This is a genomic window from Paenibacillus sp. OAE614 (genome assembly GCF_040546645.1).
GTDB lineage: Bacteria > Bacillota > Bacilli > Paenibacillales > Paenibacillaceae > Paenibacillus_AQ > Paenibacillus_AQ favisporus.
This window is the reverse complement of sequence record NZ_JBEPOD010000001.1, coordinates 57672-114843: the sequence shown is the minus strand read 5'-3', so window position 1 is coordinate 114843 and position 57172 is coordinate 57672. Positions and strand designations below refer to the sequence as shown.

Annotated in this window: 58 protein-coding genes and 1 riboswitch (2 of these 59 only partly in view); of the genes, 12 read left to right on the top strand and 46 right to left on the bottom strand. The window is 54.3% G+C overall.

Annotated features, from left to right (window positions below; genetic code table 11):
* The 5 genes from ABIE48_RS00560 to yyaC form a co-directional block, all read right to left on the bottom strand.
* Positions 1–256, bottom strand: the 5' end (the start) of a protein-coding gene (locus ABIE48_RS00560; RefSeq protein WP_354520551.1) for an O-antigen ligase family protein. It extends 1271 nt beyond the left edge of the window; only the first 256 of its 1527 coding nucleotides appear in the window; the start codon lies at positions 254–256; the stop codon falls past the left edge of the window.
* A 730-nt stretch (positions 257–986) separates the two neighbouring features.
* On the bottom strand, positions 987–2195 hold the full coding sequence (locus ABIE48_RS00555) for a class I SAM-dependent methyltransferase (RefSeq protein ID WP_192717519.1): 1209 nt from the start codon (positions 2193–2195) through the stop codon (positions 987–989).
* Between the two features lie 39 nt (positions 2196–2234).
* On the bottom strand, positions 2235–2888 hold the full coding sequence (locus tag ABIE48_RS00550) for a DUF6483 family protein (RefSeq protein ID WP_192717518.1): 654 nt from the start codon (positions 2886–2888) through the stop codon (positions 2235–2237).
* Between the two features lie 193 nt (positions 2889–3081).
* Positions 3082–3876: an alpha/beta fold hydrolase gene (locus ABIE48_RS00545; RefSeq protein WP_145029868.1), complete on the bottom strand. Its 795-nt coding sequence runs from the start codon at positions 3874–3876 to the stop codon at positions 3082–3084.
* 92 nt (positions 3877–3968) lie between these two features.
* Positions 3969–4547, bottom strand: coding sequence for a spore protease YyaC (gene yyaC / locus ABIE48_RS00540; RefSeq protein ID WP_145029866.1), 579 nt, complete (start codon positions 4545–4547; stop codon positions 3969–3971).
* Positions 4548–4720: 173 nt separating this feature from the next.
* Here yyaC and ABIE48_RS00535 point away from each other — a divergent pair, with 173 nt between their 5' ends.
* A complete protein-coding gene (locus ABIE48_RS00535; RefSeq protein ID WP_076176065.1) occupies positions 4721–4945 on the top strand; it encodes a DUF1128 domain-containing protein in 225 nt (74 codons plus the stop codon).
* Between the two features lie 98 nt (positions 4946–5043).
* On the opposite strand, the gene ABIE48_RS00530 is transcribed toward ABIE48_RS00535, so the two are convergent.
* Both ABIE48_RS00530 and ABIE48_RS00525 read right to left on the bottom strand, forming a co-directional pair.
* Positions 5044–5778, bottom strand: a complete 735-nt coding sequence (locus tag ABIE48_RS00530; RefSeq protein ID WP_145029863.1) for a pirin family protein — start codon at positions 5776–5778, stop codon at positions 5044–5046.
* A gap of 208 nt (positions 5779–5986) precedes the next feature.
* A complete protein-coding gene (locus tag ABIE48_RS00525) occupies positions 5987–6994 on the bottom strand; it encodes an asparaginase (protein WP_192717517.1) in 1008 nt (335 codons plus the stop codon).
* A gap of 333 nt (positions 6995–7327) precedes the next feature.
* Here ABIE48_RS00525 and ABIE48_RS00520 point away from each other — a divergent pair, with 333 nt between their 5' ends.
* The 3 genes from ABIE48_RS00520 to ABIE48_RS00510 all read left to right on the top strand — a co-directional run bounded on the left by ABIE48_RS00520 (position 7328) and on the right by ABIE48_RS00510 (position 8492).
* Positions 7328–7585, top strand: coding sequence for a GlsB/YeaQ/YmgE family stress response membrane protein (locus ABIE48_RS00520; protein ID WP_076176073.1), 258 nt, complete (start codon positions 7328–7330; stop codon positions 7583–7585).
* Positions 7586–7622: 37 nt separating this feature from the next.
* Positions 7623–8063: a YtxH domain-containing protein gene (locus ABIE48_RS00515; RefSeq protein WP_192717516.1), complete on the top strand. Its 441-nt coding sequence runs from the start codon at positions 7623–7625 to the stop codon at positions 8061–8063.
* Positions 8064–8165: 102 nt separating this feature from the next.
* Positions 8166–8492 carry a DUF5665 domain-containing protein gene (locus ABIE48_RS00510; RefSeq protein ID WP_105445284.1) on the top strand — a complete coding sequence of 109 codons (327 nt, stop codon included), beginning with the start codon at positions 8166–8168 and terminating at the stop codon, positions 8490–8492.
* A 135-nt stretch (positions 8493–8627) separates the two neighbouring features.
* Here the strand turns inward: ABIE48_RS00510 and ABIE48_RS00505 are convergent, their stop codons facing one another.
* Positions 8628–8969, bottom strand: coding sequence for a winged helix-turn-helix transcriptional regulator (locus tag ABIE48_RS00505; RefSeq protein WP_145029849.1), 342 nt, complete (start codon positions 8967–8969; stop codon positions 8628–8630).
* A gap of 149 nt (positions 8970–9118) precedes the next feature.
* Here ABIE48_RS00505 and ABIE48_RS00500 point away from each other — a divergent pair, with 149 nt between their 5' ends.
* Positions 9119–9472 (top strand): DoxX family protein, encoded by a 354-nt coding sequence (locus ABIE48_RS00500; RefSeq protein WP_116234411.1) that lies wholly within the window; start codon positions 9119–9121, stop codon positions 9470–9472.
* Positions 9473–9606: 134 nt separating this feature from the next.
* Here the strand turns inward: ABIE48_RS00500 and ABIE48_RS00495 are convergent, their stop codons facing one another.
* The 11 genes from ABIE48_RS00495 to ABIE48_RS00445 form a co-directional block, all read right to left on the bottom strand.
* Entirely contained in the window at positions 9607–10575 is a 969-nt protein-coding gene (locus ABIE48_RS00495) for a magnesium transporter CorA family protein (RefSeq protein ID WP_192717515.1), read from the bottom strand.
* 132 nt (positions 10576–10707) lie between these two features.
* Complete coding sequence (locus ABIE48_RS00490; protein ID WP_076176089.1) at positions 10708–11478, bottom strand: sigma-70 family RNA polymerase sigma factor; 771 nt, start codon at positions 11476–11478, stop codon at positions 10708–10710.
* Positions 11475–11927 (bottom strand): anti-sigma B factor RsbW, encoded by a 453-nt coding sequence (gene rsbW / locus ABIE48_RS00485; RefSeq protein ID WP_076176092.1) that lies wholly within the window; start codon positions 11925–11927, stop codon positions 11475–11477. The genes ABIE48_RS00490 and rsbW overlap by 4 nt, the downstream gene beginning before the upstream one ends.
* An 18-nt stretch (positions 11928–11945) precedes the next feature.
* Complete coding sequence (locus tag ABIE48_RS00480; protein WP_076176095.1) at positions 11946–12284, bottom strand: STAS domain-containing protein; 339 nt, start codon at positions 12282–12284, stop codon at positions 11946–11948.
* Positions 12285–12396: 112 nt separating this feature from the next.
* Positions 12397–14073: a response regulator gene (locus ABIE48_RS00475; protein ID WP_192717514.1), complete on the bottom strand. Its 1677-nt coding sequence runs from the start codon at positions 14071–14073 to the stop codon at positions 12397–12399.
* A gap of 17 nt (positions 14074–14090) precedes the next feature.
* The gene (locus ABIE48_RS00470; protein ID WP_076176101.1) at positions 14091–14951 is read right to left on the bottom strand and encodes a CheR family methyltransferase; all 861 of its coding nucleotides are present in this window, start codon (positions 14949–14951) and stop codon (positions 14091–14093) included.
* A 73-nt stretch (positions 14952–15024) separates the two neighbouring features.
* Positions 15025–18684, bottom strand: coding sequence for a response regulator (locus tag ABIE48_RS00465; RefSeq protein WP_192717513.1), 3660 nt, complete (start codon positions 18682–18684; stop codon positions 15025–15027).
* Positions 18681–19850, bottom strand: a complete 1170-nt coding sequence (locus ABIE48_RS00460; RefSeq protein ID WP_145029840.1) for a PP2C family protein-serine/threonine phosphatase — start codon at positions 19848–19850, stop codon at positions 18681–18683. The genes ABIE48_RS00465 and ABIE48_RS00460 overlap by 4 nt, the downstream gene beginning before the upstream one ends.
* Before the next feature lie 214 nt (positions 19851–20064).
* Positions 20065–20409, bottom strand: coding sequence for a YflT domain-containing protein (locus tag ABIE48_RS00455; protein WP_076176109.1), 345 nt, complete (start codon positions 20407–20409; stop codon positions 20065–20067).
* Positions 20410–20501: 92 nt separating this feature from the next.
* Complete coding sequence (locus ABIE48_RS00450; protein ID WP_145029838.1) at positions 20502–21014, bottom strand: hypothetical protein; 513 nt, start codon at positions 21012–21014, stop codon at positions 20502–20504.
* A 48-nt stretch (positions 21015–21062) separates the two neighbouring features.
* Complete coding sequence (locus ABIE48_RS00445) at positions 21063–21566, bottom strand: DUF948 domain-containing protein (protein ID WP_145029836.1); 504 nt, start codon at positions 21564–21566, stop codon at positions 21063–21065.
* A gap of 245 nt (positions 21567–21811) precedes the next feature.
* Between ABIE48_RS00445 and ABIE48_RS00440 the strand changes: the two genes are divergently transcribed.
* Positions 21812–21976, top strand: coding sequence for a DUF1328 domain-containing protein (locus ABIE48_RS00440; RefSeq protein ID WP_076176112.1), 165 nt, complete (start codon positions 21812–21814; stop codon positions 21974–21976).
* Between the two features lie 137 nt (positions 21977–22113).
* On the opposite strand, the gene ABIE48_RS00435 is transcribed toward ABIE48_RS00440, so the two are convergent.
* Entirely contained in the window at positions 22114–22686 is a 573-nt protein-coding gene (locus tag ABIE48_RS00435) for a hypothetical protein (protein WP_354518098.1), read from the bottom strand.
* Positions 22687–22937: 251 nt separating this feature from the next.
* Between ABIE48_RS00435 and ABIE48_RS00430 the strand changes: the two genes are divergently transcribed.
* Positions 22938–23324: a hypothetical protein gene (locus ABIE48_RS00430; RefSeq protein WP_145029832.1), complete on the top strand. Its 387-nt coding sequence runs from the start codon at positions 22938–22940 to the stop codon at positions 23322–23324.
* A 175-nt stretch (positions 23325–23499) separates the two neighbouring features.
* Here the strand turns inward: ABIE48_RS00430 and ABIE48_RS00425 are convergent, their stop codons facing one another.
* From ABIE48_RS00425 to ABIE48_RS00415, 3 genes are all read right to left on the bottom strand, one after another.
* On the bottom strand, positions 23500–24333 hold the full coding sequence (locus ABIE48_RS00425) for a C40 family peptidase (RefSeq protein ID WP_145029830.1): 834 nt from the start codon (positions 24331–24333) through the stop codon (positions 23500–23502).
* Positions 24334–24623: 290 nt separating this feature from the next.
* The gene (locus ABIE48_RS00420) at positions 24624–26471 is read right to left on the bottom strand and encodes an Ig-like domain-containing protein (protein WP_192717512.1); all 1848 of its coding nucleotides are present in this window, start codon (positions 26469–26471) and stop codon (positions 24624–24626) included.
* A gap of 291 nt (positions 26472–26762) precedes the next feature.
* Positions 26763–27641, bottom strand: a complete 879-nt coding sequence (locus ABIE48_RS00415) for a cation diffusion facilitator family transporter (RefSeq protein ID WP_192717511.1) — start codon at positions 27639–27641, stop codon at positions 26763–26765.
* Positions 27642–27825: 184 nt separating this feature from the next.
* On the opposite strand from ABIE48_RS00415, the gene ABIE48_RS00410 reads away from it, so the two are divergent.
* A complete protein-coding gene (locus ABIE48_RS00410; protein ID WP_076176128.1) occupies positions 27826–28011 on the top strand; it encodes a hypothetical protein in 186 nt (61 codons plus the stop codon).
* Positions 28012–28095: 84 nt separating this feature from the next.
* Here ABIE48_RS00410 and ABIE48_RS00405 read toward each other — a convergent pair whose 3' ends face one another.
* Both ABIE48_RS00405 and ABIE48_RS00400 read right to left on the bottom strand, forming a co-directional pair.
* Positions 28096–29721: an ABC-F family ATP-binding cassette domain-containing protein gene (locus ABIE48_RS00405; protein ID WP_145029826.1), complete on the bottom strand. Its 1626-nt coding sequence runs from the start codon at positions 29719–29721 to the stop codon at positions 28096–28098.
* Between the two features lie 390 nt (positions 29722–30111).
* Positions 30112–31095, bottom strand: coding sequence for an MBL fold metallo-hydrolase (locus tag ABIE48_RS00400; RefSeq protein ID WP_076176132.1), 984 nt, complete (start codon positions 31093–31095; stop codon positions 30112–30114).
* Positions 31096–31535: 440 nt separating this feature from the next.
* Between ABIE48_RS00400 and ABIE48_RS00395 the strand changes: the two genes are divergently transcribed.
* Both ABIE48_RS00395 and ABIE48_RS00390 read left to right on the top strand, forming a co-directional pair.
* On the top strand, positions 31536–32672 hold the full coding sequence (locus ABIE48_RS00395; protein ID WP_192717510.1) for a virulence factor: 1137 nt from the start codon (positions 31536–31538) through the stop codon (positions 32670–32672).
* Positions 32673–32802: 130 nt separating this feature from the next.
* A riboswitch (Lysine riboswitch) is annotated at positions 32803–33010 on the top strand.
* A 130-nt stretch (positions 33011–33140) separates the two neighbouring features.
* Positions 33141–34598: an amino acid permease gene (locus ABIE48_RS00390; RefSeq protein WP_145029824.1), complete on the top strand. Its 1458-nt coding sequence runs from the start codon at positions 33141–33143 to the stop codon at positions 34596–34598.
* A 173-nt stretch (positions 34599–34771) separates the two neighbouring features.
* Here ABIE48_RS00390 and ABIE48_RS00385 read toward each other — a convergent pair whose 3' ends face one another.
* The 3 genes from ABIE48_RS00385 to ABIE48_RS00375 form a co-directional block, all read right to left on the bottom strand.
* Complete coding sequence (locus ABIE48_RS00385; protein WP_354518094.1) at positions 34772–35245, bottom strand: hypothetical protein; 474 nt, start codon at positions 35243–35245, stop codon at positions 34772–34774.
* Between the two features lie 169 nt (positions 35246–35414).
* Positions 35415–36557: a transglutaminase domain-containing protein gene (locus tag ABIE48_RS00380; protein WP_192717508.1), complete on the bottom strand. Its 1143-nt coding sequence runs from the start codon at positions 36555–36557 to the stop codon at positions 35415–35417.
* Between the two features lie 262 nt (positions 36558–36819).
* Positions 36820–37470, bottom strand: a complete 651-nt coding sequence (locus ABIE48_RS00375) for a bifunctional 4-hydroxy-2-oxoglutarate aldolase/2-dehydro-3-deoxy-phosphogluconate aldolase (protein WP_397342849.1) — start codon at positions 37468–37470, stop codon at positions 36820–36822.
* A 269-nt stretch (positions 37471–37739) separates the two neighbouring features.
* Here ABIE48_RS00375 and ABIE48_RS00370 point away from each other — a divergent pair, with 269 nt between their 5' ends.
* On the top strand, positions 37740–37937 hold the full coding sequence (locus tag ABIE48_RS00370) for a hypothetical protein (protein WP_076176143.1): 198 nt from the start codon (positions 37740–37742) through the stop codon (positions 37935–37937).
* Positions 37938–38112: 175 nt separating this feature from the next.
* Here ABIE48_RS00370 and ABIE48_RS00365 read toward each other — a convergent pair whose 3' ends face one another.
* The 7 genes from ABIE48_RS00365 to ABIE48_RS00335 form a co-directional block, all read right to left on the bottom strand.
* Complete coding sequence (locus ABIE48_RS00365) at positions 38113–38346, bottom strand: glutaredoxin family protein (protein WP_076176146.1); 234 nt, start codon at positions 38344–38346, stop codon at positions 38113–38115.
* 84 nt (positions 38347–38430) lie between these two features.
* Complete coding sequence (trxB, locus tag ABIE48_RS00360) at positions 38431–39372, bottom strand: thioredoxin-disulfide reductase (RefSeq protein ID WP_076176148.1); 942 nt, start codon at positions 39370–39372, stop codon at positions 38431–38433.
* A gap of 278 nt (positions 39373–39650) precedes the next feature.
* A complete protein-coding gene (locus ABIE48_RS00355; RefSeq protein ID WP_192717507.1) occupies positions 39651–41615 on the bottom strand; it encodes a heavy metal translocating P-type ATPase in 1965 nt (654 codons plus the stop codon).
* A 356-nt stretch (positions 41616–41971) separates the two neighbouring features.
* Positions 41972–43273 carry an aldolase/citrate lyase/malate synthase family protein gene (locus ABIE48_RS00350; RefSeq protein ID WP_145029814.1) on the bottom strand — a complete coding sequence of 434 codons (1302 nt, stop codon included), beginning with the start codon at positions 43271–43273 and terminating at the stop codon, positions 41972–41974.
* Positions 43274–43611: 338 nt separating this feature from the next.
* Positions 43612–44907: a homocysteine synthase gene (locus ABIE48_RS00345; RefSeq protein ID WP_192717506.1), complete on the bottom strand. Its 1296-nt coding sequence runs from the start codon at positions 44905–44907 to the stop codon at positions 43612–43614.
* 209 nt (positions 44908–45116) lie between these two features.
* Positions 45117–45707, bottom strand: coding sequence for a permease (locus ABIE48_RS00340; protein ID WP_145029811.1), 591 nt, complete (start codon positions 45705–45707; stop codon positions 45117–45119).
* Between the two features lie 119 nt (positions 45708–45826).
* Positions 45827–46456 carry a TetR/AcrR family transcriptional regulator gene (locus ABIE48_RS00335; protein WP_145029809.1) on the bottom strand — a complete coding sequence of 210 codons (630 nt, stop codon included), beginning with the start codon at positions 46454–46456 and terminating at the stop codon, positions 45827–45829.
* Between the two features lie 732 nt (positions 46457–47188).
* Between ABIE48_RS00335 and ABIE48_RS00330 the strand changes: the two genes are divergently transcribed.
* Positions 47189–47644, top strand: coding sequence for a MarR family winged helix-turn-helix transcriptional regulator (locus ABIE48_RS00330; RefSeq protein WP_116234387.1), 456 nt, complete (start codon positions 47189–47191; stop codon positions 47642–47644).
* Positions 47645–47820: 176 nt separating this feature from the next.
* On the opposite strand, the gene pruA is transcribed toward ABIE48_RS00330, so the two are convergent.
* The 11 genes from pruA to ABIE48_RS00275 form a co-directional block, all read right to left on the bottom strand.
* The gene (pruA, locus tag ABIE48_RS00325; protein ID WP_145029807.1) at positions 47821–49392 is read right to left on the bottom strand and encodes an L-glutamate gamma-semialdehyde dehydrogenase; all 1572 of its coding nucleotides are present in this window, start codon (positions 49390–49392) and stop codon (positions 47821–47823) included.
* A gap of 18 nt (positions 49393–49410) precedes the next feature.
* A complete protein-coding gene (locus tag ABIE48_RS00320) occupies positions 49411–50325 on the bottom strand; it encodes a proline dehydrogenase family protein (RefSeq protein WP_192717505.1) in 915 nt (304 codons plus the stop codon).
* Positions 50326–50343: 18 nt separating this feature from the next.
* The gene (gene rocF, locus ABIE48_RS00315) at positions 50344–51243 is read right to left on the bottom strand and encodes an arginase (protein ID WP_192717504.1); all 900 of its coding nucleotides are present in this window, start codon (positions 51241–51243) and stop codon (positions 50344–50346) included.
* A 6-nt stretch (positions 51244–51249) separates the two neighbouring features.
* Positions 51250–52455, bottom strand: coding sequence for an ornithine--oxo-acid transaminase (rocD, locus tag ABIE48_RS00310; protein WP_145165042.1), 1206 nt, complete (start codon positions 52453–52455; stop codon positions 51250–51252).
* A gap of 202 nt (positions 52456–52657) precedes the next feature.
* Complete coding sequence (locus tag ABIE48_RS00305; RefSeq protein WP_145029800.1) at positions 52658–52984, bottom strand: thioredoxin family protein; 327 nt, start codon at positions 52982–52984, stop codon at positions 52658–52660.
* Between the two features lie 141 nt (positions 52985–53125).
* Positions 53126–53743 carry a hypothetical protein gene (locus ABIE48_RS00300; protein WP_192717503.1) on the bottom strand — a complete coding sequence of 206 codons (618 nt, stop codon included), beginning with the start codon at positions 53741–53743 and terminating at the stop codon, positions 53126–53128.
* Positions 53744–53954: 211 nt separating this feature from the next.
* Positions 53955–54551: a YdeI/OmpD-associated family protein gene (locus tag ABIE48_RS00295; RefSeq protein WP_192717502.1), complete on the bottom strand. Its 597-nt coding sequence runs from the start codon at positions 54549–54551 to the stop codon at positions 53955–53957.
* A 54-nt stretch (positions 54552–54605) separates the two neighbouring features.
* Positions 54606–55523 carry an aldo/keto reductase gene (locus ABIE48_RS00290; protein ID WP_192717501.1) on the bottom strand — a complete coding sequence of 306 codons (918 nt, stop codon included), beginning with the start codon at positions 55521–55523 and terminating at the stop codon, positions 54606–54608.
* Positions 55524–55595: 72 nt separating this feature from the next.
* Positions 55596–56159: a class I SAM-dependent methyltransferase gene (locus ABIE48_RS00285; protein ID WP_192717500.1), complete on the bottom strand. Its 564-nt coding sequence runs from the start codon at positions 56157–56159 to the stop codon at positions 55596–55598.
* A 375-nt stretch (positions 56160–56534) separates the two neighbouring features.
* Positions 56535–56738 carry a hypothetical protein gene (locus ABIE48_RS00280; RefSeq protein ID WP_192717530.1) on the bottom strand — a complete coding sequence of 68 codons (204 nt, stop codon included), beginning with the start codon at positions 56736–56738 and terminating at the stop codon, positions 56535–56537.
* Between the two features lie 295 nt (positions 56739–57033).
* Positions 57034–57172: the final stretch of an SDR family NAD(P)-dependent oxidoreductase gene (locus ABIE48_RS00275; RefSeq protein ID WP_192717499.1), read on the bottom strand. 602 nt of this gene lie beyond the right edge of the window; the window shows 139 of its 741 coding nt (coding positions 603–741); its start codon lies beyond the right edge, outside the window; its stop codon occupies positions 57034–57036.

Genomic DNA, 57172 nt, shown 5'->3' with positions numbered 1-57172 from the left:
ACAGCAGCGCCGCGCCGGCCAGGGGCGCGGCGGCGAGCACGAGCGGCGCGGCCATGCGCCGCCGCTCCATCAGCAGGCCGGCGGCGCATGCCGCGCCGGCCGCCAGCCAGGCGCCGCGCGACTCGCTAAGGAGGAGCGCGGCGGCGTACGGCAGCAGCGGCAGGCTGCCGAGGAGCACGCGGCCGGGCGGTGCTGCCGGCTGCCGCTGCAGCAGCGGGCCGAGCGCGAACAGCCGCTCGAGCAGAAACAACGCCATCACGGCGCCGAACGTGTTGGGATACTGCAGCATGCCTGCCAGCCGCGCGCCGGTGGCGCTGACCTCGGGATCCGCCGTATAGGCGATCGCATAAGGCAGCGGGAACCACCCGTACACCGACAGCAGCGCCGTCATAGCAAGAAGACCTCCGGTCATGTGCCACACCGCCGTAAGCACAAGCCTTCCCCTTTTGTCCGAACCCTGCACCCAGGCCAACACCATGAACGACCCATACAGCGCCCAGCGCAGCGCCTGATTCCCGTCCCCGAGCACGGATACGGAACCGATCGCCCCGTGAACGGCATAGAGAAGCATCATCAGAAACGGGCTGCACAGCACCCAACCCACAAGCGGCGGCGCTTCGGCCACTCGGTTCAGCAGTTGCCGTTCGGCTGTCTGGCCCCGGCTAAACCGGTACAGCCCCCATCCGCCCGCCCCGGCGCAAAATAGGCCAAAGCCGAGCCAAACCGGGTATAGATCCGCCGAAAAATACAAGCCGGAACGCCAGACCGCAGCCCCCATCACGGCAAACAGCGCAGCCCCCATTATCCACCGTGCACACTCTTTCATGCTCTACTCCTCACGCTCCCGTATCCTGGTTCTGTTAGCCAGTATTTCCCCAAGCTAACTTGCCGAAACGGGGAGCCCAAAAGCCGAGCCTTCGTCCTGTGCACTGCGATCATGGAAGCTGCGCTTCATAATCGTCTGCCTATTTGAACCGCATTTTTGTTTACGATTGGCGGGTGCCATTCTCTTCCTGCTCCTGCCGGAGTGAGCCTTCGGGCAGCAAATCGGCACATGCCTTCTCCAAGTAAGGAGAAGCGCTGAGCAAATCGCGGAAGGCGGTATACTCCTTCCACAATTGATCCCGGCTGCCGCTGCTGCCTTTGACCGCGCGGATCAAAATGTTCTTGGGCGTATGCTCCAGATCGATGAATTCCAGAAGCTGTGTCTTGTATCCCATCAAGTCCAGCAGTTTGGCCCGAATGGCATCGGTCGCGAGCGCCGAGAAGCGTTCTTTCAGGATGCCGTGCGACAGGAGCGGTGACAGGGCGTCGTTCTTCACCTGGGAGAACAACTCATGCTGGCAGCACGGAACCGACAAGATGACCTGGGCGTTCCAGCGGACCGCCTTCTCGAGCGCGGCATCGGTCGCCGTGTCGCAGGCATGCAGCGTGACGACCATATCGACCTGCTCCAATTCGTCATAATCCGCAATGTCACCGACCAGAAACCGCAAATTTTGATATTCGAGCTTTTTCGCCAGCATACTGCAGTGTTCGATGACATCCGCCTTCAGATCCAATCCGACAACATTCAGCACCCTTCGCTCCTGGACCGCCAAATAGTGATAGAGAGCGAAGGTCAGGTACGATTTGCCGCAGCCAAAATCTACGATGGTGATCGGGCGGCTGTCAGGAAGAGAGGGAAGGATGTCCTCGACCATTTCCAGGAAGCGGTTAATCTGTTTGAACTTATCGTATTTGCGGGCAAGCACCTTGCCCTGCTCGTTCATGATGCCGAGCTCGACCAGGAAGGGTACGGGTTCCCCTTCTTCCAGCACGTACTGCTTCTTGCGGTTATGCGCCAGATCCGCCGTCGTTTTGGTCGGGGACTTGGTCAGGATCGATACTTTATATTTTTTGCTGATCAGAATCTGGTAATCCGCCTCGGGCGTGCAGATCAGCGCCTGCCGGAAGGTCTGCTCGAACAGCTCTATGATCGTCTGCTCGGCCTCTGCGGCCGTCAGATTCTGATGCACCACTTTGTTGGGATGAACATAAGCCAGCTGGTAATGCACTTTTTTCTTTAATTCCACGGGTTTGATCTGGACTTTGGTGAAAAAAATTCCCTCACGTTTGCGAAGCTGGCTTAACGTCGCAGTAATCAAAGTCGACTCCCCGATGATGTCGTGAATCAATTTGCGTAATGCTTCCAAGAGAGTACATCTCGCTTTCAACTTAAGATAAGGCTCGCTTCAGGCATTGATCCTGCGCCGCAGCGTCTCCATGCCTTCCAGCACTTCGCTGCGCGGGAGCCCTCCTTGATTCAGGGCTTCGTCTTCCCGTTCAAGCAGCCTTTCATAGAAGGAAACACCTTCTTCTTCCGTGATTTCCCGCTGATCGAGCAGCCGGAAGAGCACGTTCTCGGCTTCGTCGAACCGGCCTTCCTTCTCCTCGTAGGACAGCAGAATCTTCTCGGTCTTGACCGGAAGACGGTATCCCTTCACTTCGTCCTTCAGCTCCGCCACGCGGTCCTGCAGCTGCAGCATGGAGCGCTGGGCCCCGTTCTGGTCGGCGTATATATAGAGGTGGAGCGATTTCATGAAACGTCTGAGCGCCTCATCCGCTTCTCCCATGTCTTTGTACACGCCGCCTTCCTCCTGCAGGAGCCGGGCTACGGTCTGCAGCTTGTCAGCCTCCACGCCGCCGCCCAGGCGAAACATATCAATAATATCTTCTACGGATAAGGAATTTAGCAGACGGGTATTGAGACGGAAGTTCTTGCTGAGCAGATCGTCGATTTCCCATAGGGCTTCGGCATATTTTTTCTGCTGTTTCAATCCGAACACTTTACCAACCATTTCGACCATATCTTCAACAATCTGTACGAGGTAATCTTTGCGGAACATGGATCATCCTCCGTCCTTCCTTCAGATCAGCTTGTCAGCTTCCCTTTGATTGTAAGGCATTCGGGAGGTCAAAGCCAGTTCTTGCAGGACTCATCAGCAAAAGGGAAGGGCCAGACCGGAGCCGGCATAGGATAGACCCGGGGAAAAGAAAAAGCCGGAAGCCTGGGTCCGGCTTCCGGTTGAGTAATACGGATTATGCGTTTTTCGTTTGCTGCATATATTGAAGGATTACCCGCGCCAGTTCCTTCGGGGCTTCCATCATACTCATGTGGCCCGCCCCTTGGATCACGGCTTGGGTCACGTTCGGCTTATCCACCGTGAACACCCTCTCCGGCGGCGCGACGCTGTCATATTCTCCGGCAACCAGAAGCAGCGGCAGCACCGTCGCCGACATGACGTCCCGCCGGTCCGGGCGCTCCCGCATGGCGAGGGCGGCCCCCGCCGCTCCCTGCGGCGGTGTCAAATAACCAATTTCCTTGGCCCGTTGGATCAGCTCGGGATGAGTCTGGTCTGCATCAGGTGCAAACAGCCCGGGGATCAACCCGTCGATAAATGCGGTAACGCCTTCCGTCTGGATCGTGCTGACTGCCTTCAGGCGCTTCTCCTTGCCTTCCTCGGTATCCGGATAGCCCGTAGAATGGATGAGGCCGAATCCGTTCAGCCGCGATGCGTAACGCTGTGCGAAGGATAGCGTCACATACCCGCCCATCGAGTGGCCGAGCAGCGTCACCTTCGGCAGGTCGAGCTCGTCCAGCAGCTTCAGGACGTCATCCGCCATCTGCTCCAGCGAGTAGGCGCCGAGCGGGGCGTCCGAGTGCCCATGGCCGCGCAGATCGACCGCGATGCACCGGTGGCTGCCCGACAGCAGCGGAACCAAAAGATCCCAGTATTCGGAGCTTCCGCAGAAGCCGTGGAGCAGCACAATCGGCTCACCTTGGCCATGATCGGTGTAACAAAGGGTATGACCGTCACAAATCAATTTTTCCATGATGACATCCTTCTTTCTATATCAGCTTGAATTTCGCCGGTATGATCGTAATAGATTTGCAAAAATGAAGCATATATTAATTATGTATATTATTAAGCCAAAGGCCATAACTTGAAACGGGCCTCTGCCTCCGCCCCGCTGAGTCCGAATCCTTCCGCCGCGGCAGACGCGATCTGGCCGGCCATCGACATGACCTGGTACAGCGAGGTCATCTGCAGCGTCGAATACGGCCGCGGCCCGTTGACATTGACGACGGCCGCCACGCTGTAATGCCCGACGGCCGGCAGCATAAGGCCCACCGATCTGGCGGGGAGCAGCGGCTCGTCCGACAGCAAGTAGCTTCCGACCGAACCCGGATGTCCCAGACAGGCGTCCACCGCTACAACGGTATGGTCCGCCGGTATCTCTGCGATGGCCGATTCCAAATTGTGCGCGTCGCAAGGAGAGGACAGCGTGCCGATGACATTCGGGACGCCGTATAGGACCAGTTCGCTTCCCGTCAGCGGGCCGAGGGCATCCCCGGTGGACCGGTCGGTGCCGATACACACAAAAGTGATTTTATCCAGCGGATGGCGTTCATGAATCTGCCTGAAAAACGCGGTCAGCCCCTGCGCGTTCATCTGCTTGCTGCGTTTGGTCCCGCGGATGTGGTGGGGATCTTGAAATGACATGCCTGGCCTCCTCCCTGCTTCGTTCATTCTTCATTCGATAGAATGATTTTACTGCAAAATGATCCGGTTGGAAAACGGGAGCTTCTGGATGGGACAAAAAAACAGAGTAACGGACGTGAAGACATGCTACAATAGAACACAAGCTTAGGCACAGGAAAGGATGGGCGCTTGACATGGATTTATCCCAAAAGACACCTGAAAATATAGAGTATATGATTGAAGGCATTAAAACGAAGCTGAGAATGGCCAGCGGCGCAGCCATGAATGCATCGGCGTTCTCCGTCGACCGGTACGAGGACATTCAGGACGTCTACGACCTGGTGATGTCCAAGGACAATTTGAGTATTTCCGAGGTGGAAGCGCTGGTCTCAGAGCTGGGACGTCTGCGTAAAGCGTAAGGCTCCCCTTTACATTTCGAAAGCCCCCTGATGTCCGGAACCGCTGTAATCAGTCGATTCCCGGAACACCCGGGGGCTTTTCCGTCAAGGGACAGCAATTAAGGTATATCCACCAGTACAAATTCAGACTCTCCTTCGCTGCTTGTTCCTTTAATATGAAGATCGCATGATTTTTTTACCCTGGCCGAGTCTCCGGGCTCCAGATGGAATGTCCCGTCGTCGCAGCCGATTTCCAGGTGACCCGAAATCAGGAACAGAAACGTCCTGCGGTCCTCTTTCTGCGGGAACACCAATTCCTGCCCGGTCTCCAGGATCGGAAAACAGATGGACACGTCGGCATGGATCTGAAGCGCATCCGGGGACTTCGGCAATCCTTCCGCCGATCCGCTGACAAGCGGAACCAGCTTGTTGAGCCTGTCCTCCCTCGGAAAATGGTGAGCTTTCCATCCGGGCCTGTGGCCCGGTGTGGACGGCAGGAACCACATTTGCAGAAAGCGGACCGGTTCCTCTTCCGACGGATTGGTCTCGGAGTGCATAACACCGGACCCTGCGCTCATGGCTTGAACGGTCCCCGCCGGCAGCTGAACCTGATTTCCCATGTCGTCACTATGTTCAAGCGTGCCGGAGATGACGTAGCTGACGATTTCCAAATCATGATGAGGATGTTTCTTAAAGCCTTGTTTCGGACTTAGCTGATTGTCGTTATGGGCCAATAAGCAGCCAAAATGCGCATTGCTCGGATCATCATAATCGGCAAACGAAAAGCTGAATTCGCTGTGGATCCATCCCCGCTCCGACGTATGGCGCTCCGCTGAAGTCACTACTTTAATCATTTCCATCCACCTCCATGAACTGCATATGTTATTGGAATATGTAATTCTTACCCCCAACTTCGAAGGGCTAATCAGCCCACCCTCGTTCTAGCCGCCAAAGACGGCATGGGCATGAAAAAGCCCCTCACTGCACGCAGCGGGGGCCAAGGATTTCCTTCAAGGGCATTCATTTACTTCTATATATCAATCCAGACAGGAACCTCTGCCTCTAGCGGGACCGCTCCAGCGTAAATACGGTTTCGGCGTGACCCACCTTCCGGCCGGCATCATTGTAGATGTCTTTGGTAAATTCGGATCGCAGGCCCTCCAAAAGACGGCGGTTATCATACCCGATCTGCTGGAGAATGGATTCGACCACCCAGCCCCATTCTTCTTCCGATCCGTCCAGTATTTTCAGGGCGATGCCGAGCCGCTCTTTTTTCAGACCGAAACAGTACACACCTTTGAAGCCGCCTTTGGCGACAATGTTCGGGTCCTGCAAAATGAATGTGTCCACCCGGCGGGTTCCGCCGACCATGGCCGGATAATGGTTCATGGCCGCTGTGATCGTTCTCACGGCCGTCCGCGTCGGTTCGTCCGGAATGAGGTCCGGGCAGGCCAGCTTCACATAAGCGTTAGCCATGGCGGACAAAGGCAGCGCAAAAACCGGAAAGCCGCAGCCGTCCGTTCCCAGTCCAATCCGTTCCGCTTCCATGCCGCTCATCATCGCAATCACATCCAGAATTTCCCGCTGCGCAGGATGATCCGGTTCCGCATAGGTTTCCTCCGGGTTATGCCGCATCCGGCTGTAGCCCAGCACCCCCAAATGCTTTCCGGAACAATTGTGGTACAGTCGCCGCTTGCGTCCTTGTTCGCGAATGGTGTGCTCCTTGCTGTCTTCACTTAGAGGATATGTCGGCGCGCACACCATCTGCTCCTCTTCCACCCCGATTTTCCGCTGAATGCTCTCCAGCACTTCGATATGCCGGGGTTCTGCCAAATGGGAAGCGGCCATAATGGCGATTTCCTCTTCAGTCAGCCCGTAATAATCCGCGATCCCCGCCCGGATCCCGGGAATGGCCTGCAGCGGCTTGGCCGCCGAACGCGTAAAGGTGACAAAATGGGGATCGCCCGCCGACGCGTACACCTCGCCTTGATCATTTACAATACATATATGTCCATAATGGGTACTTTCCACGATTCCGGCCCGATACTCTTTCACCAATAAAGCGTCCATACAGCCTCTCTCCTTTTCTTGTTGCCTACCTATGATACAACTTATTCACAGCATAATAAAGTTGATTGTCTGCAGGCTCATATCCGGTTTGAAAAAGATGTGCACTCCACGATATTTGTAAAGCCACTTAAATAGCCAATTCATTAATAATATCCTATGTATTCTAAATCATTCCCCATATTTCGATGATTATCTTCCTTTTTCACATCTGTTGTTTCACACCATTTCTCACCGTTTATATACGAAGTAAGATCGACGCGTTGACACATTGTCACAGCAGGTATGCCGCATTTAGAGAATTTTATCAAACCTTATAAAAAGGAGGCGATCGTCATGTGGGGTATTATCATCAGTATCGTCATGGCCATCATTATCGGGATTATCGGTGATGCCATCGCAGGACACAACATGCCGGGAGGCGTGATCGGCGCCATGATCGCTGGCTTTGTTGGCGCATGGGTTGGAGCTTGGCTGTTCGGCGACTGGGGTCCTGTCATCGGTAACTTCGCCGTAATTCCGGCGATTCTCGGGACGGCGATCTTCGTCTTTATCCTTGGCTTGATCAGCCGCTTGTTCTCGCGTACCACCTAAATTGATATACACCAATAATAAATAAGGAGTGATTGGTATGAATAAAGCAGAGACGGAATATCCGGTTCAAAGCGGAAGCAACTTCTTGAAGGGCGTATTTATCGGAGGTTTGCTGGGGGCGGCAGCGGCGCTGCTGTTTGCGCCCAAGACTGGACGCGAGCTGCGCGGGGATCTCTCCGACAAGCTGAGCGTCGTTACTGACAAGACGAAGGAAGTGGCCTCCGTCGTGACGGAAAAGGCAACGGATCTGGCCAAGACGGTATCGTCCAAGACGACCGATCTCGCCAAATCCGTCAACGAAAGCAAAAATACGATTATGGAAAGCGTCAAGCAGGCTTCGGCCGACGTGGCGGATGACATGAAGAGCACATCCGGCGACGTTGCAGACGATGTCAAAAGCGCTTCGAAGGATGTCATGGACAAATCAGCCGATGCATCCAGCGATATCCGCCGGGAGCTTAATAAGACTTCTTACTAAGCTGCCGATTCACCCGATAGCCAGCTGACCAGCTGGCTATTTTCGTGCACAGGTCTGTGATCATTAAAGCCGGAATACCGGCTGAAGAAGGAAGGGATTCTGATGAGCAAAGCCAATCCTTATGACGTGGATGAACATCCTTTTGAGCTAAGGCACGAAGTGAAGAGGCTGAACAACCGCCTTGACCAGATTGCTGATTCCCTGGAGCGGTCCGAGCTTCAAGATATGATCGAGAACTATACGAACACCAAGAAGCGGCTGATCACCAACTTTACGGCAGGCTTGTCCCGCGGGCTTGGCCTGTCTCTTGGAACCTTTGTGGTGCTTGGCCTGCTCGGATACTTGCTCAGCTTGTTTGTTGATATGCCGGTGATCGGCCAATACATTGCCAACCTACAGGATTACATCAGCCAATACAAATCGCAGTAACGGATCGTTTACGTGCATAAAAAGAAACGGATGGTTCCGGGGTATCCCGGGCCATCCGTTTTGGCGTTATGAAGGTGCCGGCTCACGTTATGTGAAAGGCTCCCTTGAACGATGCCGCATGCAGAAAATGCCCCGTCACTCTGCCCGCTCTTCCCCATAAAGCTCCTGCAGGTGAGCAATGTGATTGACTCCCCAGTCATTCATCGCCTGCAGCAATGGCGTCATGCGTTGACCGTAGTCTGTAATGGAATATTCGACCCTTGGCGGGATCTCCTTATAGACCTCACGATGCACGATATCGTGATACTCCAGTTCCCTTAACTGTTGGGTCAGCATTTTCTTCGTGATGTCCGGGATCGATTTCTGAAGCTCGCTGAACCGCATCGTTCCATGGTTCAACAGACGGAGCAAAATCACGGGCTTCCATTTCCCGATCAGGATATCCAGCGCCGTTTCAAACTTACAATAAGTATTCACGCACATCCTCCTATCCCTTGATTGGCTTAAGGTATATTTTTCGATACTACGTTTATTTAAAGTGCCTACTTCCATCATCCCACCCTTACTCCCTATTATATATCCATGGTTGAAGACGAAACAGAGCCAGGATAAGGAGCAGTGAAGACATGAACGTTGTACTTTGGATTGTGCAAGGAATTTTGGCAGCCGGATTCATCTATTCCGGTTGGATGAAGGCGTTTCGGCATGAACAAGCGCGGACAGCCTGGCCGTGGGTTGGAGACGTACCTAAACCGCTCGTTTGGGGGATCGGATTGATGGAATTGGCCGGGGTTCTCGGGGTGATTTTGCCTTTGGCCACGGGGATCGCACCAATATTAACACCGATCGCCGCACTCGGCCTGGCCGTGACTGTACTGCTCGGCGCCGCTTTTCATGTGAGTCGCAAGGAATATAAAGAGATTGGCATCAATATCGTGTTTCTGGTGCTGGCGATCGTAGTCGTTATCGGCCGCTGGTAGCGTCGTTAAATGAACAATCCCCTCCAAGCATACGGCTATGCGCTAACTCAGCCTTTGTCTGCTTGCAGGGGACCTATCCGTCGTGCGGGATTAACCGATTAACTCGAGTCCTGTTTTTGATATTCGGCAAGATGCTAGATCTTCGATTTTTTGGATTTGACCTTGAGCAAATCGCCGGTCCATCCCTTCCGGTGCATCCAAAGGTACATGATAGTGGTGCTCAGGAACGTAATCAGCATGATCCCGACGAATCCCCACGGCACCTTGATACCTGGCAGGTTCTCGAAGTTCATCCCCCAAATTGCGCCTACTACCGTTGCCGGAGTAAAGATCGCCGTCAGGATCGTCAGCGTCTTCATGATTTCGTTGCCGCGGAACGCCGAAATGGCATCATCGATGGATATCAGTGTATCAATCTCATCTTCGTAATGGCGGAACGCCCGGTCCATCCGCTCGATCCGGTGCAGCAGCTGCATGAACGGCCGGCTGTTCTCCAGCTTGTCCAAATACCCCTCTCTGGCAGCCGCGATCAGCTCCTGAAACGGTGTGAACAGATTGCTCCAATACAGCAAAGCAAACCGCGAGTTCAGAATTTTGTCCATCAAATACCGCTGGTTATCCATCTCCATCGCATGCTCCAGCTTGCGGAGGTTCGCTTCGAAATGATCCAGCCCGAGATGAAAATAGTGCAGAATCGTCCGGGCAAGCACGAACATGCCGTCCACCGCACTGTGGCATTGGTGCAGCATGGCCGTACGTTCTTCGGTAGCCATGATTTCACGGGTATTCTGATCCAGGTTGATCGTAATCAGCTTGTCGCGCTGTACGTAAAAGTGAACCCGGTCCACGTGCGCGCTGTCCTCCACTTCCGCTTTGACCGAGTAGGGCAGCGTGCCGAACATGACGGCATCCACGCCGTTGGGAAACCGGACGGACATATAGTTCTGTTCGATGTTCGGGATGATTTCCAGCCATTCCTCGATCAGGGGGCATGCCTCCTGCAGCTGCCTGAAGTCTTCCGATGACCAGTCCTCCACCACCAGATCATGCCATGTCCAGTGGCCCGCAAAAGATAATATATTGCTTGAAACCTCAGCCGCCATATGACCCCGCCTCCTCTATCTCACCATCCATATCTTTGTTCACCAAAAAGGACACGCCGTATATTCTCAAGGGAGAACTGGCGTGTCCTTACGAACTTCCGGTTGACTCGTTACCTAACATAAGCTTGTCCGTCATTGGTATGAATTAGACATGATTTCTTTCAGCTTTTCCGTTGCGCGCTTCTGAATCCGCGAGACGCTCATCTGGGAAACCCCCAGCTTCTGGGCGATTGAGCGCTGGGATTCACCATCCTGGAAGGCAAGCAGCAGCACTTTCTGCTCCTGTTCCTTCAGCTGGCTCATCGCCTGCTGGAGGTCCATCCGTTTTTCCACCGAATCATAGTCGTTGACGTCCGAACTGATCAGTTCACCGAGCGTTGCACCCGTTTCTTCCTGGGACAGCGGAGAGTCCAGTGAAACATAGTGGTAGCATTCGCGTCCGGCCAGGACCTCTACCGTTTCTTCCACCGACAGATCCAGGAATTCGGCGATTTCGCGGACGTCCGGCGAACGCTCCAGCTTGACGGTTAACTCATCAATAGCCTGCTGGACGAGTGCGCCCTTCTCTTTGATCCTTCTTGGAACCTGGATATACCAGGACTTATCCCGTAAAAAGTTTTTCATATGCCCGATCATGCTCTTCATAGCATACGGTTCAAACGGAATGCCCAAGCTGATGTCATACTGCTGCAGCAGCCGGATCAGAGCCATCTGGCCGACCTGGTACAAGTCCTCGTAGAGGTCCGGGCGGTTACGGGCGATTTTACCCGCGGCCATCTTGACCATCGGTTCATATTTTTGGATAAGCACGGTGGCGATATCGTTGTCTTTCGTCTGCTGGTATTCCCAGATCAGACCGACCGCCTCGCTCATGGACTCGGGGGGAGTCACCTTATCGTTCATACTTTCTCCTCACTTCTCATGAGCCGTTTGGTCATAACCACCTGGGTGCCGCGTCCGGCCTCATTATCTACCATCACATCGTCCATGAGCGCCTCCATCAAGTAGAAGCCGAGTCCCCCGATTTCCACATCATGAAGGTCTTTGTCATGCAATGTCACGGTGTTTTCGGTACGGTTCATCCGGTCAAAGCTCTCCCCGTCGTCCTTGACCTTGATGGACAATTGGTCATTGCCGATTTCGAACGTTACTTCCACCATGCCGCCTTCCTGACCATAAGCATACAAAACGGAGTTGTTACAAGCTTCCGATACGGCTACCTTCATATCTTCAATGTCCTCATAAGAAAAACCCATCTTCGATGCGATTCCATACAAGTTCAATCTTACGATATCTACAAAATCAGCATTGGCCGGTAATGTTATTACGACTTTTTGAACTTCAGCATTCATACTGTCTTCGATCCTTTCCTATTGGGAATTCCTACTCGCGGCAAAAAACTTCGCAATACCCGTCATGTCAAACAGCCTTTGGATTTGGGAAGGAACCTCTTCCACAACAAAACGGGCATCCATCCCATGTCTGGCCTTCAATATGGACAATAGAATGCCGATCCCTGTGCTATCGATATATTTCAGATCCTTCAAGTTAATCACTAGATCGATTTCGGAATCCCCAACAAGCGGTTCCATGACAAGCCTGAAGTCGGGCGCCACCGATAAATCCAGTTCCCCGCTCAGGTAGACCGTGCAGGAACCTTCATGGCGTTCTGTCGTTGCATTGAATTTTTCGTTCTTATTCGTATTCATAGACATTCTCTCCCGAATTTTTTGTTTTTCTTGTATAAGAACAGTTAACCCTAAATTCCCCCGTTTGAATCAGCTTGTACACAAGCTTATGCCTGGCAATATTTGGACCCCGTCACATGGAGTTGGCATCGGAGGTCTGCAAGCCTTTGCTTTGTGCAGGCACCGGATGCTTCATCAGAATCTCCTTCACCGATTTCATATTGACCGGTTTGCTGATATAATCGTCCATTCCGGCTTCCCTGCACCGGCTTCGGATGCCTTCCATCACATTGGCGGTCATGGCGATGATAACCGGCCGGTATCCCTGTGGCTGCATCTCGCGGATAAGGGCCGTGGCCTCCAGACCGTCCATGACCGGCATTTGCAAATCCATGAAGATCAGCCGGTACACCGGATTGGCGCGGATTTTATCCACCGCCTGCCTCCCGTCCTCGGCCACTTCTGCTCTCAATCCCAGCTTGCCCAGCATGCTCACCATCAGCTTCTGGTTGACCGGATGGTCGTCTACCACGAGAATCAGCGGTTCTTCGTCTTTTGCGGACGGCAGGGAAACAGGCAGGTCGTCGCCCATGCCCATCATGCCGTCATCCGATTCAGGCTCGCTCGTCCGGATCGTAAAGATAAACGTGGCACCCTTCTCCTCGGTCGATTCCACGTAAATGCCGCCGCCCATCATTTCAACGAGCGATTTGCAGATGGCCAGTCCCAGCCCCGTGCCCCCGTATTTCCGGGTCATCGAAGAATCCAGCTGGGAGAACGGCTGGAACAAGCGGTTTTGCTTATCCGGCGTAATGCCAATACCGGTATCCTTCACCGCAAATTCGATCATGAGGCTGCCGTCTTCGGCTCTTTCCCGTAGTGACACCATCAGATAGACTCCGCCCTGATGCGTAAACTTCACCGCGTTGGAGATCAGATTGATCAGCACCTGACGCAGGCGGGCCATATCCCCGTAAATGATGGGGGGGATTGCTTCATCGATAAAGTACACCAGCTCCAGGTCCTTTTTCCCTGCTTCCATAGAAAAGAGGCTGAATACTTCCTTGATGCAGTTTTGCAGCTCAAACGGATGCTCCTCCATCTCCATTTTCCCGGATTCCATCTTGGTAAAATCGAGGATGTCGTTGATCACCGTGACCAGAGCGTCGGCGCTTTTGCGGATGATCTCCGTATATTCCAGCTGCTCTTCCTTAAGCTCGGTTTCCATCAGCAGATCCACCATACCGATCACGCCGTTCATCGGCGTGCGGATTTCATGGCTCATCATCGCCAAAAATTCAGTTTTGGCCTTGGCCGCGATTTCAGCCGCCTCTTTGGCTTTAATGAGCTCCTGATTGGCTTTTTCCAGCTCCTGCGTTTTTTGCTGCAGCAGCATGGACTGGGTTTTATGCTTTTTGTTGGTCAAGTACATTTCCACAAAGCCTTCAATTTTGGACTTCAGGATTTGCGGGATAAACGGCTTCACCATATAATCGATCGCACCGGCTGAATAACCTGCGAATAAATGCTCGGCTTCTTTACTGTTCGCTGAAATGAAGATGATCGGAATGTCCTTCGTTTTATCCCTTGCCTTGATCAATTTGGCTGTTTCAATCCCGTCCATACCTGGCATTTGAACATCCAGTATTATCACAGCAAACTCATCCTTCAGCAGGCACCGGAGCGCTTCCTCACCAGAGGTCGCCTTCACAAGATTATATTGCTCACTCTCCAGCACTGCTTCCAGGGCGAGTAAGTTCTCCGGACGGTCATCAACCAGCAGAATATGAATCGGTTCTTGAGACCCCATGGAATCCTCCCACTTCTCTAGTTAATCTTCCTGTAGATTTTCTCCACACGATCCAGCGGTTCGTAAGAATCACTGTATTCCGTAAACTGTATCGACTCTTTTGCTCCAAGAACCAAAATTCCGAAACGGCTTAAGCTTTCATAAAACAGGCCGTGGACATGATCCCTGAGCGTGTCGTTAAAGTAGATCATCACATTACGGCAAAATATAACGTTAAACTCGTTGAAGGAGCGGTCCGTTGCCAGATTATGCTCCGCAAAGATCATATTTTTGCTTAGAAAGGGCTGGAATATCACCGAGTTATACTTGGCGGTATAATACTCGGAAAAGGAACGGGTTCCGCCCGCCTCAATATAATTTTTCGTATACAGCTTCATTTTCTCAATCCCGAAGATCCCCTGCTTCGCCTGCTCCAGGGAACGGTCGTTCATATCCGTGGCGTAAATCCTCGCCTTGTCCAGAAGTCCCTCTTCATGCAGCAGAATCGCCATGGAGTAGACCTCTTCTCCGGTGGAGCAGCCTGCATGCCAGATGCGGATATACGGATAGGTTCTCAGCAGGGGGACGATCTTTTTTCGAAAAGTCAGAAAGAGGTTCGGATCGCGAAACATCTCTGTGACGGGAATCGACAGATTATGAACCAGCCGCTCAAAAACGGGCCGGTGATGAAGCACCTTCTCCTGAAGCTGTGAAATATTGCTTAAACTTTCCGCACGTATAAAATGCCATATCCGGCGCCGGAGCGACGGAATCGCATAATTGCGGAAATCGTAACCATATAAACGGTGAATGCCTTCCAGAAGAAGCTCAAGCTCGATATCTTCCCGTTCCGTCTCATCCTTTACGGGGATGTCCTGATCTGTATGCCCCAAATCCATTCTCTTTCCTCCTGCTTACGTTTGCTTCAAAGATGAAAATGTAATGCTATTACCTATTACCCCGTTATTGCCCTTACGAATACAACCAAACCCTCATCAGGGATAATAACTGTTCCGTTTGGATCGGCTTCTTCACGTAATCGGAAGCACCGGCCTCGATACACTTGGAGCGGTCTTCTTTCATCGCCTTGGCGGTCAAGGCAATAATCGGAAGCTTATGGAACTGAGGTATCTGGCGAATCTGCCGCATCGCCTCATATCCGTCCATCTCCGGCATCATCATATCCATCAGCACCAAATCGAACGGCTGGCCTCCGGTCAGGATATCGATCGCCTCGCGTCCGTTCTCGGCGAAGGTTACCTCCATGCCGTAATTCTCCAGAACGCTCGATAGCGCAAAGACGTTCCGGATATCGTCGTCGACGAGGAGGATTTTCTTCCCTTCAAACAGCGCTTCCCTGTTATGAAGCTTCTGCAAGATTTGACGCTTGTCCTCAGGCAGATTGGCTTCTACCCGGTGCAGGAACAAGGTAGTTTCGTCCAGAAGGCGCTCAGGCGATTTCACGTCCTTGATAATAATGGACTCGGTGTATTGGCGCAGGCGCATTTCTTCCTTGCTGTCGAGATCTTTGCCGGTGTACACAATGATCGGAAGGTAGCCCAGGTTCTCGTCCTGCTGGATCTGATCCAGCAGCTCGAAGCCGGTCATATCGCTCAGCATCAAATCGAGCACCATGCTGTCGTAGCGTTTCTTCCGCAGCTCGCTGAGCGCCTCCTTGCCGGTGGACACGGCGGTGATGGCCACGTCATCGTGATCGATAAGCTCAATAATCGAACGGCGCTGGATGTCATCGTCCTCAACGATGAGGAGATGCTTCAGCGACTGCTCGGTATACGATTCAATATGCGAGAAGGCATGCTCCAGGGACGCTTTGCTGGAAGGCTTCTTCAAATAGGCAATGGCCCCCATTTTCAGGCCCTGCTTCACTTCATCCGATACCGATATGATGTGAACCGGAATATGGCGGGTTGCCGAGTCTCCCTTCAGCTCGCCCAGGATCGCCCAGCCGTCCATGACCGGAAGCTGGATATCCAGGATGACCGCATCCGGCAAGTACGTTTTGGCCATCTGCAGGCCGACATCGCCCTGCATCGCCACGAGGGCCTTAAAGCCTCTCCCCCGCGCCATATCCATCAGAATACGGGCAAATTTGATGTCATCCTCAATGATGAGCAGTACCTTATCTTTATCGGCAATCCGCTCGCGGTCGTCTTCCAGAGGCTCCGCCGCGTTGATGGCGGATTCCTCTTCATCCACCATGTTCTGCGCCGGCTTGGGCAGCATCAGCTCGCTGGAAACGGCAGCCTCGTCCTGAGCGGAAGAAGATGCCTCCGGCTTCTCCTCCGTGACCGGCAGATACAGCGTAAAGCAGCTGCCATGCCCTTCGACCGATTCGACTTCGATCCCTCCGCCAAGCAGGCGGGACAGCTCACGGCTGATGGAAAGGCCAAGTCCGGTACCGCCATACTTGCGGCTGGTCGTGCCGTCCACCTGCTGGAACGCCTCAAAGATCAGGTCGGTCTTATCTTTCGGAATGCCAATGCCCGTATCCTTGACGGCCGCCGCGATATATTCCTTGGTCCGGTCCAGATAAGCCGGCAGGGCTTCCGGATCCGCCCGGCGGACCGTGAACACGACCGAACCCTGGCTGGTGAATTTAAAGGCATTGGACAACAGGTTGCGCAGGATCTGCTTGACCCGGTATCCGTCGGTAACGACGGAATCCGGCACATCGTTGTCCACGTGAACGTGAAGCGCAACCTGCTTCGAATGGGCCAGCGGCTTGAAATTCTGGTTGACGAAGGTCTGCCATTCCTCGATCGGCACCGTTTCGGAGTTGATCTCCATTTTGCCGGCATCGACCTTGGACAAATCCAGAATTTCATCAATCATCTTGAGCAGATCGGCGCCCGACATGTAGATCGTATGAGCGTATTCCTTCTGCTTATCGCTCAGGTTTCCTTCCTTATTCTCGGACAGGAGCTGCGACAGGATCAGCAGACTGTTGAGCGGCGTGCGGAGCTCGTGGGACATATTCGCCAGGAACTCCGACTTGTATTTGCTGGTCACCGCCAGCTGCATCGCCTGCTGCTCCAGTCTGGCCTTCGCCTCTTCAACCTCGATGTTCTTCTCCTCAAGCTGCTGCATCTGCTCTTCCAGCGCGCGCGTCTTGCCGATCAGCTCGGTATTGTAATGCTCGAGCTCCTCCTGCTGGCGCTGCAGCAAATCCTCGGAGCGCTTGAGCGCTTCGGTCTGCTCCTCCAGATTTTCGTTGGAGCGGCGCAGCTCCTCCTGCTGGGTCTGCAGCTCCTCGGATTGGCACTGCAGCTCCTCGGTCAGCGCCTGCGATTCACGCAGAAGCTCCTCGACGCGAACGCGGCGGTTAATGTTATTAATAATGACGCCCAGACTCGCGGTGAGTTGGGACAAGAGCTGTCTGGCCAGCTCGCTGAACGGCTCGAACGACGCCATTTCAATGACGCCAAGCAGCTCGTCTTCAAACACGACCGGATAGATCAGCAGATGAGCCGGCTTCGCCGAACCAAAGGCCGAGTCCACTGACAGGTAGTCTTCCGGCAGCTCGGTGATAATCGGTTTGCGGTCCAAAGCGCTCTGCCCGACCAGCCCTTCTCCGATTTCAACTCTGCCTCTCGGCGAGCGTTCCCCCTGGCCTGCGTATGTTCCGCCAAGAGACAGCATATTCGGATTTTTATCATCGTCCTGAATATATATAGCCCCATAGGCCGCCCCGATGATCGGAGTAAACTCGCTGATGAACATTTGGGACACCTGCTTGCTGGAATTGATGCCACGAAGAAGCTCGGTAACCCGGCTCGCATTGGAATTAAGCCAGTTCTGGTCCTTCTGGGCCTGGAGGTAGTTCTGCTCCAGCTCCTGCTTCTCTTCCAGGTCTTCGGCGATTTCCTTGAACACATGGGCCACCTGGCCGATTTCATCTCTTGAGGTCACCTTAATCCGGCGGATGGCCTGGATCCGGCCTTTGGCAAAGCTGTTGATCATCATGTTCACGACGCCGAGTCCCCTCGTGATGGTGGAGATGACCCACAGAATAACGGCAAGTCCAAGCAGTAGACCGGCAATCATAATGGCGGTCGTGATTTGAACGGACCGGTTGTACGCTGCTTTGGCGTTACTGATCTGCTGATCGACCAGCAGATCCTGATATTCGGAAAGCGCATTGATGCTGTCTATCGCTTCCTGCTGGATCGGGGTTCCACTTGCATTTCGGTAGGTGTTGGCATCGTCCATCATCCCTTTGGATAACAAGGCGGACTGCTTGTTGATATATTCCTTATAATCCGACCACGCCTTCTGAACGCGGTTCAGCATTTGTTTTTCCTCAGGAGAGGTGGTGGTTGCATTCAGCTTCTGCAAACTTTGTTCGCCCTTGGCGATCATATCGTTGATCTCGGAAGTGCTGTTATCTGTCGCCACGTTGTGATTCAGCATCATGCTCATAACGAACCTGGACATATCGTTCACTTCGCTCCGGACCCCGGTGGAATACCGCACTTTCAAATACCGGTCCTCATAGATACGATCCATTTGCTTGTTCATATAATTCATGCGGTCGTAGCCGACCACCGTCAAAGCAATCAAAATGAGCATGAGCGAACCGAAGCCGATCACCAGCTTAGTCTTCAGTTTCATTCTTCATTCGCTCCCTCTTTTAACGAAATCCAGACGAGACATTTATCGTCTTCCCGCTCCTGGGTTCCGTGGTCTTCAAAAAATGCCTGGTACATCTTCTCTTCATTCCATTCATGCGAATGCTTCAGGTGGCTGACCAAAAAGTCGACTTGTTCGTCATGATCGCCCTGGACCAGTTCCAGCAAGCCGTCGGTGTACAGCGCAATATGGCCTTCCCCTTCGTAAGACAAGGTCTGCGGATCGATATCCATCTTGTCGAATAAGCCGACCGGACAGCATGCCCGGTCAAGCAGCAGCATGTCTCCGTTCTGTTGGAAAAATATAGCTGGGGGATGCCCGGCGTTGACGTAGTCAATCCGTTTCATTGAGGTATCCACGACTAAATAAATCGCCGTAAAATAATATTGGACAAGCTCATTTTCGATGTGAAGCTGGTTAAACCGGCGGTTCAGCTCCTGGATCACTTTCTCCGGCTCCACATAGGTCGTTACCGTATCCTTCAGGACCGACGCGATGAACATCGTAAACAGGGACGACGAGATGCCATGGCCCATCATATCCAAAAGAATGACACCGTAACGGCCGTTGCCGAGGGAATACCAGGCATATAGATCACCGGCAAGCTCGGCGGAAGGCTGATAAATGGCGTGGACCTCAAACAGCTCGTCCTCAATAGCGGGACTCAGCACCGCGTTCTGAACCAGCGCAGCCAATCTCAGTTCCTCCTGAATCCGCTGATCGCGCTCCTTATGCCAGTCCTTCTCATGTTTGAGACGGAGTGCCAGGCGGATCCGGGCCATCAGCTCCACTTTGTTGATCGGTTTGGTCACATAGTCGACCGCTCCGGCATCCAGCGCCTCGGCTAACTTTTTGGAATCTCCCACCGCCGTGACCATGATGATCGGTATATCCTTGAGATGCTCGTTTTTCTGGATCACCTGACAGGCTTCGATCCCATCCATTTCAGGCATCATCATATCGAGCAGAATTAAATCAAAATTGGATGCCTTCGGCTGACCTTCTTTGGCATAGCCGTCAGCCCCCAAGATTTCAAACATTTCTCTTGCCGATGCGGCTTTATCGATATCCCGGTAGTTTTCTTTCTTTAAAATCTCCCGGATGATTATGACGTTAGTCGGATTGTCATCAACAATTAATATTCTCATAACCCTCTCCTTACGATCCTATGAAATTGTTGAAATCTCTATTTATATACTATATACCATACCGTGTGAATATTTCAGCATCTAAGGTCTATCAGTCGTTGGAACTCGGGGCATGATATCCCACTTGTTCCAAAAACATAGATAAGGAATGGGAAGCGTTATCCCATTCCTTATCTATGTTTTTGACATGCTCTGTATGCGGGAAATACCGGTCTCATGCCTTTTTGGCAACTACCAGCACCTTGCCCAGATCCAGTTCCTTTTCATAAAATTGAGCCTCAGCCTCCGTGAAGCCCAGCGACGTGATTTTGGCCCGGAGCTCGTCTCCGCGTGAACGGAACAGATTAGCAAGAGCATCAAACATGCCTTCTTCTTTAATGCCAACCTCACTTGCCCCTGCCGTGTCCGCAATCCGGTCGGTCCGGTCGCCGTCATGGGCCAGTACGAAAATATCGTCGTACACATAACCCGCGCTGCGCAGCTGATTGACTTCTTCCACCGCTTGGACGCCGTTTTCCACAACTTTCGCAAATGATTTGGTATTGGTTGATGAATTCATCGTTCTCACTCTCCTATTCTTTGTTGATCCCGTACATGTTCTAATTAACCTCTGCGGGTATAGTTGAAACGCTGTTTCCAAGAAACGGCAGGCTATTCACTCGCTTGGTCAAAAAAGTCAACTCCCGCGAGCCTTCCCGTTTCCGGATCCGTGTAAACCTTGACGGCATGGTGTCCGCGAAGGTAGACGTCACCATCCTCCGCACGGAACTGCGGCTGCCCTAAAGCATCGGCAACCTGGTATTTGCTCAAAGGGATCCAGGAACCGTTGATTTGCATCTTCCCTGCAGCCGCTCCCACATGAACGTAGTCCACGATGCCGTCGCAGAGCACGACCGCCGCGTCCTGGTAGACGTAAGCCGAGCAGCCGGTGAACGGATCGGGCGTCACTTTCAGCGGCTTGCCCTTGTGGGCGAGGACCTCCTGCTTGGTATCGTTCAGGGAAACCCCGTTCATCGTATCAAACGCGGTAAAGCGATCAGGGGTATGCTGGACGGCCTGCCGGACAGTCTGGGCATTCGCCGTATGGCCCGGGTCAGGCTGGGCAGCGGACACGAAGGACAAGGGTGACAGCATTCCAAGCAGCAGCGTAATCATTTTCAACATGATTCTCATCCTTTCTGTTGTCAATGGATCCAGCCTGAGCCATAGGTCCTACCGGCGCAGTCTCTGCCAGACCGTCGCGGCGGTGTCGATCCACTTCACCACGTTAGCCGCAGGCTTGGCCTTTGCTCCCGTTTCATATACAGCCGAATAGGACTCAATCGTGCGCTCTTCCGGCGTCGACGCGGAGGCAAGCATGTGCCGCGGACGGGACTCTACCTGGTGCTTAGGCTGCTTGAACTTGTGAATCAAGGTTGTGGAAGCCTGTTTCGCAGCCAGGGTTAACTCGCTGAGCACTTCACCCAAATTTTTCACCGAATTCATGACCGGATCAATCTGTTTCATCTTATGCTCGACATCCGCCGTAATATCGTTGGCGTGCCGGACGATTTGCTTGATCTCATAGCTGAGTTCGTCGATCGTCTGCTGAACCTCCTGCAGAGTTTGCGTCGTCTTCTCGAGCGAACTTTTCGCGGCCAGCAGCGTTTTAATGAGATAAACGACCAGGACCGCAAAAGCGACCGCGATTAACGCGACACTAAGCGACATAATCATGTGCATAACCTCTCTTTCTTGTCTCTTCAAGATGCCTTCCATGCTTCCTGTAAGGCTCACTTAAGCGTTAGTTACCCTATCGCCCAAATGACGAAACAGCGCCGTTTTTTACCAAAGGCAGGGCTTGTTTCATTCCCCTTGGGCCCGGTTAAGTATGACTACGAGGGTGAACGGGACCCGCTGGTTTATCGGCGTATGTCCGGTCATTTATCGCCCAAACTCTACAGGAAAGAAAGGTGAGCAAGATGTTGAAATGGTCGATTATCTTCTTAATTATTGCGATCGTCGCCGGAATCTTCGGATTCTTCGGAATCGTATCTGCGGCGGCTACGATTGCCAAGGTGCTGTTCTTCATTTTCCTGGTTCTCTTTATCATCTCCCTGTTTACCGGCCGCAGCCGAACGCCTTAACGGTATAAGGGCAGCTGATACGAGAAGATGAACAAGCCCAAAGAGATAAGAAAAAGGTTAGAATGAGCAAAAAAAACCAAGCGGTCCTTCGGATAGAAGGCGCTTGGTTTTTTTAATGCTCACAATCTTTTGTTTCATTAAAAGAGCGACGGCAGATCCAGCCAGTTCAGCTTGAACGTCAGCTTGACGCCGTCATCCAAGAACTGAACATCGTCCACTCTAAGGATGTCCGGCAAGTGCTCCTTGAGCGGCACGGAAAGGGTGCCTAGCCCCCAGGTCTCCGCCGGGACGCGGATCGACTTGATCCTCGTGGATTCATGCTTCAGCACAATGACGCTGCCGTCGGCATCCATCGTGAAGGTCAGCTCGGCACCAAAAGGGATAAACTCCCACTTGCCGTTAATATCCGCAGTAACCTCCTGCCCATGGAACCGGAACTCGGCTCCGGTAACGGTAACCTGCGGGGGCATATCACCCATGTGCTTGATGAGCTCTTTCTTGGCCAGCTCATTCAACTCTCCGCTGTTCAGCGTAATTTCCGGTTTCTTCGTCTTCAGCATCTGCATCGCTTTATCCTGGATATTCAAATCCGTATAGTTCAAATTCAGCTTGCGGTCCGGAGCGATGTACCAGATCAGCACGCCGGCGGCGATAATGACCACGATGATGATCGTTATTATGAACCGAAACAAAAACTTCCCTAGGCGCATGTCCGCCCCCTTTCTGCCGAAAAGCAAGCTCACTCCACCATTCGGCGCATTTCTAAAGTTTTATTTTTGGCCTACTTCAAAAGCAGGCAGCCGGGATTTTTGGTACCATCCTCCCTGACGCTTCTACCATATTTATGGTAAACTAAAACAATCTTTTTTTCTACGATCTACTAGATAACTTGGTTCAATTGTCTGTAAGAGGGTTATTTGGATAGTGTAGAAGCATACTATTCCAAGGAGGAACACAGTCTATGAAAAAAATCATCACTATTGCAGCAGCACTCGGATTAATGGCTTCCATGGGAACCGCAGCGTTCGCGGACAGCGCATCCACAACGTCCACAACGAACAGCACTCCGTCCACCACGACTTCGGTCACAGGCTCGTCGGAGACCGTTGCCGAACCTACCAAGCTGGTACCTGAGCCGATCATCTCGGCAGGAGAAGAAGTAACGCAGCCTACGGTGCCTCTGATCCTGACGGTAAATACACCGTTCTACTTTGAGCCCGGCGGTAAAGTCGCAAGCGTCCTTGCTCCGCAAGTCGTGGACACTACAGGCAACCGCGTTGGATCGCTCCTCGGCGAGTGGGTGGAAGTGTACACATGGCTCGGAACTGCCTGGATTCTCGTAAAATAAGACATCCAAAAAGCAACATGCCAGTAATAGAAAGAACTAAGGAGTTTACTAACGGGTGTCGGCGTCATTTAGTTCCTTCTACATAGAATATCATCAAACCTTCCGTACAGCGAAGCCTTTGCGGGGGACAACAAAGGACCGGAGAATTCTCCGGTCCTTTGCATTTACGCGGCCTTTATTTCAGAACGCTGCCTCCATACAGAAATCTCAGCTTCCAAGAGTTGCTGAAATCCGATACCGTAACGCCGCCGGCCTGGTTGGAGTAGGTATGCAGCAGCTTGCCGTCGCCCAGATACACCGCCACATGGGTAATCCGCTGGCTGGACTTATCAATGCCTTGGTATGCGGAAGCGCTGGATCCGCGGTAACTCATGAAGAACACGAGATCCCCCCGCTTCAGCTGATCCGTGTTGTATACAGCTCCGCTGTTTTCCTTCACCCAGGAGCCCTGCTGTCTGGAATCCGCCGGAAGCACGACGCCTGCAGCTTCTTTGAAGATTTGGCGGGTAAAATCCGAACAGTCGAACGTGGTCGTCGTATTCCGGTTGGAACCAAACTCGTAAGGGGTCCCCAGATATTTCATGCCGGTCTGGATGACCTTTTCGATCATGGCATTTGTATTTTCCGCGGAGACGGGCGGTGCCGCTTCAGAGGATCCCGTACTCGGCTGGGATGCCGAACCGGTGCCCTTAACGGCTATGTATTTTTCGCGAGTGCTGACGTAACCGACCTGGCCCGACGAAGTCTTCACTTTATAATAATAAGCCGTGCTTTTCTCCAATATCTGCACGGTCTCTCCTTTTTTCACATAACCGAGGACGTTACTGGACTGGGAAGGCTTGTCCCGAAGATTCACCGAGGCCTGAATAACGCCGACCTGGCCCTGTGCTTGAACCTGGCTGATTGCCGATGCCGCTTGAGCCTCATGTCCGGTCGGGATGATGACGGCTGCAGAAATGGCAGCGGATAATAGCAGGCATCCGAGTAAGCTTTTCTTGATGTTAATCATTTCATTCCTCCTTGAGATGTCTGAGTCGCTTGTAGAAACCGGGGAACGCCGGCCCGCTTAGCGCTTGCTCTCATTATAGGCAGGAGGATCGAGAAACCGCATGGCCCTTTTTACACAAAAACACACTCCAAATGTTGGTATAAAACAGGTCTATGGTCTTAAATACGCCTGGTCCCTGGAAATCAGGGAACATTAAGGAAATACCTGCACGGAACCAAAAGAACAAGGCCGGCCCTGTGTTGAGCCAGCGTTGTTCATCCCATGTTTTCACCAGACGAAACTTTACACGATTATTCCTCTACTGAATTCTCAAGATCCTCCCCGCTATCCGTCCCGCCTTGATCCGGAAGGTCAGTTCCGATTGGAGCAGCGGCGCGGACGACCTGGACCGAGGCCATCGTCCGGCCTCCCTTATATTGGGCAGAGATCTGGGTCAAGCCCGGCTTATGACCGATCAGATTTCCTTCCCCGTCCACTTCGGCAACGTCCGGATGACTGCTGCTGAATTGAACCTGCTTGGTAATATCCGATCTCGTCTGTGTCGAATAGTCATACAAAAAAACCTTGATATCCAGCGTCGAACCTTCCGAAAGCGAGTATTGGGACGAATCCAGCTCGAGATAGCCGTTCAGGGGATCATACTCGCCCGTATCTTCCGGCAGTACTGTCACGTTCAATCTTGCTGTATAACCCTCGTAAGATGCTTCCACATAGGTGTCTCCCGGCTCCTTTCCCGTGATTCGGCCTAATGCGTCGACTTCGGCAATCGCAGCGTCCCCCGAAACGTAGACTGCGGCGTTGGACAAATCGCTTCGGGTTCCGTCATCATATACCGCTTGCAGCACCGTGGAGACGCTTGAACCTGTTTTCAGTTTCTTTTCCTTTTCCAAAAATGCGATGCCTGTTAGTGTTCGCTCAACAGGCGGCTGGTCCGCCGGCGGCGTGAGCTTCATCAGCTGAAATTTCGCGCTGTCTCCCCGCTGAACGGTTCCAGGGAAAATATAACCTCCATCCGGAGTTCCCGATGCGGTACCGACCCTGTAGATCGGAGGCCCCTTGAACAATTCCCTGCTGATCAGCCCTCCGCTCCGATCGACGCTTAACACGCTGTATTGATGCTTCCACTCTGAGCTCCAGTCCAAGTATGTAACATGTTCACCCAGCAACGCGTAGCCCTCTTCCGTCTGGACCAGACGATTGAAATTCTGCGAATTGGCACCATCCGGGTATGTCTTTTCCCATTGCACCTGTCCGGTCAGATCCGTCTTGGTAAGTACCGGCACGCCATTGCCGTTAACGGATTTACGGCTCAAGATCATATAGCCTCCGTCCTCGGCCGGAATGACCGAGTAGGCTGTCCAGCCGCTGCGCGGCTCGACCGTTTGCTTCGACCACACCTCTTTGCCTTGATCATCGATCTTCATTACCAGCATCGCATCATGTTCTCTCGATTCATATTCCACCATACCTGCGTGGCCGACAGCGATGTAACCCCCGTCGCTCGCGGGAATCAGATCGGTTAAATAGTCGCTCCCCGAAAAACTGTACTGGTTGTACCACAGCGTATTCCCATTTTGATCGATCTTGGCGATATAAGCTCTGTCATAAGCAACCCAGTGGACGATCCCGCTTCCGGCGATCAAAAAGCTGCCGTCCTCCGTCTCGACAATGGCTTTCGGGTTTTGATCATACCCTTGTGCATCCATGACCTTCTGCCACACCACATTCCCCGATGCATCCAGCCTGATCAGGAACAGCTGCCGAATCGGCTCAAACTCTTCACCCGTGTTCCCTGCAATGAGATAACCCCCGTCCTTGGTCTCAATGGCCCGGTATGCCGTACTGGACCCCCAGTCATAATAAGCCAGCTTCTGCTCCCATTCCACCTGCCCTTCTCCATCCAGCTTTACCACATAGGCCTTTTGATACGAGTCATAGATATCGCCCAGGGCTAGATAGCCACCGTCTGATGTAGGGATGACTCCCTCTCCGCTGGACTGCCTTCCGTAATCCTTGGACCATTCAATCGCCGACCGCGTCGGTTCGGCAGCCGCAAGGCTGAATCCGGGCCACATCCCAACCATCACCAGCAATCCGGCAGTGCAAGCAGTCCACAATCGCCACAACGTTCTGTTCACAGCCTTACTCCTTTCCATCGTAAGCATGATTTGACGCAGGAATTTGTAAAATCCCTCCATCTATGTCATTATTCATCGAATTTCTCCAACTGGATATCCCACAAACTTCATAATTACCTGCTACGTTGGAACCGTTTTCCAATTTTAATTTTCACGCTTCGTCAGACCCATTGCTGAGACCATTTCTCCGAAAGGCTACGGGCGAACGCAAAAACAGCCACAATGCTTATGCACTGCGGCTGTTCACTGAAGCTGATCAAGAACACGGGAGCTTTTCAAAGGAACCGGCCTTCACAAGCTTTTCTCCCGAGGCTCCACATGGACGTGGACGTTCATAATATTATGAATTTTCTTCATCCGCTCTTCGATCTTGTCGCTGATGGCATGCCCTTCGATCAGGCTGAGGGTGGGGTCAACCACGATGACGACATCGACCAGGACATGATTGCCGTGAACCCTGGCCTTCACATCGTTGATGCCTTCAACGCCGGGGGTTTTGGCAATGGTGCCCCGCAAATCGCGGAGTTCCTCCTGATCGAACCCGTCAGTCAAGCGGTAGGTGGAATCGCGGAAAATATCCCAGGCCGTCTTGCAGATCAGCAGACCTACGGCAAATGCCGCCACCACATCCAGCCATGGCAGGCCGAACTGTGCCCCGACAATCCCGACCGCCGCCCCGATACTGACCAGCGCGTCGGACAGATTGTCTTTGGCGGCCGCCATCAAGGCCTGGCTCTTAATCTCCTTGGCCAGCTTTCTATTATATAAATAGACGAACAGCATGCATACAGCGCAGACAGCCGCCACGCCGGCTGACCATAAATCCGGCGAGGCTTCTTTGCCCATAAACAGGGATTTGGCCGCCTCCACCAGCACCTGAATACCGACCATGCCCATAATAAACGAAGCGATCAGCGATGCTACCGTCTCTGCACGGAAATGACCGTACGGGTGGTCTGAGTCCGGCGGTTTCTGCGATATCCGCAGGCCGATCAGCACGGCGGCCGACGCCACGATATCGGTCAGATTGTTAAACCCGTCTGCAAGCAGGGCGCTGGACGCAAAGAAGTAGCCGCCGACCAGCTTGCCCGCGGAGAGGATCAAATACGCCGCAATGCTGATCCAGGCGCCGCGTTCCCCTTTTCGGATATCTTCATAGATATGATCCAAGTTCGTTGGCCCCTTTCACCGTTTCATGCCCAAAGGCACTTTTTTATCCTAGCAAACGAAAGTCGTGTGGGTCTAGAGAAACATAGTTGCTTATGTTCAAGAGGTTTTGTCTCTCCCATCTCTTGTGGGGAGCCGCAAAAACAGCTAGAATAAGGACACAACCCCAAAGGGAGGAACCCTACCCATGACGGATAATCAGGACGCCAAAAAGGTCAATTTGGCCGACGCCATCCGCGCGAAGCTGGAGCAGAAGAAGCAGCAGAACAAGGGCGGTAAGCCCGGCGGCTTCCAAAGCAATGCCCCGCACGCGATGAAGAGCCAAAACACGAAAAAGCCCAACAATCAGCGCCGCCGCACCGGCGGGTCCTAAACAAGCCACAGGCTTTACGGACAACACAGAAAAGCTGCCACCCCCGCTTAAGGGAATGGCAGCTTTTTTTCATGGCTTGAAGCGTTAAACTTCCTGCGGATACATCTGCTCGCGCAGGGCCTTGATTTCATCGTTTTCCAGATACTCGTCGTATGTCATGACTTTGTCAATGATGCCGTTCGGCGTAATTTCGATGATCCGGTTGGCGATCGTCTGAATGAACTGATGGTCATGCGACGTGAACAGGATCGTGCCGTCGAAGTCGATCAGCCCGTTGTTCAGCGCGGTGATGGACTCGAGGTCCAAGTGGTTCGTCGGCTCGTCGAGGAGCAGCACGTTCGCGCCGTTCAGCATCATCTTGGCCAGCATACAGCGCACCTTCTCTCCCCCGGAGAGAACGCTCGCCTTCTTCAGCGCTTCTTCCCCGGAGAACAGCATCCGGCCCAGGAAGCCGCGCAGGAACGTCTCGTCCTGATCCTTGGAGAATTGGCGAAGCCATTCCACCAGGTTCAGGTCCACCCCGTCAAAATATTCGGAGTTGTCTTTCGGGAAGTACGCCTGTGTCGTTGTAACGCCCCAGGAGAACTCGCCCGCGTCCGGCTCCGCCTTGCCCATCAGCACCTCGAACAGCATCGACTTCGGCAGTCCATTCGGGCCGACAAAAGCGATCTTATCGCCTTTGTTCACGACGAAGCTCAGCTCATCCAGCACCTTCTCGCCTTCAACGGTCTTCGTGATACGGTCTACCGTCAGCAATTGCTTGCCTGCTTCACGCTCCGGCTTGAAATGGAGGAACGGATATTTCCGGTTGGAAGGGCGGATATCGTCCAGCGTAATTTTATCCAGCTGCTTCTTCCGGGAAGTCGCCTGCTTGGATTTGGAAGCATTCGCGGAGAACCGCTGAATAAATGCCTGCAGCTCCTTGATCTTCTCTTCCTTCTTCTTGTTGGACTCGCGCTGGAGCTCCAGCGCCAATTTACTGGATTCGTACCAGAAGTCATAGTTACCCACGTACAGCTGGATTTTGCCGAAGTCGATATCCGCGATATGCGTACATACCTTGTTCAGGAAGTGACGGTCGTGGGATACGACGATGACAGTGCCTTCGTAGTCCATCAGGAAGTTCTCGAGCCACTGAATCGATTCGAGGTCCAAGTGGTTGGTAGGCTCGTCGAGCAGCAGATTGTTCGGACGGCCGAACAGCGCCTGCGCCAGCAGGACGCGGACCTTCTCATTGCCGGAGAGCTCCACCATCTTCTTGTCGTGCAGCTCGCGCGGAATGCCAAGGCCGATCAGGAGCGCAGCCGCGTCAGGCTCGGCGTCCCATCCGTTCAGTTCGGCGAATTCGCCTTCAAGCTCACCCGCACGAAGTCCGTCTTCCTCGGAAAAGTCCGCTTTCGCATACAGCGCATCCTTTTCCTTCATAATGGTATACAGACGGCTGTGACCCATGATGACGGTTTCCAAAACCGGATACTCGTCGTATTCAAAATGGTTCTGCTTTAGCACCGCAAGGCGTTCGCCCGGTGTCATGTGAACCTCGCCCTGGTTCGGCTCGATTTCGCCGGAGAGGATCTTGAGGAACGTCGACTTGCCGGCTCCGTTGGCGCCGATCAAACCGTAGCAGTTGCCTGGCGTAAATTTTATATTTACATCTTCAAAAAGTGCGCGTTTTCCGTAACGGAGTGTCACGCCGCTTGTACTGATCATGAAGTATTACCATTCCTTTCGCTAGTAGGCTTCAGCACATTATAGCATAAATCAACGTGCGTTCGAAGCCCATTTCATAATAGAAGGAACAAAGTATAGCCCGCGGATTCGGCCGAGCCCGGGTATTCCTTCCCCTACCCGGACGTTTGTCCTATCATTGCCTATCTCTATCAATATAATCGTTTTTATCTATTTCTATTCCCGCTCGCGCTAAGAGATATCAAAAGGACCCCAACATGGAAGGATGGGGGATCATTGTCCAAACCGCTCGAATTCACCATGGTGTAAGGGAAGGGTCCATGCAAAAACACCGGAAAGAAGCCGCCCGGCGGCCTTTCCGGTGTTTCTTATGGATCTATCGACGTATCCGATTCCTGTTCGGTATCCGGACTACCTCCGCTCCGGATGGATCGTCAGCGTCTCCCCGTAATGCATCACTTTAATCCGCTCCTCACTCAGACCGAGTCGGACCCGCTCTGCCTCCATCCGGTCCAGCGCCTCCCGGGCCGTATCGTCGGCCAGGCGGAACGTGCCGTAATGCATCGGGATCATCATATCGGCCCCCACATCCAGAAAAGCCTGCAGCGCCTCTTCGGGATTGACGTGCTGCGACGTCATAAACCACTCGGGCTCATACGCCCCGATCGGCATCAGCGCTACATGCAGGTTGAAGCGCCGGCCAATCTCTTTGAAGCCGGCAAAATACCCGCTGTCCCCCGCAAAATAGACGTTGGGCGGCAGCATCCTGGTGCCGTCTTCCGCTCCGGCGTTACCGGCTTCCCCTGTCTCATGCGGCTCCAGCACAAAGCCGCCCCAGTGCGAGGTGTTGGTGTCAAACGGCGTGCGGCGAGTCCAGTGCTGCGTCGGGACGAAGCTGATCTTCACCTGGCCGATGACTACATGCTCCCACCACTTCAGCTCCCGGCAATTGTGGAACCCTTTGCGGACCATCTTCGCGCGGAGGCCGACCGGAACGATCAGCGTCGTGCCCGCCCGGTACAGCTTCCGGATGGAAGCCATGTGCATATGGTCATAGTGGGAGTGCGATATGAGAATGATGTCCACCGGCGGCACATCATCGATCAGGAGACCGGGCGCGCCAAGGCGCCGCTCAAAGCCCATTCTTTTGGCCCAGACCGGGTCCGTCATAATGTTGAGGCCCTCATACTGGATGAAAAAAGTGGAGTGGCCGATCCAGGTAATCGACGTATCCTGCCGGTTGCCGTGCAGATACTCCAGATCCGGCGGCATATTCGGGATTTGGAAGCTGTAGTCTTTTTTCTTCTGCCGCCGCTCCTGGCGCCACTGTCTGAACTGCTTCAACGTTTTATCCGTACTGACATTATCCATGTTATTGTAACGGATCTTCGGCAAGAGTCCCCCTCCTTCCCGGGTGTAATCGCTGTTTATTCCATTTTACCCGATCCGAAACCCTGTGTACCACTAGCGCTGACGCTCGAATGCATCCCTCTATCCCAAGCTCGCTTGCCGCTAAGTCTATGAATTATTCGTCATGAAGGTCGGAGTAATGAATGACGTACAGCGCCAAAAGCATCATCGTCACGACGACAATCAGCATCGGCGCGAAATAAATGGTGAATATCACGCGGCAGTACAGCTCCTTCTATGCAGCTTGGTAACCTCTTAGTCATTGTCGTCCTTCCATCCGTTTTCTATCCGCGGCAAAAGGTTTATGTTTGGGGGCAAAGTGAGGTAAACTGTAGTTGTAGATAGATGGATTCATCTATATAGGAATGAGTTGTATCATTTTTTTCAATAGTAAAAGGTATTGAAGAAGAAGGAGGTCTTTATCTGTGAAGATCAAATTTATCGAGCCAACGCCGAGCCCGAACTCTATGAAGCTGCACCTGGATGAGAGTCTGGAGCCCGGTATCCGCAAAACATATACGCTTGACAATGAACGCTCCGCCCCGGCTTGGATCCGGGAGATGCTGCATATCCAGGGGGTCAAGAGCGTGTTCCATACCCTTGACTTTGTCGCCTTGGAACGCCAGGGCAGCGCGGACTGGTCCGCCATCCTTGGCGAAGTGCAGGAGCGGTTCGGTCAGGAGGGCCTGACAAGCCAATTCACGGAAGAAGACGCGGAAGCCGGCAGCCACTACGGCGAGGCGGAAGTGTTCGTGCAGTTTTTCCGGGGCATCCCGATGCAGATCCGCGTGAAATCGGGCACTCAAGAGGTTCGCCGGGCGCTGTCCGACCGCTTTACGAAAGCCGTAATGGAAGTCACCGCGGCGACGATGATCAAGGAGCGCAAACTGAAGGATTACGGCGTCCGCTATGGGGAGCTGGAGGATATCGCCGGTGAGGTCGAGCAAGAGCTTGAAGCGGCGTTCCCCGAGGATCGGCTGAAGCAGGTCATCGAGCAGGCGATCGCCCATGGTGCCAGCGAGAGCGAGTTTGAAGAGGAGCGGCGCGAGCTGAGCGACGCCGAGCTCGCCGAGGCGATGCAGAGCGCCGACTGGAAGGTTCGCTATGCCGCCCTGGACGGCATGCAGCCGACCGAGGAGCGGCTGCCGATCATCCGTCAGGCGCTGCATGACGAGAAGATGCAGACCCGCCGCCTGGCGGTCGTCTACCTCGGCGATCTGCGCACGCCGGAAGCGATGGAGCTGTTGTACGAGGCGCTGAAGGACAGCTCGCCGACCGTCCGCCGGACGGCGGGCGACACGCTGTCTGACATCGGCGACCCGGCGGCCACGCCGGCGATGCAGGCGATGCTGAAGGACAGCAGCAAGATCGTCCGCTGGCGCGCCGCCCGCTTCCTGTACGAAGTGGGGACGGAAGAAGCGCGAGATGCCCTAGAGGAAGCGGTGAACGATCCCGAGTTCGAAGTAAGTCTTCAGGCGCGGATGGCCTTGGAACGCATCGAATCCGGCGAGCAGGCCGCAGGCACCGTATGGCAGCAGATGGCCAAGCGGAGCCGCTCCTGAAGGCTGCAGGGAACGGCTCTTCCGGAGTTCCAGCTTTAACCATTGCCTTTTCCCGGCGTAATACGTTACTATGTTACGTGTTCAATACATCAATACAAGGAAATATGTAAAAGATAACCTCATCCGTCCAAGGTGAGGTAGAGGTTGCGGAAGCGATGAGTAGCTGTTCCGAGGCGTAAGAGCCGCCGGTGACGGACAGTGAAGGGCGCCTTCCGCCGAAGTGTGCGAACTCGCTCTACGGTTGGCATGCTGGGTCTGTTCTCCGAAAGGGACAGAACTGTCGCGGTGTTCCTTCCTCCTGCAGGAAGATGAAGACGCCGTGATGAGCTATCTTTCATGGAAGCACGGGTGCGGAAGCCATAGCGTCATTTATCGGGACCGCGGGTACTTCATACCTGGGGTCCCTTTTGGTTGTTCCCCTTCCACTCCATGAAGTCATATTCATATTTGAAGGGATGATTTCTTTTTATGCGTTTAAAAACACCGGCAACGGCACTCAAACAGAGCCTGAAATCCCGGCACATGACGATGATCGCCCTCGGCGGCTCTATCGGCACCGGGCTCTTTCTGGCAAGCGGCAGCGCCATCTCCTCCTCCGGACCGGGCGGAGCGATTCTGGCCTATGCCGCCGTCGGCCTCATGGTTTATTTTCTGATGACAAGCCTGGGGGAAATGGCTACCTACATGCCGGATTCCGGCTCATTCAGCACCTACGGCACCCGCTTCGTCAGCCCGGCCTTCGGATTTGCCGTCGGCTGGAACTTCTGGTACAACTGGGCGATCACGATCGCGGCCGAGCTGTCCGCGGCGACGGTCATTATCAAATATTGGTTTCCGGACTCTCCCTCCTTTTTGTGGAGTCTGCTGTTTCTAGCCATCATGTTTGCCCTGAATATTTTATCGGCCAAGGGCTACGGCGAATCCGAATACTGGTTTGCCATTATTAAAATCGCGGTCGTCATTATTTTCCTGATTGTCGGCATTCTGATGATCTTCGGGATCATGGGGGGCAAGCCAGTCGGCTTCGAGAACTTCAACCTGGGAGGCAGCTCCTTCCATGGCGGATTCTTTGCTTTCGTCGGCGTCTTTATGGCGGCGGGCTTTTCATTCCAAGGGACCGAGCTGATCGGGGTGGCCGCAGGGGAGAGCGAAAATCCTCGCCAAAACGTGCCGCGCGCCATCAAGCAGGTATTTTGGCGGATCCTGATCTTCTACATTTTGGCGATCATCGTCATCGGCTTCCTGATTCCTTATACGAATCCGAACCTGCTGAAAACCGATCTGAACAATATCGGCGTCAGCCCGTTCACGCTAGTATTCCAAAAGGCGGGTCTGGCTTTTGCAGCGTCCGTCATGAACGCGGTCATTCTGAGCTCCGTGCTGTCGGCGGGCAACTCCGGCATGTACGCCTCCACCCGCGTGCTGTATGCCATGGCCAAGGACGGCCTGGCACCCAAATTTTTGAGCCGGCTGAACAGCCGCGGCGTTCCCGTGTACGCGCTCTTGATCACCACGGCGATCGGTATGCTGGCGTTTCTGGCCTCCCTGTTCGGCGACGGGGTCGTGTACAACTGGCTGCTGAACGCCTCCGGCATGTGCGGCTTTATTAACTGGCTCGGCATCGCCGTCTGCCATTACCGTTTCCGGCGGGCTTTCCTCGCCCAGGGACATTCTCTGGACGAGCTGCCCTACCGGGCGCGCTGGTTCCCGTTCGGACCGATCTTTGCCTTTATCCTGTGCATCATCGCGATCCTGGGGCAGAACACCGGAGCGTTTACCGGCAGCAAAATCGACTGGTACGGCATTCTCGTGACGTATGTCAGCATTCCGCTGTTCCTGGCCGTATGGTTCGGCTACAAGTGGAAAAAGAAAACCAAGCTGACCCCGCTGGAGCAGTGCGACCTGACCAGCCACGACCCGCGGTGATATAAAAAGGAGACTCACAGATGAACATGTGAGTCTCCTTTTTTATGTGCTGATGGCTTTCGAGGCAATGACGTTAGTGGAGGTCGGCAGAAGCGCTAAGTAAGAATCAGGCTATTTTGGGGACCATTACTGGGGTAAAACTTCAATACTCTCATCCATCGACAGATCAGGATCTATGTAAAAAAGTAGATCTTGCCGCCCTTCCTAATCGAAGAGGTGGGTTCTTTAATGTTTCCGTCAATACTGATCTTCACAGATTGGTATTCATCTTTGTAATCACTTACGGATCCGCCCCATACGGGTATTACTTTACCGGTGTAATCTTTATATATAGGTTGGAAACTTTTTAATAAAGAAATATTAGGCGAGCTCTTAGAAATCGAAACATCTTTCGAATAATAATACTTCGACCACAGTTTCCCGTTCCTTTGCAAGGTCATTATTCCAGCAGGTTCCCCTTTATCCGTTATAAAATAATGACGAAAACTAAAACTATCCGCAGATATGGCCACATTGTTTTTTGTGATTCCAGCACGCAAAAGAATCCCGGAGGGAATATTTTCCGAGTAAAAGATCCCAAGTAAAAACACGATTCCCATGATAACAATACCTGTTATTATGGTGAATTTTATTCTCTGCCTAGTCATAATTCACCAAATCCTTTAAAAGTCAAAGTGCAAACCATTTTGGATCATTCATGATTGAATTCCAAATACCAGATGGCCAAAAAAACCCCTCATGCCAAGCTCCTGGGCTTAGCAGTGAGGGGGATTTCTGCTGCTCCGACGGCCTTTTGCCCGCCAATACACGCTTTGCCTATTTCCAAGTGACGTAAATTCTCAAATCCTCCGTCTCATCCAGCGGGCTTTGCGTGTATGAGATCGAGCTCACCCCAAGCCGGTACAAATCCTGCAGGGCGCCGAGCAGCTGCTCCTTGTTCCCGTGGAACCGGAAGAGCAGCGAGTTCCCTCCCGCGGCGACTACCGATTTGGCCTTGGCGCTGAGCTGGGCGGATGTCGATACGATCTGCGCCGGATCATACAGCTGGTACTCAAGCTGTTCCTGCAGCTTCTGGTAAAACGCCAGATGGCTTCCCCCCTGCCGGATCAGGCCGGACAGCGTGTCGCGATACAAGGTCATGGCAGCAGGATAGGTTTTGGTCCATGCATGGTCCTTCCTCATCTGCGCGTCCGTGCGCAGGTAATAGCCCGTACCGACCTCGCCGGCCTTGTCCGGAGCGGGATCATCCCAGGTCGTGTCCAAGTGGTACCATTTGCCGTCAAGAAGCACCAGATTCCAGGCATGCAGCTGACTCACGCCCGTATCCCTCGGAGCGGCGGTGCCTTCCACAATTTTATTCGGAATTCCGGCTTCCTTCAGCATCTTGTACGTCAGCAGCGAATACCCCTGGCAGACCGTGCTGCCCGAGCTGAGTCCATCATAAGCGGTGTATTTCTGAAGGGTCATATCGTATTTCAAATGGAGTATCACCCAGTCATGGATCGCCTTGATCTTCTCATGATCGTTCATGCCGGGCCGGATCAGGCTGCCGAGTACAGCCTTCACCCGCTGGTCGACGTAAGCCGTCTGCGCGGCCGTTTCCCGGTAGCGGAGCTGCACGCTCACTGTTGCCGATTTCGAGCTGCCGCTGTAGGAGTAGCCATAGCTTTCGATCGTGTAATTGATGTAGGGATCGCTCTCCAGCGCCTGTTCGAGGGCGCTCTTTAGCTGGCTCTTGAGGGCTGACGTCTTGCCCTGGTACACAAACTGAATCTTCTCCAGGCGCTGATTCATGGCGGCCAGCAGCTTCGCCTGAATCCCGTCCACGGTCGTGACCACATTCGCCGGAGAGGTTGCGGCCGCATATACCCTTTGCCAATCAATGCTCGGGGAAACGGCGGCGGCAACCACCGTTCCAAAGAGCAGCACCGAGACGAGCGAGAAGCGCTTTACAATCATATGGCCCCCTCCCTTCCTGACCATCATGCCGGTCCACACCTTTACCGCTTTGCTTCTGTCATCCCATGGCCGAACGAGCCCACCCGTACATGAAAATGGCCCTTCCAAATGACTCTATTCCAGCTATGGGCAAGTTATGACACAACCTCTTGTATGCTGCTTTGTGAACGGCCATCTGTGGCGGCTTGTGACCGGCTAACGAACGATTCCATGCAGCACACCTGCTGCCTCCTGCTGGCTTAAAGCACCTCTTGCCGCTCCATTACTTGTCCGTTTCTGTTCGGGCAGCCGCCTGCACAAATGCCGCAGCCCGTTCCCGGACGGCCTCGACATTTCCCGACTCCAGCTCCGCCTTCGGCAGCAGCGAGCTGCCGATCCCGACCGCGCACGCCCCTGCTTCGAAATAATCGGCAATATTGCCGATCGTCACCCCGCCTGTAGCCATCAGGGGTATATGATTCAGCGGCGCACGGATCTCTTTCAAATAGCCAATTCCGAGGCTGCCCATCGGGAACAGCTTCACTGCGCTGGCACCGGCCTCGTAAGCGGCCACAATCTCTGTCGGCGTCATGGCGCCAGGCCATACGTCGATGCCCTGCTCCAAAGCAAAGGAGATGACGGCTTGATCGACATTGGGCGAGATCAGAAACTGCGCTCCAGCCTGAACCGCCTCCTTGGCCATGGCCAGGTTCAATACAGTTCCGGCGCCTACATAGGCTCGTCCGTCGTATGCCGAGCGCCAGCCTTCTATCATGTGCAGGGCCCCATCGGTATTCAGCGTAACTTCCATGAGCCGGACGCCTCCGGCAATCAGTCCCTCACCTGCCGTCCTGGCCTGATCCCGGGTGATCCCCCGGACGATCGCAACCATTCTGGCGGACAGCAGTTCTTGCAGTACCTGTGATGTATGCATGCGTTTCATTCCTTCCGAATCTATTTTTCTAAGTATATTCGGACTTTACAGGCGTTTTCCTTCCTGGACATGTCAATTCGGCAGGATCTCTCATGCTTCCGTTTTTTTCGTCCTTGGCACAGGATTTGACGAAAAATCGACGTATTTTTCCACCGAATCTACGGAAATGCAGGGCGGGTTTCGTATATAATAGGAATGTTGTATAGAAATGATTGTTTGTGGACGTTGGTAATCCCGATGATTTTACCTTAGGAATGGAGAGATTGTCCGTGACTTACGTGGATATTTCCAATATATCGGTCGAGGTATTCGTGACCGTGCTGCTGTTTCTGCTGATTATCGCCCCGCTGTTCAGCCTGGCCATTCTGCGTTTTTTTCAGGGCCGTCCCAAGGCCGGATTCACGCTCATCGCTACGGGCATTATCATTTACTTCGTGCTGCAGCTGGTCGGGAAGCTGTTCTTTTGACAGCGTTTTTAAATGTAAACAAGCCTAGGGATACCCCCGAGCGGCCCGGATCGCGGCCCGGTTTTGGCGGTCATCCCTTATTTTGTTGCGCCTACGAAAAAAAAGGCCGTCCCGGCGGAAGCATCTCTGCTACCGGGACGGCCTCTAATTTAGCGGTTATAGAATGAACAGAAAATTATTGTTGATTCAAAAACTTCTCAAACTGGGTTGTGTTCATGCCCAGCACGCGGTTCTCGCCAATGACGGTCAAAGGAACGGCGCGAACGCCCATGTCCCAGACCTGCTGTGCATACTCATCGTTTTGCTCGATGTTGCGTTCTTCGAATTCGACGCCTTTGTCGGCCAGGTATCCTTTCACCTGACGGCAGTGCGGGCAGTTGGTGCTGGTATATACAATCACTTTTTCCATCGCTTAGGTCACCTCATATCGTGAAAATGTCGTGTATGTCAACAGGCTCTTGCGCCGGCCTGGTCGGTCCACTTCATGCATCCATTACAGAGCGACTGCGCTGTGCTCCAGACTTTCAATATACTTCTCGCAATCGATTGCTGCCATACATCCGCTTCCGGCTGCCGTAATGGCCTGTCTGTAGCGGGTGTCCTGAACGTCGCCGCAGGCGAAGACGCCAGGGATGTTCGTTTCCGTCGTTCCCGGCTGCACAACGATGTAGCCGTTCTCGTCGAGCGTAATTTGGCCGCCTAAAAATCCGGTATTCGGGTGATGACCGATGGCAACAAACACGCCGCTTGCTTCGATCAGTTCCTCTTCACCTGTCTCGTTGTTCAGCACTTTGAGGCCTTTCACGCCGCGTTCGTCAGCCACAACTTCGAGCGGAGTACGGTTAAGTGCCCATTCCACCTTCTCGTTGGCACGTACGCGATCCTGCATGATCTTGGAGCCGCGCAGCTCAGTACGGCGGTGTACCAGCGTCACTTTGGACGCAAAGCGTGTCAGGAAGCCGGCTTCTTCGAGCGCGGAGTCGCCGCCGCCGACCACGATAATTTCTTTACCGCGGAAGAAGAATCCATCGCAGGTCGCACAGGTACTTACACCGCGTCCGACATTCTCCTGCTCCCCGGGAATGCCCAGGTATTTGGCGGTTGCGCCAGTGGACAGGATCAGCGTCTCGGTTTCGATATGGCCGATGCCTTCCACGTCAAGCTTGAACGGACGCGCGCCCAGCTCCACGTTGTTCACCCAGCCCGTGCGGAATTCAGCGCCGAAACGCTCCGCCTGCTTACGCATATTATCCATCAGTTCCGGTCCCATCACGCCTTCAGGGAATCCCGGAAAGTTCTCAACTTCCGTCGTCGTCGTAAGCTGGCCCCCAGGCTGCGGCCCTTCAATAATCAGCGGACTCATATTGGCCCGTGCCAAATAAATCGCTGCCGTCAATCCGGCAGGTCCTGTCCCGATAATTACGGATTTATACATAGGATCTCCCTCCAAGCTTCCCGTTCCCGGGCATCGTCCCTTAGCGGGTTCGTCCGGGATCTATTTATCATTTAATTTAAAATAATTATTATCTGATAATCATTATCATACATTTTTCATAAGATGTCAATAGATTAAGTATACATGCCTTTCCCCTGAATTGTGAACAATTTAATTTTTACAAATCGTTTAACAATTTCCTTCCGCGCAAAAAAGGAACCTCCGATTCTCCTTCGGAGGTTCCTTCAAATCTGAGCCGTTCCAGTCTCAATCCGTGCTTACCGCAGCAGACGGAGTCCGTTCAAAATGACAAGAATCGTGCTCCCCTCGTGGCCAACCACCCCGAACGGAAGGGCGATGCCGGCGGCAAAGTTGCTGACCATCAGCAGCAAAATCACCGACACGGCGAACACCATGTTCTGCTTGACGATGCGCCGGGCGCGGCGGGCGAGCGTAATCGTCGAGGCGATTTCCTCAATGTTGTCGTTCATCAGAACGACATCCGCCACCTCGAGTGCGGTGCCGCTGCCGTTCATCCCCATGCCCATGCCTACGGTGGCTGTAGCCAGTGCAGGCGCGTCATTCACGCCGTCGCCGACCATCACCACGTGGCCAAACTGCTCGCGCAGCCGTTTCACATGGTTGACCTTCTCTTCTGGCAGCAAATCGGCAAAGACGTAATCTACCCCGATGCTGCTGCCGATGGCGTTCGCCGTCAGGCTGTGATCCCCCGTCAGCATCGCGACCTTGACACCGATCGACTGCAGCTGCTTCACGGCCGCGGCCGCCTGTGGGCGTATCACATCAGCGAGTGCGACCAGCCCAGCAATCCGCTCTCCGTCCAGGATCACGGACACGGTTTTGCCGGCCGCGTTCAGCTCTTGGCGCTGCCGGAGCCATGCTGCATGTTCGCCGGACGGGTCGGCCTGATCCAGCATATCCGCCTTCCCGATGCGCCAGCGTCTGCCCTGAACCCAGCCTTCCATACCCCAGCCGGTCAACGAGGTCACCGATTCCGCTGAAGGCAGCATCGCTCCCTCTTCCTCGGCTTTCACCACGATGGCTTTAGCCAGCGGATGCTCGGACAGCTGTTCCACGGATGCGCAAATACCCAGAAGCTCCAGGCGGTCGTATCCGTCCGCCGGAATGAAATCCGTTACCTGCGGCGTTCCGAGCGTCAGCGTTCCTGTTTTGTCAAAAGCGACCACAGACGTCAGCGCCATGTTCTCTACATGCGCACCGCCCTTGAACAGAATGCCCCGGCGTGCCCGGTTGGAGATAACGGACAGCATCGCCGGCATAATGGAAGACACCAGTGCGCACGGCGAAGCTACCACCAAAAACACCATCGCTTTATAAAAGGAAGTTCCAAAGCTCCAGCCCAGCACAAACGGAGTCAGGAAAATGAGGACCAGCGTCGCCGCCACCACGATGCGCGCATAAATGGCTTCAAACCGCTTCATGAAACGCTGCGAATCCGGAACCTCGGTCTCGGCTTCCTCCACGAGCTTTACGATTTTGGCGAAGACGGTGGACTCCGCGGAACGCGACACCTCCACGTACAGCACGCCTTCCCCGTTCAGCGTTCCGGCAAACACCTCGTCGCCCGCGGCTTTGTCGGCCGGGACCGATTCGCCGGTGATGGACGATTGGTTCACCGAGGAGCTTCCCTTCTGGATGATTCCATCCGCCGGGATTAATTCTCCCGGTTTGACCAGGACCAGGTCGCCGATGGCCAGCTCCCCGATCGGAACGAGCTTCATCTGCCCGTCCTGAATCCGCAGCGCGGTTTCCGGCTTCAGCGCCATCAGCGATGAAATATCCTTTTTGCTTCGTTCGGTAGTGTAGCTTTCCAAAGCTCCGCTCAAGGCAAAGATAAAGATAAGCATGGCGCCTTCGTTCCAGTAGCCGATACTTGCGGCGCCCAGCGCGGCAGCCACCATCAGCAGGTTGACGTCCAGATCGCGCTCGTGGATCAGCGTTTCGACCCCTTCCTTCGCTTTCAGCCAGCCTCCTGCGGCATAGGACAGAATATACAGCACGATCGATACGACGGCCGGGGCGGACAGCCAGCTGGCTGCCCAGCCGCCCAGCATAAGCAGTCCGCTCGCTAGCGCCGCCTGCATTTCCGAATTGCGGATCAGCGAGCGTAGATCAAAGCGCCCTTTCTTTCCGGGACCGGGGCGGTTCAGATTGGCCTGACGCTGGATCGATTGAGCAGGAGCATTTCGTATGTTTTCCATGAGTGATCACCTTCCTAATGAGAATGAATAGCATTATTAGTCCCCTTAAAATGGCACATGCTGCTCCGGACTAGCCGGAGCAGCATGGTATGCGGATGGAAACGGAACGCCTCTGACGAACCTTTCTTCCTTCGCGATTGTTGTTTTTAAATGAGAATGATAATCATTTTTGCGTCGATACAATAATTTTGTGTTAAGGAAACTTTTTGTTAATTATAGTATACGCGCCCTCCCATAAAAAGTAAACGGGTATGCTATTTTTTACGAAAAAAAATAGGCTTTAATGAATCCGAAGCAGGCCTTCCCGCCCCAGTAATCATTAAGCCTATTGATTATTTATCCTATAAAGCGCGATGCTACGTTCTTCCCTGTGCGGATCTGCGCCTTAGTTCGTGCTGCCTTTCCAGGAGCTCCCACTGCGCTGCGGCGAGCCGCACGCCCGGCAGCTCGGAGGGAACCGTGCTGACCGCGTTCAGCCCCAAACGATAAACATAAGCGAGATCCGACGGTTTTACCGCCCCGGAGAGGCAGATTCGAATGGCCGGCTTCGTCCGGCGGATGCTGTACACCAGCTCCTCCAGCACGCTGTACGGAATGCCCGCACTGAGCACCTTTCCCCTCTCCTCTTCGCTGGCCAGGTATTCCATCAGCCAGGCCCCTTCATGCTTCCCGTTGATCACGATGAAATCTGCGAACCTGGCGATTTCCGCTGCCGCTGTTTCGCGAACGTCCCAATCCAGCATCGCTCCGACCCGGTATCTTAAGGATCTGCGCTGGTGACAAAGGGTTTCCTCGCCGACCCGATCGATAAAATCATGAATCCTATGAAAAGCCTCCCCGTCCTCCGGATAAGGAACCAGCAGTTCCAGACTGCAGTCGATCCTTTGCATTTGGCAGGACTGGGCGGCCCGAAACAGGGCTTCCAGCTGAATATCCCGGAGCATATCAATGTCCAGTGCCGCGTCGCCTTTCAGCTTACGGTAGTCTTTCAGGCGTTCGGACACGAGAGCCACCGTCAGCGGCGCTCCCTGCAGGCTGTGCAGGAGATTCACCAGATGCCCCTTCCACCGGTTCATCAGCCGCTCCTGAATCTCCCGTTCGCGGCCGTCAACTCCCGGATCCCGATTGAGCCACTCCGCATAAATTTCCTTCAGATGGCCGGTTCTCAGCCACTCTTCTTCCCGAAGCAGCACTAGACCGGCCGCTCCGTCCAGGCGTTCGTTTTGCCGGTACAGGTAAGGAGCTTCCTCCGTATATACCCGCAAACTGCGCATGGAATCACTCCAATCCAGCAGCATTTCCGGGGTCGTGCCTTCCTCTGGCTTGGACCGGTATTCCTCCGCTTCCTGAAGAATTTCCCCAATCCGCTCGGAATCCGCGGACAGAAGCGCCTTCTCCCTTGTAATCGAGCCGATGGATGCAAGCTCTACCAGGGATGCGATCTCGGGAAGGGAGCCTGCCCTTGCGTAGTCTCCGGCATCTTCCAAGTGGGGGGCATCCGATTCCTGGCGGCCGTTCTCCTCTTCCCTGCCGGAACGCCGGTCACGAGCGGTCCCGCCCATTTGTCCGCATGCCGGCTGGTGAACCGCTTCCACACCGCAAGGTGCGGGGCAGGAGCCGAATTGGCAGAAGCTGTTCTGACACCGTTCACCCTTCATTTTTGGCTGTCCACCCTCTCTTCAGAGATAAATGAGCTTCCACTTGCGTAAAGTGCTATACAGAATGAACTCAAGAAATGCATGTTGAAAGGCTTGGATAAGCCGTTACAATGAGGGTTTTCATTCGAAACTTGAGTTCAATCTATATACCCTACAGAATATTAGCCGAAAGGGCGAAATATACGGAATTTGCGCGGTTTCCCAAGGAAAGCCTGCGGGCGGAGAGCTCCAATTGGGCAAGCTTACGATTCAGAACACAAAAAGCCGCCTCAAACGAGGCGGCTGATCAGGATAAGGACGGAATTTAACTACTATAGCTTTGTATAGCTTTGGATGGCTTAAGCTTGCTGGCTGGCCTCAATGGCCTGCTCCAGATCGTGCAAAATATCGTCAATCGCTTCCGTACCGATCGACAGCCGCAGCATTTCCGGATTCACCCCGGCGGCCACCTGCTCCTCTTCCGACAGCTGCTGGTGCGTGGTGCTGGCCGGGTGGATGATCAGCGACTTCGAATCGCCGACATTAGCCAAGTGGGAGAACAGCTTCACGTTCTCGATCACCTTGCGGCCTGCTTCCGTGCCGCCCTTGATGCCGAAGGTCAGAATCGCTCCCTGTCCCTTCGGCAGGTACTTCTTCGCCAGCTCATGCGAAGGATGGCTTGCGAGGCCGGGGTAACTGACCCACTCTACCGCATCGTGGCTTTCCAGGAACTGCGCGACTTTCAGCGTATTTTCGCTGTGCCGCTCCATCCGCAGGTGCAGCGTTTCCAGACCTTGAAGCAGCAGCCACGAGTTGAACGGGGAGATCGCCGATCCCATATCCCGGAGCAGCTGTACGCGCGCCTTGATAATGTAGGCAATCGGGCCGACAGCTTCCGTATACACGACGCCGTGGTAGCTTGGATCCGGCTCGGTCAGCCCCGGGAACTTGCCGCTGGCCGCCCAGTCAAACTTGCCGCTGTCGACGATTACGCCTCCGATGGACGTGCCGTGGCCGCCGATGAACTTCGTTGCCGAGTGAACGACAACGTCGGCACCGTGCTCGATCGGACGCAGCAGATAAGGGCTTGGGAAAGTATTGTCCACGATCAGCGGGATGCCGTTCTCATGGGCGATGGCGGCAACGGCCTCCACGTCAAGCACGTCCCCTTTCGGGTTGCCGATCGTTTCGGCGTACAGCGCTTTCGTCTTATCCGTAATGGCCGCGCGGAAATTTTCCGGGTTGCTGGCATCGACAAAGTGCACTTTAATGCCAAGCTTCGCCAGCGTATTGGCAAATAAATTATAGGTTCCGCCGTACAGTGTAGAGGACGAGACGATCTCATCCCCGGCGCCGGCAATATTCAGGATGGAGAAGGTGATCGCCGCCTGTCCGGAGGAAACCGCCAACGCTCCGGCACCGCCTTCCAGAGCTGCAACGCGCTGCTCAAATACGTCGGTGGTCGGGTTCATAATGCGGGTATAAATGTTGCCGAACTCCTTCAGAGCAAACAGGTTGGCGGCATGATCGCTGTCCTTGAATCCGTAAGACGTCGTTTGATAGAGCGGCACGGCACGCGAAAAAGTCGCAGGATCGATTTCCTGGCCTGCATGGACGGCGAGCGTTTCAATGGATAATGGGCGTTTCTCGGACATAGGTGGATCCTCCTTCATGTGACTGTGGAAAATGATTCCACACGCGAATTTTTTCATATTTTCTCATACTTTGTGAGGTTTGAAAAGAAGGAAATTATTATAAATCCGATAAAGTTTATTGGGATTATATGTCCGAGAACGTGAGACCCAAACGCAGCGCATGGACGGGCTGATCAAGAAAATCCAAATCTCAGCAAAAGTCCGGAAGTTCAAATCCCGATCAGATCGGATATAAACGAGCCCATCAGCAGGACGGCCATGACCGCAGCAGCCCATACCGCTTTGGCAGGAAAGGCGCTTCCGGCGATTTCCGGCGCGTTCCGTGCCCTTAACCGCAGTGACCGATAATACATGACTGCACCCACGGCAATAAGAAGAACTTCCAAAGCGCCGCTGATGAAAGGCCATTTCCATAAGCCGAACCCCATTAAAGGCAATGAGCCCAGATTTCCCGGCAGAATCGGCATGTCACTCCGGTGCACCAGCAGATCGAGCAGCCAGTGGCTGAAGACCACACCGCCGATAACCCCTGCGCTTCGCTTTCCCCATAGCCTCCAGGCTCCAAGGCCGGCAAGCAGGGCGATGATCAGCGCACTGACCAGCGAATGCGTATAGTCTGCATGGATAACGGCTCCGCCGTATCCTCCACCATCCGTTTCCACGGTTGTCTCCATTCCCGTAAGCAGCAGCGGCACAAAAATGACGTCGAGCAATTGCGTGCCCAGCATGATCGCCCACAGCGGAGTTTTGGGACTTGCGGCTTTGGCCGCTGCGGCGAGTCCAAAATGGCCTGCGAACATCTTACTCCCCCTCCTTTTTCGTCGTCCGGCCGATTCGGGAATCAAGCCAGCCGCAAACCACCGTAAACAAAAACATCAGAACGATAAAGCTCATCCATCAACCTCTCCCTTGCGGATCGTTATTTATCCTGCGCATGTTGCACGCGGAAGCCCAGCAGCAAAACCTCGATCGCTTCACGAAACGTGGGAAGCAGACGCTCCATCAATTCCTCGGCCGATTCTTCGGACAGCTGATAGGTGCCCACAATGCCATGAAGCAGGTAAAAATAAATCCGGGTGGCCGACAGCAGCCGCTCGCTTCCCTCCGGTAAATCCAGACACTGCCGGACAGCCTGCATCAGCAGACGGAACATCCCGTTACGGACGCGGTTAATCTCAAGTTCGGGCTCCGCTTCATCCACCCTTACGGAGCGTGCCTCAAAAAAGATGCGGTGCATATTGCGGTGAATCAGGCAAAAGCGGATAAAATCCAGGCTGATTTGCCTTAATGCTTCTTCCGGCTCCAGCTTTCCGGACACCTTTTCCTCAATCTGAAGCTGCAATTCCGTTAGCGCCGGGATGGACAGTTCGTGGAGCAGCGCCTCCTTATCTTCAAAATAAATGTAGATCGCTGTATGGGAGCAGCCGGCTTCCTTGGCCACTTCCCTCATGGTGACGGCATCGTACCCTTTGGCCGCAAAAAGCCGCCCGGCCGCATTCAAAATGTCCTGCTTGGTTTGTTCGGATCGAACTTGTTTTTTTCTGGGCATCTGGGTGTTTGTTCCTTTCGGTCTTTTTTTAACTAACCAACGGTTACTTAATCTGTATGTCATAAATATAACCAACGGTTACTTTTGAGTCAATCCTTTTTTTAGGAGATCAGAAAGTATAAGTTTCGGAGCTTCTGCTTCCTGATCCCGCAAGAAAAACTTCCTCTAGACGCGGTCTGTCTTCTTTGAAGGTACGGCGATAGACGTTTTTCTTAAGAGATCAGAAAGTATAAGTTTCAGAGCTTCTTCTTCCTGATCCCGCAAGAAAAACTTCCTTTAGACGCGGTCTGTCTTCTTTGAAGTACGTCGATAGACGTTTTTCTTCCCTTTTTTCGTTGTCCTTTTGCGCCTGCCCCGGGCGCCTTATTGAACTTGCAGGCAAAAAAAAGAGCAGCCGCGTCGCGGCTGCCATAAAAAAGGAATCCTGAGAGTTATAAAGAGAGTAATCGATGCCGAATTAAGCGAATGAATGGTTGCACATTCGGATCACATAATCCTATCGATTGATAAGTAAGAGCTTATTGGATATAAGCTTACTTTTAATAAGTGCATGGAAAAGTATATATCTTCCACAAGCGGTTTGTCAAGCACATACCGTCCCCATGGAACCCCTCCGGTGAAAGTTGACGGTATCTTAAAATCAAACTAACATGTCATTAGGACCAATTAAATGCATGAACGGACGTTTCGAGCCGATCCGGCTTGTCCGTTGCCTCCAGGAGGGAGATTAATTTGCATTCTACATCTACAGAACTCGCGACCCGATATTTTGAATTGATGGACAGACTTCCAAGAATTATAGATTATGCCGGTCTGGTTCGCCAGGTGAAGCTAAGCACGACAGAATCGTTTATACTTCAATATTTGCAAAATAGCGGCAGCCAGCGCGGAACAGACATCGTCAAGGTCACCGGCCTGACCACCAGCGCCATTACGCAAATCTGCGACAAGCTGGAGCAGGAAGAGCTCATTGTGCGCAGCCGCAGTGAGCAGGACCGCCGGTTCGTTAACATCTCGATTACGGACAAAGGTTCTGCGCTGCTGAAAAAGCTGGCGGAAATGAGCGCCGTCCGTATCGTCGAAACGCTGGGAAATTTGACGGACGAAGAAACCGAGCATCTGCTGGACACCATCCGTCAGCTTGGCGAGCTTATCCAGCTGCAGCGGAATGAGCGGCAGGCACAGTGATCCCCCTCATCATGTGGATCCGAAGCAACGAGTTCGAATCCGAAGAAAAAGGGCTCTAGAAGCGTTGTACTTTCGAGAACAAACCCAATAAAAGCACCCTGAATTGCGGCGGCACGCCGGCAAAACAGGGTGCTTTGTCAATATATCCGGGCATGACCCGCCACGGGAGTGCACGCTCAAGGAAGCTTGCGGGAGGTCACCTTCGCCTGGGTGAACAGCAGCAGGTAATCATGCCCGCCGGCTTTCGAGTCGGTCCCGGACATGTTGAAGCCGCCGAAGGGCTGGCCGCCAACGAGCGCACCGGTACACTTGCGGTTGACATACAAGTTGCCGCAGTGCATTCGTTCCAGCGCAGCCGAGATCCGGTTCTCGTCCGTCGAAAAGAACGAGCCGGTCAGTCCGAACTCCGTATCGTTATAAATCTCGATCGCCTCCTCCCAATCCCGAGCAGATACGACCGCCAGCACCGGTCCGAAGATCTCCTCCTGCATGATCCGTCCCTTGACCGGAACATCGGTAAAGATGGCCGGCCGGATATAATACCCGGCTTCCCCGACCTGTTCCCCGCCGGTCACGAGACGCCCTTCTTCCCTGCCGATCCCAATGTACTCCAAAATTTTGTCCCGCGACTTCTCATCAATGACCGGTCCGACCGGCGCGTTATCCTCTGCAGGTCCCACCTCCAGCAGGTTGGTCAGCTCCGTCACGCGGGCAAGCACCTGATCATAGACCGACTCGACGATGATCGCCCTCGACCCGGCGGAACATTTCTGCCCCTGGTAGCCAAAGGCCGAGACCACGATGGCCTTCGCCGCTGCTTCCAGATCCGCCGTCTCGTCCACCACGATACCGTCTTTGCCGCCCATCTCGGCGACGACCCGCTTGATCCAGATCTGCCCCTCAGCCTGCTCCGCGGCCAGCTTGTTGATCCGGAGGCCAACCTCCTTCGAGCCCGTGAAGCTGATGAACCGTGTCTGCGGATGCGCCGTCAGGTAATCGCCGATGACGGCCCCGCTTCCCGGCACAAAGTTGATGACCCCGTCCGGGAATCCGGCTTCCTTCATCAGCTTGAAGAACTGGTAGGCGATAACGGACGTGTTCGATGCGGGCTTGAGCAGGACGGTGTTGCCGGTCACCACCGCGGCCGTCGTCATGCCGGCGCATATGGCCAGTGGGAAATTCCACGGCGGGATAATAATGCCGACGCCCAGCGGGATGTACTGCAGCCGGTTCTCTTCTCCCGGCACCCGCGGCAGCGGCTGGTGCAGTGACGTCTCGCTGAGCCGGACAGCTTCCCTGGCGTAATACTCCATAAAATCGATCGCTTCCGCCGTATCCGCGTCGGCCTCAGCCCAGTTTTTACCGGCCTCGACGACCATCCAGGCGGAAAACTCGTGCTTGCGCTGGCGCAGCAGGGAAGCCGCCTTGAGCAGCAGCGCCGCCCGCTCGGTGGCCGTCGTTCTTTTCCAGGTGGCAAAGGACTTTTGCGCCTGCTGCATCGCCTGCTCCGCAAGGTCGGTACCGGCCTGGCTCATCCGGCCGACCACCTCCCGCACATGGCCGGGATTCCGCGAGACCAGCTCCTCCTCCGTGTATACCTCTTTTCCGCCGATCACGACAGGATAACGATGTCCCAGCTGCCCTTTCACGGCGGCCAAAGCTTTCAGAAATGCTTCGCGGTGCTCCGGCTGGTTAAAATCGGTGAAGGGCTCATTTTGAAATGCGGCGCTCCAGGCAAACGAGTTCATGGCTACCTCACTCCCTTTTTACTTAAAAGTATTTTTGAGCACAAACCAGACATTGGCCGGCCGTTCCGCCAGCCTGCGCATGAAATATCCGAACCAGTCCACGCCGAACGGGACGTATACCCGGAACCGGTAGCCCTCCTCGACAAGCTTCAGCTGCAGTTCCTCGCAGATGCCGTACAGCATCTGAAACTCGAAGCGGGAGCGCGGAATCCCCTCCTCTTCGATGAACCGTTTGACCTCGCTGAGGATCCGCTCGTCATGGCTGGCGATCGCCGTGTAGCTGCCGGACTGCAGGTGCATCTTGATCAGGCGAATCAAATTGTCGTCCACGTCTTCCTTCCGGGGATACGCGACGCTTGCGGGCTCCTTGTACGCCCCTTTCACCAGGCGTAGATTGACCCCTTGGGCCCCCAGTTCCTTCACATCCTCCTCCGACCGGTACAAATACGACTGGATGACGATACCCACATTGTCATACCCGCCCCGCAGCTTCTTCAGCATGTCGATCGCCGGCTGGCAGTGGGCGTGGTCCTCCATGTCGATCCGCACGAACAGTCGGTAGCTCTGCGCCCTGGCCAAAATTCTCCGCATCAGCTCAAAGCACAAGTCCGGGCTCAGATCCAGACCGAGCGACGTCAGCTTGAGCGACAGGTTGGCCTGCACCTTGGACCGATGGATCGCATCCAGCGTTTTGAGGCACATGTCGGCCGTCTCGCGCACTTCCTCCTCGCTGCTCGTGAACTCCCCCAGGTAATCGAGGGTGGCCATCCGCCCGCTGGCGTTCAGCTTGCGGACGGCGTCGATCGCATGCTCGATCGATTCGCCTGCAACGAAGCGCCTGGCCCCGAGCCGGAGTCCGTACCGTTTGGCCCAGCGGTTCGCCGCCCGGTTTTTGGCCAGCGTCAAAAACAAAGACTTCATGGCTTTCTCCAAGGTGACGCCTCCTTTCGCCTACAAAATCCGGCTGCCGAACAAGGAGCTAAGCAGCTCCACCGCCAGCTTCGACGTCTGGTTGTTCCGGTCAAGGCTGGGATTGACCTCCACCATATCCACAGACGTGATGAGGCCGGATTCGCTCATCAGCTCCATGGCCAAGTGGGCCTCGCGGTAGCTGAGCCCGCCGCGGACCGGCGTGCCCGTTCCGGGCGCCTCAAACGGATCGACACTGTCGATGTCGAAGCTGACGTGCAGGCCGTCCGTGCCGGTCCCGGCGATCCGCAGCGCCTCCTGCACGACATGCTCGATGCCCAGCCGGTCGATCTCATACATCGTGAAGCAGGTGATGCCCCGCGAGCGAATGAGCGTCTTCTCGTCCCGGTCCAGATCACGGGCACCGATGATGACGCAGTTCTCAGGCTTCAGTTGAACGGCACCGGGCAGGATCTGCGTCAGCTTCAGCTGCGTCAGGCCCAGAGCGGCCGCCAAGGGAATGCCGTGCATGTTCCCGGATGGGCTGGTGATCTCGGTGTTCAGGTCCGAATGGGCATCCACCCAGATGACGCCCATGTTCGGGTAGTGCCGGCTGAGCCCGGCCAGCGAGCCCATGGCAATGCTGTGGTCCCCCCCAAGCATGAGGGGAATGCTGCCGGCCGAAGCCGCCGATACCGCCTCCCGCGCCAGCTGTGAGCAGACTGCCATGACCTGGTCCACATGCTTCATACGCGTGGTGGGATAGGGCGTCAGGCTGGAGGGCAGCTGGATCCTCCGCCCGGCGTCCACATCGTAGCCGAGCTGCTCCAGCTTTTTGACCAGACCGAACTTCAGGATGCTGTCCGGCCCTTGCTCGCTTCCCGGCCTTCCCGCCCCGTAACCGAACGGTACGCTGATAATCGAAATGGTTGGTTGCCCCATACGTTTTCACGCCCTTCCTTGACCGGTGAATACCTCCCCAATTCGGCTGAGCGCAAATTCTAGTTCTTCTTCGGACAGGATGAGCGGCGGCGCAAACCGGATCGTGGTATCATGGGTTTCCTTGCATAACAGGCCGATACGGGCCAGCGCCTCACAGTAAGGTCGGGCCGGCACAGACAGCTGCAGCCCGATCAGCAGGCCGCGCCCGCGGACCGAGACGATATCGGGATGGGAGATCGATGTAAGCTTTTTCATAAACAGGCGCCCAAGCGTTTCGGCACGCTCCGCCAGCTTCTCCTCCTCCAGCACATCCAGCGCAGCGGCCGCCACCGTGGAAGCCAGCGGATTGCCGCCAAAGGTCGAGCCGTGCGAACCCGGTTCAAACACGTCCATGATCTCCCGGTCTGCCGCGACGGCCGAAACGGGCAACACGCCCCCGCCGAGGGCTTTGCCCAGAATGTACACGTCCGGAACGACGCCCTCCCAATCGCAGGCAAAGCGGCGTCCGGTCCTGCCGAGCCCCGTCTGAATTTCGTCGGCCATCAGCAGCACCTGATGACGGCGGCACAGCTCCCGCACCTGGGTTAAATAGCCTTCAGGCGGCATCACGATCCCTGCCTCACCCTGAATCGGCTCCACAAGAAAAGCCGCCGTGTTCGGCGTAATGGCCTGCTCCAGAGCGGAAGCATCGCCATATGGGATGATCCGGAAGCCGGGTGTGAACGGCCCGAAATCCCGTTTATACGCCTCTTCGGAGGAGAACGAGGTGACGCTCAGCGTACGGCCGTGAAAGTTTCCGGTACAGACAATGATCTCGGCTTGATTCTCCGGAATGCCCTTGATCCGGTAGCCCCAACGCCTAGCCATTTTCAGCGCGGTTTCCACCGCTTCGGCGCCCGTATTCATCGCCAGAATCTTGTCCTTGCCGGTATATGCCGCCAGCTTGCTCACGAAGATGCCGAACGCCTCGCTCTGAAACGCCCGCGATGTAAGAGTCACCTTCCCGGCCTGTTCCTGCAGCGCCTGCATGATTTTGGGGTGCCTGTGACCGTGATTGAGGGCGGAATATGCGCTGAGCATATCCATATACCGATGTCCGTTCAAATCCTCAACCCATACGCCCTCCGCCTTATGAATGACGATCGGCAGCGGATAGTAGTTGTTGGCGCTGTGCTCATCCATCATTTGCAGAATCTCGTCTGTCGTTGCCATGGCTGCACATCCTTCTCTTGGCATCATGTTCTCACCCTATGTGTATTGCTTTCCGATTCATTTCATGTTTGTAAAAAATCCCGTAACAGGCGTATGCTAAATAACCCGACGGGCGGGCTTTTTTCCAAAAGAAAAAGCACCTCCGATTTCACGTTCTACCGTGAATCGGGGGTGCTTGGCCGATGGCTTCAGTTCCATTAAATTATTGCTTGGACTCCAGCGTTTGAAGGTATTCCGATACTTCACCAGGCGTTTTGGCGAATTTGCTGTGCAGATGGGCGATTTTCTTCCCGTCCTTGTACACAAGCAAACTTGGGATGCCGCGCACATCGTTCTGGGAAGATACTTCTTCCAACTGCTCTACATCCAGTGCATAAAATTTCTTATCCGGATGTTTGGCCATAATGTCCGGCATAAATTTATCGAGTGTCTTGCAGTCCGGGCACCAGGTTGCATCGTACTTGATGACCGTGATGCCGTCCCCTTGAATCAGTTCGTTATATTGGGCTTCCGTTTGAATGCGTTCCATCATCCTATCCCCTTTGTCCATTAGTCGGTATACAGCGGTCCGGCAGGCTGCCGGACACCAGGCGATGTAAGTGTAACCAAAATCATTACAATTCAGCCGTTACCTGTATTGTATCCGTTTATGAACGATTTTGCAAAGGACTTACATGGAATGCATTTCATGTCCCGTTACCGGAACTTCTCCGGCAGGGACCGAATGGCTGAATATAGCTGCAGCGCAGAGGGTCACGACCGGCAGGATAATATACAGCATCCAAAAGGACAGCCGGATCGGCATCAGAGCGGGCACCTGTCCAGCTCCTTCCGCCCGCTCTTCTTCGTCCTCAGCCTCCCGGGCCTTGTATTTCTGGTTATGAATCAAATACATGACCATGGCGGTCATCGCAATAAACAGCGCATCCATAATAAACAGCATGACGTCCCATCGGGCCCGGGGAATCATCTCGCCGAGCATAGCGCCGTGCAGTCCGCCCATGATCCCCCCGCCGATGCCCTCAATGACCGCCAGCAGATGGAGCGGCTTGCCGACCAGGTAGCCAATCGCAAAGCAAAACAACACCGACAGGCCGGTAGACAGTACGAGGTCGCCTGCAAACATCATGCCCAGGATGACCCCGATCGTCAAATTGGAGATCAGCCCTGTCGTCATCGCCACCATGTTGCCGGTCATGTTCAAAAGATGCTTCCGGTGAATTTGGACATACCCGATACATACCGCCGTATACACCAAGACCATCACCACGCTAATATTTAACAGCATGAAGCAAAACCCGCCTTTCTGGATGCGGCTTTTCAGGTTTGGCCGCCCCGCCCCTTCCGCCTTTTTCCGATGATTCAGCTATAAACAGCCTATTCGGAAGAGCACCGTAATATTCAGGAAGGAAAGTGCTGCAGCAGGTCAAGAAAGGGCGAAGCCCCCGTCGTTGACGGAGGCTTCGGCTGATCATGGTGACTGAGGACTGATGCACAATCTAAGGATATATTTTTTCGCCTTTTTCCAGCATGTCGATAAACTGGTCGATTCGTTTAGCCCTCGTTTCGGGCTTCTTGGCGCTTTGGACCCGGAATAAGACGGCGTATTTGTTGCGGCTGTCCAGCGTCGCAAAAAAGGCTGCCGCATCCGGATGCTCCTCGAACTTCCGCTCCAGATCCTCGGGAATTTGCGACCGGCTCTGGGATGCATAAGCCTGCTCCCATTGGCCTTTTTGTTTGGCTTCCTCGATCGCCGCAAGACCGGCCGGCTTCATGCGTCCTTCTGTGACAAGGCGCTCAGCCTTCTCCTTGTTGATCTTGGACCAGATGCTTCTCGGCCCGCGCGGGCCAAACCGCTGGATCCAATACGTATCGTCCCAGGCCTCCTTGCGGCTGTCGATCCAGCCGTAGCAGAGTGCAATCTCTAATGCTTCGTCATACGTGATGGATGGGATGCCGGATCCCTTCTTGGCCATCTGCAGCCGAATGCCGCGTGACTCGGCATGATGCGCTTTGAGCCACTCCTCCCATGCCTGCTGACTCTCAAAAAAGATCACGGGCAGTTCTTCCCGCCCATCTCCTGTTTTACTGGACATAAGTCGGTCTGCTCCTCCTTTAATCAGGAATGTGCCGAACGCCTGCTTCCCTGCTTATTTCCACGCCCGCGGATGCGTATCCTGGACCATATCGAGGTCCGCAGCGGCCGCATTGGCTTCGACCTGCTCCGGGCTCTTGCAGCCCGGGATCACGCAGTCCACGGCGGGGTTCTGCAGGCACCAGGCCAAGGCCCACTGGGCCATGCCCACGCCTTCGGGCACCTCGGTCCGCTGGATTTCCTCCACCTCGCGGAGGCGGGCATCGATGTTGTCGCGTTCATGCCGTTTGCGCACGTTATCCTGGAACACGGCGCCGGGCTTGTACTTGCCGCTTAGATAACCGCTGGCCAGCGGCACTCTCGCAAGCACGCCCAGATCCTGCTCGGTGCAGGACGGAAAGACACGCTCTTCCGGTTTCCGGTCGAGCCGGTTGTACACGACCTGAATCGCTTTGGCGTTCAACTCGGTCGCCCGTGAAGTCTGCTCCAGGTTATCGTTGCTGCCGATGGAAATGCCGAGGTTGCGGATTTTCCCGGCCTGCACCTGCTTGTCCAGCAGTGTCCACAGATCGTCATTGTGAAATACTTCATCCGAGCCCGAGTGGAACTGGTACAGATCGATATAGTCCGTTTGCAGCGCTTTCAAGGACTCGTCCAGCTGGACGAGAACCTCATCTGCGGACCAGGCGTTTTCCCAGTGGTCATGCCAGCGGTGGCCGAATTTTGAAGCCACGACCCAGTCCTCACGGCGGTCCCGCTTCAGAAAGTTTCCGATGAAGCTCTCGGACAGATGATGCGGACCATAGCATTCCGCCGTGTCGATCAGGTTGATGCCCAGATCCTTCGCCTTGTGCAGAATGGCGTCCACCTCCTGCTGGTTAAAGTCCTTCCCCCAGTCTCCTCCGAACTGCCATGTTCCTACACCGACCACCGATACCTTCAATTCCGTTTTTCCAAGCCGTCTGTATTTCATTCTCAAGCCACCTCTCCTGTGAATAGGTTTGCATTTTTGGCGCTGCATAGCTTCCGCCGGGCGATACACATGTTATTTTTGAAAAACGATGCTGTAATACTTGTCCGACCACGGCTGCCTGCTGAGCACCTTGAGGCCAAGCTCCTCTCCCATGCGGGCCATGTCCGATGAGGAGATGCGATGATCCGACGGCGGTTCGCTATCCGGATAAGCCCATTCCACGCAGAGCGCCTTGCCTCCTTTTTTGAGAACACGCTGCACTTCCTTCAATCCCTGCTCATGCGGCTCGGCAATATGCAGAATGAGGGACAGGATCATCACGTCCACGCTTTCATCCCCTAGCGGAATCTGTTCTGCCGTTCCCTGAATCAGCCGAATATTCGTAACGCCCCGCTCTTCCGAACGGGTCTTCAGCATGTCCAGCATCTGCGGATGGGTATCCAGCGCATAGACCGTTCCGGAAGTTCGTGCCGCCGCCGGAAACGTGAAGTACCCGCTGCCTGCCCCCACATCCAGCAGGTCCTCGTGCCCGGACAACTCCAGCAGGTCCAGCAGCTTCTCCGGGGGAAGCTTCTCCAGGCGTTCCGGGCTCTCCAGCCGCGCGATCAGCGTCGGGTCGTACTCTTCTGCAGCCACTTGCTCATCCTCCTTGTCGGATATCCCCATATGAGGTATCACCCTTATTTTCTTCATCCTACCATTATCAGCCATAGAGACACAATCGCCTAACCGTCATGCCCCGGAGAAAACTCCGGATCCCAAGCCTTCCTCCTGTAGGACTCAAGTAAGGCGTCCAAGGGATGGGTAACGACCCAGGTATGGATGCTCAGGCCGGGGAAATGAAATTGACTGAGAACGGCTGAAAAACTTCGGATCAGGCGGGTATTTCTAACGATGCAAAATTTTTGACGATGCAAAGGATGCAAAGGATGCAGGGGATGCAAAGCAAAAAGGCAGCCTGTTCAGGCTGCCACATGGAATTTTCTCCTGGTTTTGCAAGTATATCCTGTGCTAATCCGGTTCTCTCTCCGAATGCTGTACCGAATCACCGGTTTCTGCACTTTGCCGCTCCGAGTCACCGGTTCCCGCATCCTCCTGCTCCGCACACGGGAAGCATTTCAACGACTGGTCCACCAGCACCACGCCATTCAAAAAACCGTTCTCGCAATAAATGTCCCTGCCGCAATCGCGGCATTTGCCGATCCATTCGCGCATCGGGCAATCCCTCCTGACCCCGCGATTCTAACCGCGGCTGGTGTAATCCATCTTTTCCAAGTGGAGCTAAGATCAGGTTACCTCGTTTGAAGTCTTTCACGCAACGGATATGCTGTGGATATACTGTTGATTTGCTGTGGATATGATGTGTATATGATGTGGATATGTTGTGAAACGCTTCGGAGGTGCGGAAGATTTTGCATCAACGACTCCGAAATCCCCTTGTTTTCGCGACGTACGGCCGACCGCTCGCCTGTATTACAACATCTGCCGCCCCTTCTGCCCAATGTCCTAATTACATCGTCTGCCCTGCATCCACCGTAATGACCTGCCCGGTCAGCGAATCCTGTTCGACCACGGCACAGATCATATGGGCGATATCTTCGGGCGAAGAAATCCGGTTCAGCAGCAAGGAGCCTGCCAGCTGCTCCATC

Coding starts and splice junctions, on each gene's coding strand:
- ABIE48_RS00550 (WP_192717518.1), bottom strand. CDS start 2,888: ATGTTCCGCAAAGATTACCTCGTACAGATTGTTGAAGATATGGTCGAA.
- ABIE48_RS00545 (WP_145029868.1), bottom strand. CDS start 3,876: ATGGAAAAATTGATTTGTGACGGTCATACCCTTTGTTACACCGATCAT.
- yyaC (WP_145029866.1), bottom strand. CDS start 4,547: ATGTCATTTCAAGATCCCCACCACATCCGCGGGACCAAACGCAGCAAG.
- ABIE48_RS00535 (WP_076176065.1), top strand. CDS start 4,721: ATGGATTTATCCCAAAAGACACCTGAAAATATAGAGTATATGATTGAA.
- ABIE48_RS00530 (WP_145029863.1), bottom strand. CDS start 5,778: ATGATTAAAGTAGTGACTTCAGCGGAGCGCCATACGTCGGAGCGGGGA.
- ABIE48_RS00525 (WP_192717517.1), bottom strand. CDS start 6,994: ATGGACGCTTTATTGGTGAAAGAGTATCGGGCCGGAATCGTGGAAAGT.
- ABIE48_RS00520 (WP_076176073.1), top strand. CDS start 7,328: ATGTGGGGTATTATCATCAGTATCGTCATGGCCATCATTATCGGGATT.
- ABIE48_RS00515 (WP_192717516.1), top strand. CDS start 7,623: ATGAATAAAGCAGAGACGGAATATCCGGTTCAAAGCGGAAGCAACTTC.
- ABIE48_RS00510 (WP_105445284.1), top strand. CDS start 8,166: ATGAGCAAAGCCAATCCTTATGACGTGGATGAACATCCTTTTGAGCTA.
- ABIE48_RS00500 (WP_116234411.1), top strand. CDS start 9,119: ATGAACGTTGTACTTTGGATTGTGCAAGGAATTTTGGCAGCCGGATTC.
- ABIE48_RS00495 (WP_192717515.1), bottom strand. CDS start 10,575: ATGGCGGCTGAGGTTTCAAGCAATATATTATCTTTTGCGGGCCACTGG.
- ABIE48_RS00490 (WP_076176089.1), bottom strand. CDS start 11,478: ATGAACGATAAGGTGACTCCCCCCGAGTCCATGAGCGAGGCGGTCGGT.
- rsbW (WP_076176092.1), bottom strand. CDS start 11,927: ATGAATGCTGAAGTTCAAAAAGTCGTAATAACATTACCGGCCAATGCT.
- ABIE48_RS00480 (WP_076176095.1), bottom strand. CDS start 12,284: ATGAATACGAATAAGAACGAAAAATTCAATGCAACGACAGAACGCCAT.
- ABIE48_RS00475 (WP_192717514.1), bottom strand. CDS start 14,073: ATGGGGTCTCAAGAACCGATTCATATTCTGCTGGTTGATGACCGTCCG.
- ABIE48_RS00470 (WP_076176101.1), bottom strand. CDS start 14,951: ATGGATTTGGGGCATACAGATCAGGACATCCCCGTAAAGGATGAGACG.
- ABIE48_RS00465 (WP_192717513.1), bottom strand. CDS start 18,684: ATGAAACTGAAGACTAAGCTGGTGATCGGCTTCGGTTCGCTCATGCTC.
- ABIE48_RS00460 (WP_145029840.1), bottom strand. CDS start 19,850: ATGAGAATATTAATTGTTGATGACAATCCGACTAACGTCATAATCATC.
- ABIE48_RS00455 (WP_076176109.1), bottom strand. CDS start 20,409: ATGAATTCATCAACCAATACCAAATCATTTGCGAAAGTTGTGGAAAAC.
- ABIE48_RS00450 (WP_145029838.1), bottom strand. CDS start 21,014: ATGTTGAAAATGATTACGCTGCTGCTTGGAATGCTGTCACCCTTGTCC.
- ABIE48_RS00445 (WP_145029836.1), bottom strand. CDS start 21,566: ATGATTATGTCGCTTAGTGTCGCGTTAATCGCGGTCGCTTTTGCGGTC.
- ABIE48_RS00440 (WP_076176112.1), top strand. CDS start 21,812: ATGTTGAAATGGTCGATTATCTTCTTAATTATTGCGATCGTCGCCGGA.
- ABIE48_RS00435 (WP_354518098.1), bottom strand. CDS start 22,686: ATGCGCCTAGGGAAGTTTTTGTTTCGGTTCATAATAACGATCATCATC.
- ABIE48_RS00430 (WP_145029832.1), top strand. CDS start 22,938: ATGAAAAAAATCATCACTATTGCAGCAGCACTCGGATTAATGGCTTCC.
- ABIE48_RS00425 (WP_145029830.1), bottom strand. CDS start 24,333: ATGATTAACATCAAGAAAAGCTTACTCGGATGCCTGCTATTATCCGCT.
- ABIE48_RS00410 (WP_076176128.1), top strand. CDS start 27,826: ATGACGGATAATCAGGACGCCAAAAAGGTCAATTTGGCCGACGCCATC.
- ABIE48_RS00405 (WP_145029826.1), bottom strand. CDS start 29,721: ATGATCAGTACAAGCGGCGTGACACTCCGTTACGGAAAACGCGCACTT.
- ABIE48_RS00390 (WP_145029824.1), top strand. CDS start 33,141: ATGCGTTTAAAAACACCGGCAACGGCACTCAAACAGAGCCTGAAATCC.
- ABIE48_RS00385 (WP_354518094.1), bottom strand. CDS start 35,245: ATGACTAGGCAGAGAATAAAATTCACCATAATAACAGGTATTGTTATC.
- ABIE48_RS00380 (WP_192717508.1), bottom strand. CDS start 36,557: ATGATTGTAAAGCGCTTCTCGCTCGTCTCGGTGCTGCTCTTTGGAACG.
- ABIE48_RS00375 (WP_397342849.1), bottom strand. CDS start 37,470: ATGCATACATCACAGGTACTGCAAGAACTGCTGTCCGCCAGAATGGTT.
- ABIE48_RS00365 (WP_076176146.1), bottom strand. CDS start 38,346: ATGGAAAAAGTGATTGTATATACCAGCACCAACTGCCCGCACTGCCGT.
- trxB (WP_076176148.1), bottom strand. CDS start 39,372: ATGTATAAATCCGTAATTATCGGGACAGGACCTGCCGGATTGACGGCA.
- ABIE48_RS00355 (WP_192717507.1), bottom strand. CDS start 41,615: ATGGAAAACATACGAAATGCTCCTGCTCAATCGATCCAGCGTCAGGCC.
- ABIE48_RS00350 (WP_145029814.1), bottom strand. CDS start 43,273: ATGAAGGGTGAACGGTGTCAGAACAGCTTCTGCCAATTCGGCTCCTGC.
- ABIE48_RS00345 (WP_192717506.1), bottom strand. CDS start 44,907: ATGTCCGAGAAACGCCCATTATCCATTGAAACGCTCGCCGTCCATGCA.
- ABIE48_RS00340 (WP_145029811.1), bottom strand. CDS start 45,707: ATGTTCGCAGGCCATTTTGGACTCGCCGCAGCGGCCAAAGCCGCAAGT.
- ABIE48_RS00335 (WP_145029809.1), bottom strand. CDS start 46,456: ATGCCCAGAAAAAAACAAGTTCGATCCGAACAAACCAAGCAGGACATT.
- pruA (WP_145029807.1), bottom strand. CDS start 49,392: ATGAACTCGTTTGCCTGGAGCGCCGCATTTCAAAATGAGCCCTTCACC.
- rocF (WP_192717504.1), bottom strand. CDS start 51,243: ATGGGGCAACCAACCATTTCGATTATCAGCGTACCGTTCGGTTACGGG.
- rocD (WP_145165042.1), bottom strand. CDS start 52,455: ATGGCAACGACAGACGAGATTCTGCAAATGATGGATGAGCACAGCGCC.
- ABIE48_RS00305 (WP_145029800.1), bottom strand. CDS start 52,984: ATGGAACGCATTCAAACGGAAGCCCAATATAACGAACTGATTCAAGGG.
- ABIE48_RS00300 (WP_192717503.1), bottom strand. CDS start 53,743: ATGCTGTTAAATATTAGCGTGGTGATGGTCTTGGTGTATACGGCGGTA.
- ABIE48_RS00295 (WP_192717502.1), bottom strand. CDS start 54,551: ATGTCCAGTAAAACAGGAGATGGGCGGGAAGAACTGCCCGTGATCTTT.
- ABIE48_RS00290 (WP_192717501.1), bottom strand. CDS start 55,523: ATGAAATACAGACGGCTTGGAAAAACGGAATTGAAGGTATCGGTGGTC.
- ABIE48_RS00280 (WP_192717530.1), bottom strand. CDS start 56,738: ATGCGCGAATGGATCGGCAAATGCCGCGATTGCGGCAGGGACATTTAT.